36 protein-coding genes, 13 tRNA genes, 2 rRNA genes and 4 pseudogenes are annotated in these 52,391 nt (G+C 40.2%); 36 read left to right on the forward strand and 19 right to left on the reverse strand.

What is annotated here, in order from left to right; all coding sequences use genetic code 11:
* The 8 genes from rrf (EV693_RS08355) to EV693_RS08390 all read left to right on the forward strand — a co-directional run.
* Positions 1-88: ribosomal RNA gene (gene rrf / locus EV693_RS08355) — 5S ribosomal RNA — on the forward strand; the annotation flags it as partial.
* Between the two features lie 65 nt (positions 89-153).
* Positions 154-269, forward strand: a 5S ribosomal RNA gene (rrf, locus tag EV693_RS08360).
* Positions 270-280: 11 nt separating this feature from the next.
* Positions 281-357 (forward strand) — tRNA-Asp (locus tag EV693_RS08365).
* Between the two features lie 36 nt (positions 358-393).
* Positions 394-469, forward strand: a tRNA-Trp gene (locus EV693_RS08370).
* A gap of 93 nt (positions 470-562) precedes the next feature.
* Positions 563-1,456, forward strand: coding sequence for a site-specific tyrosine recombinase XerD (gene xerD, locus EV693_RS08375; RefSeq protein WP_132501931.1), 894 nt, complete (start codon positions 563-565; stop codon positions 1,454-1,456).
* A gap of 1 nt (position 1,457) precedes the next feature.
* Positions 1,458-1,760, forward strand: coding sequence for a DUF5389 family protein (locus tag EV693_RS08380; protein WP_132501932.1), 303 nt, complete (start codon positions 1,458-1,460; stop codon positions 1,758-1,760).
* Positions 1,761-1,858: 98 nt separating this feature from the next.
* Positions 1,859-4,540 carry a TonB-dependent receptor plug domain-containing protein gene (locus tag EV693_RS08385; protein ID WP_132501933.1) on the forward strand — a complete coding sequence of 894 codons (2,682 nt, stop codon included), beginning with the start codon at positions 1,859-1,861 and terminating at the stop codon, positions 4,538-4,540.
* 230 nt (positions 4,541-4,770) lie between these two features.
* The gene (locus EV693_RS08390; RefSeq protein WP_132501934.1) at positions 4,771-7,860 is read left to right on the forward strand and encodes a TonB-dependent hemoglobin/transferrin/lactoferrin family receptor; all 3,090 of its coding nucleotides are present in this window, start codon (positions 4,771-4,773) and stop codon (positions 7,858-7,860) included.
* Positions 7,861-7,942: 82 nt separating this feature from the next.
* Here EV693_RS08390 and EV693_RS08395 read toward each other — a convergent pair whose 3' ends face one another.
* Positions 7,943-8,500 (reverse strand): DUF5358 domain-containing protein, encoded by a 558-nt coding sequence (locus tag EV693_RS08395; protein ID WP_207906502.1) that lies wholly within the window; start codon positions 8,498-8,500, stop codon positions 7,943-7,945.
* A 165-nt stretch (positions 8,501-8,665) separates the two neighbouring features.
* Between EV693_RS08395 and EV693_RS08400 the strand changes: the two genes are divergently transcribed.
* The 6 genes from EV693_RS08400 to rplS all read left to right on the forward strand — a co-directional run bounded on the left by EV693_RS08400 (position 8,666) and on the right by rplS (position 13,631).
* On the forward strand, positions 8,666-9,430 hold the full coding sequence (locus EV693_RS08400) for a DeoR/GlpR family DNA-binding transcription regulator (RefSeq protein ID WP_132501936.1): 765 nt from the start codon (positions 8,666-8,668) through the stop codon (positions 9,428-9,430).
* Positions 9,431-9,550: 120 nt separating this feature from the next.
* Positions 9,551-11,380, forward strand: a complete 1,830-nt coding sequence (gene glmS, locus EV693_RS08405) for a glutamine--fructose-6-phosphate transaminase (isomerizing) (RefSeq protein WP_132501937.1) — start codon at positions 9,551-9,553, stop codon at positions 11,378-11,380.
* 234 nt (positions 11,381-11,614) lie between these two features.
* Positions 11,615-11,863 carry a 30S ribosomal protein S16 gene (rpsP, locus tag EV693_RS08410; RefSeq protein ID WP_132501938.1) on the forward strand — a complete coding sequence of 83 codons (249 nt, stop codon included), beginning with the start codon at positions 11,615-11,617 and terminating at the stop codon, positions 11,861-11,863.
* Between the two features lie 55 nt (positions 11,864-11,918).
* The gene (rimM, locus tag EV693_RS08415) at positions 11,919-12,446 is read left to right on the forward strand and encodes a ribosome maturation factor RimM (RefSeq protein ID WP_132501939.1); all 528 of its coding nucleotides are present in this window, start codon (positions 11,919-11,921) and stop codon (positions 12,444-12,446) included.
* Between the two features lie 54 nt (positions 12,447-12,500).
* The gene (trmD, locus tag EV693_RS08420) at positions 12,501-13,268 is read left to right on the forward strand and encodes a tRNA (guanosine(37)-N1)-methyltransferase TrmD (RefSeq protein WP_132501940.1); all 768 of its coding nucleotides are present in this window, start codon (positions 12,501-12,503) and stop codon (positions 13,266-13,268) included.
* A 12-nt stretch (positions 13,269-13,280) separates the two neighbouring features.
* Positions 13,281-13,631 carry a 50S ribosomal protein L19 gene (gene rplS, locus EV693_RS08425; protein WP_132501941.1) on the forward strand — a complete coding sequence of 117 codons (351 nt, stop codon included), beginning with the start codon at positions 13,281-13,283 and terminating at the stop codon, positions 13,629-13,631.
* A 152-nt stretch (positions 13,632-13,783) separates the two neighbouring features.
* Here rplS and EV693_RS08430 read toward each other — a convergent pair.
* Positions 13,784-14,149, reverse strand: a pseudogene (locus EV693_RS08430) (outer membrane lipoprotein); the annotation flags it as partial.
* A gap of 44 nt (positions 14,150-14,193) precedes the next feature.
* On the reverse strand, positions 14,194-14,790 hold the full coding sequence (locus EV693_RS08435) for a VOC family protein (protein ID WP_132501942.1): 597 nt from the start codon (positions 14,788-14,790) through the stop codon (positions 14,194-14,196).
* Between the two features lie 36 nt (positions 14,791-14,826).
* Here EV693_RS08435 and argS point away from each other — a divergent pair, with 36 nt between their 5' ends.
* Both argS and glpQ read left to right on the forward strand, forming a co-directional pair.
* Entirely contained in the window at positions 14,827-16,554 is a 1,728-nt protein-coding gene (gene argS / locus EV693_RS08440) for an arginine--tRNA ligase (RefSeq protein WP_132501943.1), read from the forward strand.
* Positions 16,555-16,758: 204 nt separating this feature from the next.
* Positions 16,759-17,847 carry a glycerophosphodiester phosphodiesterase gene (gene glpQ, locus EV693_RS08445; protein WP_207906501.1) on the forward strand — a complete coding sequence of 363 codons (1,089 nt, stop codon included), beginning with the start codon at positions 16,759-16,761 and terminating at the stop codon, positions 17,845-17,847.
* A 112-nt stretch (positions 17,848-17,959) separates the two neighbouring features.
* On the opposite strand, the gene accA is transcribed toward glpQ, so the two are convergent.
* The 6 genes from accA to coaA form a co-directional block, all read right to left on the reverse strand.
* The gene (accA, locus tag EV693_RS08450; protein ID WP_132501944.1) at positions 17,960-18,913 is read right to left on the reverse strand and encodes an acetyl-CoA carboxylase carboxyl transferase subunit alpha; all 954 of its coding nucleotides are present in this window, start codon (positions 18,911-18,913) and stop codon (positions 17,960-17,962) included.
* Between the two features lie 167 nt (positions 18,914-19,080).
* Positions 19,081-20,517, reverse strand: a complete 1,437-nt coding sequence (gene glnA / locus EV693_RS08455) for a type I glutamate--ammonia ligase (protein ID WP_132501945.1) — start codon at positions 20,515-20,517, stop codon at positions 19,081-19,083.
* Positions 20,518-20,719: 202 nt separating this feature from the next.
* Positions 20,720-21,610 carry a c-type cytochrome biogenesis protein CcmI gene (gene ccmI / locus EV693_RS08460; RefSeq protein ID WP_132501946.1) on the reverse strand — a complete coding sequence of 297 codons (891 nt, stop codon included), beginning with the start codon at positions 21,608-21,610 and terminating at the stop codon, positions 20,720-20,722.
* A complete protein-coding gene (locus tag EV693_RS08465; protein ID WP_132501947.1) occupies positions 21,607-22,071 on the reverse strand; it encodes a cytochrome c-type biogenesis protein in 465 nt (154 codons plus the stop codon). Before EV693_RS08465 ends, ccmI begins: the two co-directional genes overlap by 4 nt.
* Position 22,072: 1 nt before the next feature.
* The gene (locus EV693_RS08470) at positions 22,073-22,612 is read right to left on the reverse strand and encodes a DsbE family thiol:disulfide interchange protein (protein WP_132501948.1); all 540 of its coding nucleotides are present in this window, start codon (positions 22,610-22,612) and stop codon (positions 22,073-22,075) included.
* Positions 22,613-22,716: 104 nt separating this feature from the next.
* Positions 22,717-23,658, reverse strand: a complete 942-nt coding sequence (coaA, locus tag EV693_RS08475) for a type I pantothenate kinase (RefSeq protein WP_132501949.1) — start codon at positions 23,656-23,658, stop codon at positions 22,717-22,719.
* Between the two features lie 248 nt (positions 23,659-23,906).
* Here coaA and EV693_RS08480 point away from each other — a divergent pair.
* The 6 genes from EV693_RS08480 (at position 23,907) to EV693_RS08505 (ending at position 26,358) form a co-directional block, all read left to right on the forward strand.
* Positions 23,907-23,982: transfer RNA gene (locus EV693_RS08480), tRNA-Thr, on the forward strand.
* A 32-nt stretch (positions 23,983-24,014) separates the two neighbouring features.
* A tRNA-Tyr gene (locus EV693_RS08485) sits at positions 24,015-24,099 on the forward strand.
* A 43-nt stretch (positions 24,100-24,142) separates the two neighbouring features.
* Positions 24,143-24,217 (forward strand) — tRNA-Gly (locus EV693_RS08490).
* 3 nt (positions 24,218-24,220) lie between these two features.
* Positions 24,221-24,296 (forward strand) — tRNA-Thr (locus tag EV693_RS08495).
* 113 nt (positions 24,297-24,409) lie between these two features.
* A complete protein-coding gene (tuf, locus tag EV693_RS08500; RefSeq protein ID WP_132500783.1) occupies positions 24,410-25,594 on the forward strand; it encodes an elongation factor Tu in 1,185 nt (394 codons plus the stop codon).
* 221 nt (positions 25,595-25,815) lie between these two features.
* Positions 25,816-26,358, forward strand: a complete 543-nt coding sequence (locus EV693_RS08505; protein WP_132501950.1) for an RBBP9/YdeN family alpha/beta hydrolase — start codon at positions 25,816-25,818, stop codon at positions 26,356-26,358.
* 81 nt (positions 26,359-26,439) lie between these two features.
* Here EV693_RS08505 and dnaJ read toward each other — a convergent pair whose 3' ends face one another.
* The 4 genes from dnaJ to gltX form a co-directional block, all read right to left on the reverse strand.
* Positions 26,440-27,573, reverse strand: coding sequence for a molecular chaperone DnaJ (gene dnaJ / locus EV693_RS08510; RefSeq protein ID WP_132501951.1), 1,134 nt, complete (start codon positions 27,571-27,573; stop codon positions 26,440-26,442).
* 159 nt (positions 27,574-27,732) lie between these two features.
* Positions 27,733-29,634, reverse strand: a complete 1,902-nt coding sequence (dnaK, locus tag EV693_RS08515) for a molecular chaperone DnaK (protein ID WP_132501952.1) — start codon at positions 29,632-29,634, stop codon at positions 27,733-27,735.
* Positions 29,635-29,916: 282 nt separating this feature from the next.
* Positions 29,917-29,992, reverse strand: a tRNA-Ala gene (locus tag EV693_RS08520).
* A gap of 85 nt (positions 29,993-30,077) precedes the next feature.
* Positions 30,078-31,520 carry a glutamate--tRNA ligase gene (gene gltX, locus EV693_RS08525; protein WP_132501953.1) on the reverse strand — a complete coding sequence of 481 codons (1,443 nt, stop codon included), beginning with the start codon at positions 31,518-31,520 and terminating at the stop codon, positions 30,078-30,080.
* A gap of 168 nt (positions 31,521-31,688) precedes the next feature.
* Between gltX and EV693_RS08530 the strand changes: the two genes are divergently transcribed.
* The 8 genes and pseudogenes from EV693_RS08530 (at position 31,689) to EV693_RS08560 (ending at position 38,152) form a co-directional block, all read left to right on the forward strand.
* A tRNA-Val gene (locus EV693_RS08530) sits at positions 31,689-31,764 on the forward strand.
* Positions 31,765-31,816: 52 nt separating this feature from the next.
* Positions 31,817-31,892, forward strand: a tRNA-Val gene (locus tag EV693_RS08535).
* Positions 31,893-31,934: 42 nt separating this feature from the next.
* Positions 31,935-32,010 (forward strand) — tRNA-Val (locus EV693_RS08540).
* Positions 32,011-32,279: 269 nt separating this feature from the next.
* Entirely contained in the window at positions 32,280-33,461 is a 1,182-nt protein-coding gene (gene rlmN / locus EV693_RS08545; RefSeq protein WP_132501954.1) for a dual-specificity RNA methyltransferase RlmN, read from the forward strand.
* 130 nt (positions 33,462-33,591) lie between these two features.
* A complete protein-coding gene (gene pilW, locus EV693_RS08550; RefSeq protein ID WP_132501955.1) occupies positions 33,592-34,167 on the forward strand; it encodes a type IV pilus biogenesis/stability protein PilW in 576 nt (191 codons plus the stop codon).
* Between the two features lie 362 nt (positions 34,168-34,529).
* Positions 34,530-36,945 (forward strand): annotated as a pseudogene (gene rne / locus EV693_RS08555) (ribonuclease E); the annotation flags it as partial.
* A 314-nt stretch (positions 36,946-37,259) separates the two neighbouring features.
* Positions 37,260-37,484, forward strand: a pseudogene (locus EV693_RS09790) (hypothetical protein); the annotation flags it as partial.
* 95 nt (positions 37,485-37,579) lie between these two features.
* The gene (locus EV693_RS08560; RefSeq protein ID WP_132501957.1) at positions 37,580-38,152 is read left to right on the forward strand and encodes a hypothetical protein; all 573 of its coding nucleotides are present in this window, start codon (positions 37,580-37,582) and stop codon (positions 38,150-38,152) included.
* A gap of 56 nt (positions 38,153-38,208) precedes the next feature.
* Here EV693_RS08560 and purL read toward each other — a convergent pair whose 3' ends face one another.
* Positions 38,209-42,105, reverse strand: a complete 3,897-nt coding sequence (purL, locus tag EV693_RS08565) for a phosphoribosylformylglycinamidine synthase (protein WP_132501958.1) — start codon at positions 42,103-42,105, stop codon at positions 38,209-38,211.
* A 286-nt stretch (positions 42,106-42,391) separates the two neighbouring features.
* On the opposite strand from purL, the gene EV693_RS08570 reads away from it, so the two are divergent.
* Positions 42,392-42,976, forward strand: a complete 585-nt coding sequence (locus EV693_RS08570) for a YagU family protein (protein WP_132501959.1) — start codon at positions 42,392-42,394, stop codon at positions 42,974-42,976.
* 207 nt (positions 42,977-43,183) lie between these two features.
* Here EV693_RS08570 and fumC read toward each other — a convergent pair whose 3' ends face one another.
* Both fumC and EV693_RS08580 read right to left on the reverse strand, forming a co-directional pair.
* Complete coding sequence (fumC, locus tag EV693_RS08575) at positions 43,184-44,584, reverse strand: class II fumarate hydratase (protein WP_132501960.1); 1,401 nt, start codon at positions 44,582-44,584, stop codon at positions 43,184-43,186.
* 137 nt (positions 44,585-44,721) lie between these two features.
* Positions 44,722-45,354 (reverse strand): TfoX/Sxy family DNA transformation protein, encoded by a 633-nt coding sequence (locus EV693_RS08580; RefSeq protein ID WP_132501961.1) that lies wholly within the window; start codon positions 45,352-45,354, stop codon positions 44,722-44,724.
* Between the two features lie 275 nt (positions 45,355-45,629).
* Between EV693_RS08580 and mutS the strand changes: the two genes are divergently transcribed.
* Positions 45,630-48,227 carry a DNA mismatch repair protein MutS gene (gene mutS, locus EV693_RS08585; protein WP_132501962.1) on the forward strand — a complete coding sequence of 866 codons (2,598 nt, stop codon included), beginning with the start codon at positions 45,630-45,632 and terminating at the stop codon, positions 48,225-48,227.
* Between the two features lie 76 nt (positions 48,228-48,303).
* On the opposite strand, the pseudogene selA reads toward mutS, so the two are convergent.
* A pseudogene (gene selA / locus EV693_RS08590) lies at positions 48,304-49,638 on the reverse strand (L-seryl-tRNA(Sec) selenium transferase).
* 82 nt (positions 49,639-49,720) lie between these two features.
* Between selA and EV693_RS09500 the strand changes: the two are divergent.
* Positions 49,721-49,815: transfer RNA gene (locus EV693_RS09500), tRNA-Sec, on the forward strand.
* Positions 49,816-49,898: 83 nt separating this feature from the next.
* Here the strand turns inward: EV693_RS09500 and EV693_RS08595 are convergent.
* Together EV693_RS08595 and EV693_RS08600 are read right to left on the reverse strand one after the other, a co-directional pair.
* Positions 49,899-49,974 (reverse strand) — tRNA-Lys (locus EV693_RS08595).
* 26 nt (positions 49,975-50,000) lie between these two features.
* A tRNA-Lys gene (locus EV693_RS08600) sits at positions 50,001-50,076 on the reverse strand.
* Between the two features lie 214 nt (positions 50,077-50,290).
* On the opposite strand from EV693_RS08600, the gene EV693_RS08605 reads away from it, so the two are divergent.
* From EV693_RS08605 to murI, 3 genes are read left to right on the forward strand one after another with little or no spacing between them, the layout of a single operon-like run.
* Positions 50,291-50,884 carry a GDSL-type esterase/lipase family protein gene (locus tag EV693_RS08605; protein ID WP_132501963.1) on the forward strand — a complete coding sequence of 198 codons (594 nt, stop codon included), beginning with the start codon at positions 50,291-50,293 and terminating at the stop codon, positions 50,882-50,884.
* A 10-nt stretch (positions 50,885-50,894) separates the two neighbouring features.
* The gene (locus EV693_RS08610) at positions 50,895-51,398 is read left to right on the forward strand and encodes a chorismate--pyruvate lyase family protein (RefSeq protein ID WP_132501964.1); all 504 of its coding nucleotides are present in this window, start codon (positions 50,895-50,897) and stop codon (positions 51,396-51,398) included.
* A gap of 44 nt (positions 51,399-51,442) precedes the next feature.
* The gene (gene murI, locus EV693_RS08615; RefSeq protein ID WP_132501965.1) at positions 51,443-52,252 is read left to right on the forward strand and encodes a glutamate racemase; all 810 of its coding nucleotides are present in this window, start codon (positions 51,443-51,445) and stop codon (positions 52,250-52,252) included.
* Positions 52,253-52,391 lie beyond the last annotated feature (139 nt).

Raw genomic sequence — 52,391 nt, forward strand, 5'->3', positions numbered from 1 at the left:
CTGAATCCATTCCGAACTCAGAAGTAAAACGCAGTAACGCCGATGGTAGTGTGGGGGCTCCCCATGTGAGAGTAGGTCATCGCCAGAGCTTTATTAAATTAGTTTATTAATTATATATTGTTTATCTAGTAAGCTAACTTAATTGAGAATTTGATTAATGACAATAGTGCTGTGGTTCTACCTGAATCCATTCCGAACTCAGAAGTAAAACGCAGTAACGCCGATGGTAGTGTGGGGGTTCCCCATGTGAGAGTAGGTCATCATTAATCTCCTATTTTGCGGAGCGGTAGTTCAGCTGGTTAGAATACCTGCCTGTCACGCAGGGGGTCGCGGGTTCGAGTCCCGTCCGTTCCGCCACTTATTAAAAGGCGAGTTAACTCTCGCTTTGTCTATAGGGGCGTAGTTCAATTGGTAGAGCACCGGTCTCCAAAACCGGGTGTTGGGAGTTCGAGTCTCTCCGCCCCTGCCATTATTTATCTTTTTACATTCTTTTATACTCCACTAGATGGTTTTGCAAATTTTTTGTAGAAATTAATCGCTTGTAATATTTATCATTATTAAAATGAAAAACCTTGACCCTATAATTGAATTGTTTCTAGCTTCTCTTTGGCAACAAGAAGGGTTATCCAGTAATACAATATCTGCCTATCGAATTGATTTAGTTATCTTTTCTCAATGGTTATCCTCTCCACAGGCTTTTTTGACACTAGATTATCTAGATATACAACAATTTATTAGCGAAAGATTGGAACAAGGATACAAGCCTGCGAGTTTAGCCAGAATGCAAAGTTGCTTAAGAAAGTTCTTTCATTTTCTTTATGTAGAAAAATATCGTAAAGATAACCCAACAGAAAAGTTAGTATCGCCTAAAAAAAAACTCTATTTACCTAAATCTCTTAGTGAAGAGCAAGTTTCTGCATTATTAAATCTCCCAAATATACAAGATCCCATAGAACTGCGAGATAAAGCAATGCTTGAGTTGCTTTATGCGACTGGATTACGGGTTTCCGAATTAGTTTCACTCACTCTAGAATCTATTAGCTTACGTCAAGGCTTAGTAAGAGTTGTAGGTAAGGGAGATAAAGAACGTTTGATTCCCTTAGGTGAAGAGGCTAATTATTGGGTTAGACAGTTTTTTGCTGAAGGTAGAATGTTGTTATTGAATGGTATGCAATCTGATGTTGTTTTTCCAAGTCGTTTGGGGAAGCAGATGACTCGTCAAACGTTCTGGCATAGAATTAAATATTATGCAAAACTTGCTGGTATTGACGGCGATAAACTTTCGCCTCATGTTTTACGCCACGCATTTGCTACACACTTAGTAAACCACGGTGCAGATTTGAGAGTAGTTCAAATGTTACTTGGACATAGTGATTTATCTACCACGCAAATTTATACCCAAGTTGCTCGTACACGTTTAAAATCGTTACATCAACAATTTCACCCCCGAGGATAATATGCAAAAAAAAGGTTTTTCTTTATTTGGTTGGTCTCTTGCTTTTTTCTGTTTACCAAGTGCGTTATGGCCACTTGCTTTGCTTGTTTCATCTGCTTTTTCTGATAATACTCACCTAACTTCATTTCAAATAGATTATTTTTCCATTCTTTTTTGGATATATCCCTTTGTTCTTTTATTGGTATCAGGTGGACTTTATAGGTTGTATCGACAACATAAACGCTTAGCGGTAGTTTGTTTGATATTTGCCTTTTTAATCTTTTATACACTTGTCTTTTATATTGTTTCTCAATTGATACAGTAAGAGTATTTAACCTTATTTTTCCAGTCGAATTGTTGAATTTAATCATAATAGTGATATATTTACTAGTGATAATTATTATTAAATAGACAAGGAGACTTATGATACTAAATGAAAAACATCGGAGAATGATTGTTATAGGTACTGTTGCAACGACAGTGAGTTTTATCTCTCATTCGAAAGGGCAATCTACAGTTCCAGAAGCATTAGGTGAAGTTTTTGTAAAGGGAACATCAACGTCAGTAACGAAAGAAGATGCTTTTATAAAGTCAAAAGCGATGAGTGTAAGAGAAGTTAAATCAGACAATACTCAATCGCTTGATGATATTGTTAGAACGGTTCCAGGTGCTTTTACTAATTTGGATAAATCAGGCGGTGGTGTAAATGTGAATATCCGTGGTTTAAGTGGATTTGGACGAGTCAATATGACAGTTGATGGCGTTTCTCAGACCTTTTATGCTTCTTCAGCAGACGATGGGGGGAGTCGTGGTAGCGGTACTTCTTCTTTTGGAGGACTTATTGATCCTGCATTTATCCGAGGTGTTGATATTGAACGTGGTACCTTTAGTGGTAAAGGTGGAGTTAATGCTTTAATGGGATCGGCTGATTTTAGAACTTTAAGATTGGCTGATGTTATTAGAGAAGATAATCAGGTTGGAGCAATTGCTAATTATAGTCTAGGTAGCAATAATATTGGCAATAGCTATATGGTTGCCGTTGCAGCAAAGAAAAACTTTGATAATAAAAAGCTTGGATTTATTTATGGCTATTCACATCGTGATATATCACAAGATTATAAAGTGGGAGATGGATATGGAAATATCAAAGGAAAAGAGTTTACCTTTGCAGGTTATAATGCTGCAGGCGAGCCAACCTATATAGATGAATTCGGAGAACTGTGGTACGAACCTGGGTTACCTCCCTATAATGCCAAAGCACTTCGTCAAAAGCCGAAAAGTCATTTAGCCAAAATAGAATACAGTGATCAATACAATGATTTGGTGCTATCTTACCGAAATTATCAAACAGGGCTTGTGGGTCGCCAAATTAAATCAGATAGCTATCAAATTAATTATCATCTGACTTCTCCTCAAAATCGCAATGTAGATTTGAATGTATTGTATGCTTATAACTTGGGTAAGCAAGAGTACCAATCAGGTGCAAAAATTATGAGCCTTCCACTACAATTTGGGGGCTTGACGACTAAAAATACATCAAATACATTTGATGTGAGTAATACATTTAGTAACGAACTGCCTTTTGGTTTCTTAAAAACAACACTTGGCGTGAATCTTCTTCATAATGAGTATAAGAAGAGTAGACACCCTTCTGAATTGAACTATCGTGTAGCTAAGAATAAACATAAAAGAGGTATAGGTGCCTTAATTAATGGTTCTGAAGCTAATACTTTCTATCCTGAGGGTGAGCAAGAGTTTAATAGTGTATATCTTGATAATAGTCTAACCTTTGGTATTTTTACACTTGATGCTAATTTGAATTGGACTAAAAATGAATACCGAGGTGAACGTTGGGATCGCATCGGAACAGGAAATAATGAAAGTGCAAGACGAAGCTATCAACGCTATTTCGGCAAGGATTTTTTCACCAATCCAAAATATCAAAAAATATTGGATGAAAGCTTTAAATTTAATAGAGAAGAATTTGCTTATGAAGTATTACAATTTTGGGATTATGAAGAAGGTAATTCTGAACACGAATCAAAAGTTGATCAGGCTATTCTCGCTAATCCAGATAAGAAATATCTAGGATATGAACATATTTCAACGGGGCGAAACTTCAAAAAATATGAAATGGGGGAGCATAAATATCTGAATCATTCTTTAGGATTATCTGCTTATATTCACGATATGTTCACACCGTTTGTAAATTATTCAAAAACGCACCGATCACCAAATATTAAAGAAATATTCTTCAGTGAGTTTGATAGTTCAGGGATTAATCACCTAAAACCAGAAAATGCGAAAACGTGGCAGTTAGGCTTTAATTCTTATCGATCAGGTCTTATCTCAGATCAAGACACTTTTGGGTTTAAATTTTTGGTATATAAGACAAAAATTAATGACTATATTCATAATGTAAAAGCGAGAGAGTCTCGATGGGGAAGTGCAGAGCCATTCATCAAGCATTATAATTATGCCAACAAAGTTAGAATTAAAGGCTTAGAGGTAGAATTAAGCTATGATCTTGGTCGTTTTTATTTAGAGATGGCTTATGCTCGTCAATATACTAACCAACCCCTCAATTTTACGGACTCTAGCCCTCGAGTAGACGCTCCAACAGCTCAAGGTCAATGGGCTCAAGGCTATGGCCTAACTAAATTGACAATGTTGCCGAGAGATTATGCAAGTCTAGATTTTGGAACAAGATGGTTTGATCAAAAATTCATACTTGGTACAAAAGCGAAATATTATGGGGAAAGTCGTGTTACAACACAAAATGCTGCTATAGTACCTTGTCCAGGAACAGCACATGGAAAATCTGGATTTACCCATATTTGCGGTTACAATAAAGAAGAAGGCGTGTTGAAGAAACAACCGATTATTTTCGATATTTATGCTATTTTCAAACCTATAAAAAACCTTCAAGTTAAAGCTGAAGTTCAAAATGTATTTGACAGGGCTTATATCAATCCATTAGATGCAAATAATGATTCAGCAAGCCAATTCTTATACCAAATGGGCGTTAGCGACGATTACCAATACCAGTCGAATAACTATGCGAGAGGGCGAACTTATTTAGTTAATTTTAACTACCAATTTTAGTTACTACCTTCCGTTATACTATAACAATGCAACGGCTCTCTCTATTTTTGGAGGGAGCTTTTTTTGTTCGCTTTCAGTCGGAGAAAATTCTTTCTGAATATGTTTGCAATTTTTTGTAAATAAATAACTGCTTGTAAGGCTTGGAAGAAATAGAATAATGTATGTATTGTAAATATAAGTGAAATTGTTACAATTAAGAATAGTTATTAATTGTAAAAAGGTGCGTTGTAATGAGAAATAAGCAGATAAAATTATCGGCTATTGCAGTGGTGGTGTTATCTTGTGGCTTAAACTACGCTAGTGAGAATGCTATAAGGCTACAAACAATTGTTGTTTCGGGTTCGCAGGGACAATCTCAAAAAATTGGTGAGATTAAAAAAACAGCAAAAATGCTGGGTAAGCAACAAACCCAAGATAGTAGAGAGGTGGTTCGTTATGAAACGGGCGTAACGGTAGTGGAAAATGGGCGATTTGGCACATCTGGCTATGCGATTCGTGGGGTCGATGAAAACCGTGTTGCTATTCAAGTTGATGGTCTAGCTCAAGCGGAAACCATCTCTTCGCAAGGTTTTAAAGAGCTATTTGAGGGATATGGTAATTTTAATAATACCCGTAACGGTGCTGAAATTGAAACCTTAAAGCAGGTAATCATTCGTAAAGGTGCTGATGGGGTCAGAACAGGCAGTGGATCGCTTGGTGGAGCGGTTATTTTTGAAACGAAAGATGCGAGGGATTATTTAACGCAGAAAAACTATCATTTTTCCTATAAACGTGGTTATTCTTCAGCAGATAATCATCATTTGAATCGTTTGAGTTTAGCGGGGCGTTATAAATGGTTTGATGCGTTGGTAGTAGCAACAAAACGAGATGCTGATGAATTGAAAAATTTTGGTTATAAAAGTTATGCGTCTCATATCCAAGGTAAAAAACGTGAAAAAGCTGATCCGTATCAACGTAGTGTGAATAGCACATTGTTAAAAGTAGGCTTCCAACCTAATGAGGAAAACCGCCTAAGTGTAATGGCGGATTTATATCAGGCAAAAACCAAGGGGAATGATTTTTCTTATACGTTAAAACACACAAAATTAGGGGTATTACAGCGTGATGAGGTGGAACTTCGCCACGTCAATGACAAAATAGTGCGGCAGAATTATGCGATTACTTTTGAGAATTTCACTCAAAACCCATTTTACGACAGTCTAAAATTGACGTATTCCAACCAAAAAATTACAACTCGTGCAAGAACGGACGAATATTGTGACGGTAACGAGAAATGTGAATTTTTGCAAAATAAATTTGGGTTGAAATATAACAAAAATAATCAATTGGTAGATAAAAATAATACGCCGATTGAGTATGTGAATATTCAGCCATATTGGAATGAAAAAAATCTCCATTCTGAAACCGTTACTTTGTTAAACAAAGAAGAGCTGGAAAAAGCAGGAAAGTATTGGAAGTACGATAGAGAGATATTTAGACCGAAAAGAACGGTTGTCGAAAAAAGGCTTGAGGAACAATTTAAATTAAATCCGAATGCGACTGTTGATTATGAGTGTGATCCAAGTTCTGGAGAATTGGTTTGTGCCTTTACGGTCAAAGAAAATACTTATATCAATAAAACAGAACGTTCGCTTGTCGTAGATGGTATGAAATATGATTTAAATGACCCAGCTAATGAAGGCGTTAGCAATCAGATTGATTACAACTTATCGACTTATAATCCGATTATTTATAGCTGTGATGCGGTAAATTGTGAGCTGAATACGATCAAGGCTTTTTATAGAGATAAGATCGTTGATGTGCCATTTAAGGTGATTGAGCGAGAGGGGAAAAAGTATGCTCAAATCCAAGCCGATAGATCGATTTATACCAGCCAGCTTAGATCACCAGTTGTTATTAGACCTAATAACAAGGGATATTTACAAAATATTTGGACAGAGCGTGATCTCAATACGAAAACACACCAGATTAATTTGGATTTAACCAAAGAAATTGAGTTTTGGGCAACAAAACACGCCTTGTTTTATGGTGGTTTATGGTCTAAAAACGGAAAATCTATGGTCAATACTTCAGGCGATACCTATCTTGCTGATTCACTCAGATGGTGGGCGGTATATCCTCAGAGCTGTAAAGGTACAGATAAATTTAATTCACTTTGCAGTAATCAAAATACCTATTCGTTCTTAATTCCTGTGAAAAATGTAACGAATGCACTCTATTTTGGGGACGATATTCGTTTTAATGACTGGTTAGGCATTGATTGGGCTTATCGTTATGACAAGATCAGGTATAAACCAATTTATGTCGCAGGCGTCACGCCAAAATTGCCTGATGAGATGGTGAAACTTGATCCAAGTTTAACACCAAAAGAGAATATTCAGCGATTTTCACAACCGAAAAAATATTCGGCAAAATCCTATTCTGTGGCGACGACATTTGATCCTTTGCCTTGGTTAAGGTTGCAAGCAAAATACGGCAAGGGGTTTAGAGTGCCGACTAGTGATGAAATTTACTTTACTTTCTTGCACCCTGATTTAAGCATTAAGCCTAATGTGCAGCTCAGAGAGGAGACGGCAAAAACGAAAGAGGCAACAGTAACTTTGCATCACGATGTTGGATTCTTGACGTTTAGTGCATTTGAAACAAATTATAAAAACTTCATTGATTTGCAATATAAAGGGGAGCTGTCTCGTCAAGTTGGTAGCCAAAATCTAGGTTATGCTATTTATCAAAATACTAATCGTCCAGCAGCAAGGGTAAGTGGTATTGAATTACAATCGAAAATATTTTTAGGTCGTTTATTTAACCCACTTGAAGGGGTAGTGGTAGGGTATAAATACACCTATCAAAAGGGGCGTATGGCGTATGATCCGAAGACAGATATTGCTAAGCCAACTGGGGGATCTGGTATTCCAATGAATGCGATTCAACCGAAAACGTCAGTATTCAGCTTAGGCTATGATCACCCATCAGAGCGGTTTGGTGCGGATATTTACATCACTCACGTTGAGAAAAAAGCGAATAAAGATAGCTATAATCGCTACCATAGTGAAGAACGAGCAAAAAGTAGCTATGCTAAATGGCTAAGTCAATCTTACACGACGATAGATACGATAGTTTATGTTAAACCAATAAAAAGCCTGACATTGCAACTTGGCGTCTATAACTTAACTAATCGCAAATATGCGACTTGGGATAGTCTACGTTCGATTAAGCCGTTTGGTACCGCTAATCGTATTGATAATGCTACGGGTGAGGGAATTAATCGTTTTTATGCACCAGAACGTAATTTCAGATTAAGCGGTGAATTAACATTCTAATTTTGCAATCTTTCCTTCAAACTGATGCTAACAGACAACTTCCTCTTTAATATGGAGGAAGTTGTCGAATTCACAAAAAGTATTACAGCAGCAACATTGCTCCCCATTTGATAATATCAAAGAAGAATTTATTTTCGCTAGTTGCAAGTCCTTCGCTGTTTTTTGTCTCTGAATTATCCTGTGTAATATCGACCATTCCGTTTTTATATTTTCCTTTCAATACGTCAAGATCATTGCGAGCATTGTTTCTTAGGATTTGGCATTGTTCATTAGGTAATGCTTTGACTTTATCTGTTTTGAATTTTTTAAACTGACGCTGTGCATATCCCATTGATTTTTCGTCTTCTTGGATCATTTTGACGTAATCTGAACCAATAAACTCCTCCAGTGGATAAAATAAAACATACTGTGCGTGGATATAAGCGTCTTCTTTAGAAAAATGCTGTTGCTGAATTCTGGTCAAATTGGGGTAAATACAGAGTTCTGCTTGGCGACTGGCGATTGCCCAACGATGAGCATCTTGGTCTGAAATAATATAATCAGCACCGATAAATTCGCCAGGAAAAGGCTCTTGAGGATTTGTTATGCTACACCCTGTAATGAAAAGCATAATGCCTGAAAGCAACCATTTTTTGTACATCATTTTGTTAAACCGTTATTTTATTAAGTTGTTATGAGAAAAAGGACGAGGCATTTTATCAGTAATTTTTATCTTGATATAGCACAGCAATATCGTAAATGGCTTTCTTTTTTATTATTTCGAGATATAATTTATTCCTTTTGATTTGAAATTTATTAAAATAAAATGCAGAAGAGAAATACTCAGCAACGCCGCCAAGCAATTGTAAAAATTGTACAACAGCAAGACGAAGTTAGCGTTGAACATCTAGCTAGCTTATTTGAAACATCAGAAGTTACGATTCGTAAGGATCTTACGATTTTGGAAGAGGGGGGCTTTTTATTACGTCGTTATGGTGGAGCGATGAAAATGCCTGAAGGCCTCGTTGATGAGCAAGGAGAAGGTGAGAATGTTTCGATTCAAAAGATGGCGATTGCAAAATGTGCAGTAGAGCTGATTCGAGATCACAATCGTATTATTGTGGATAGTGGTCGTACAACAGGGGCATTAGTTAAGGTGCTTCATCAAACAGGCTTAGTGATAATGACGAATTCATTAGCGTTAGCGAATGAGCTGATTTCTTTAGAGTGTGAACCTACGGTATTGATGACCGGTGGCACTTGGGATATGCGTTCTGAATCATTTCAGGGAAAAGTCGCAGAGCAGGTGCTGCGTTCTTATGATTTTGATCAGCTTTTTATTGGGGCTGATGGTCTGGATTTAGCTCGTGGTACAACTACGTTCAATGAGTTAGTCGGATTAAGTCAAGTGATGGCAGAAGTAAGCCGTGAGGTGATTGTGTTAATTGAGAGCGAGAAAATAGGGCGAAAAATGCCAAACCTTGAATTAGGGTGGTCGCATATTGATAAGTTAATTACCGATAATCAATTAAGCTCAACTATTCGTGCTGACATTGAGCAGCAGGGGATTGAGGTGATTATTGCAAAGTAGTTTCCTATTTTCCTTCCCTAACGAACCATTTGCGGTGTGAACAGATGCAAAAATGAAAATAGAGAGAAATTTTTCTCTAAAAAACCATTATTGTTAAGTAAAAAAAGGATTATTAATTTTATGTGTGGAATTGTTGGGGCGGTCGCCCAGCGTGATGTTGCAAGGATCTTAGTTGATGGATTACATCGCCTTGAATATCGAGGTTACGATTCGGCGGGGGTTGCCGTCTTAAATAAAAATACAATACAAACGGTGCGGCGTGTTGGCAAGGTTGAGGCGTTAGATGAGGCGTTGTGTGCTGAACCATTGCAAGGGCAAACAGGTATTGCTCACACCCGTTGGGCTACACATGGTGAAGCGAGTGAGGCTAATGCCCACCCACATTGCTCGGAGGATATTGCAGTAGTACATAATGGTATTATTGAAAATTACGAAATATTGAAAACGACCCTGCAGGCAAAGGGATATGTTTTTCAGTCGCAGACGGATACCGAAGTGATTGCTCATCTTGTCGCGTGGGAGTTGCAATCTGCCAGTTCGTTGTTAGAAGCCGTACAGAGAACTGTGGTGCAGCTGCGTGGGGCTTACGGCACTGTGATAATGAATAAAAATGAGCCTGAACATCTGATTGTGGCACGTTCAGGGTCTCCGCTAGTGATTGGTTATGGGGACGGAGAAAATTTTATTGCCTCTGATCCGCTTGCTTTATTGAGCGTTACTCGCCGTTTTAGTTATTTAGAAGAAGGGGATATTGCGGACGTTTATTGCCATCGTGTTGAAATTTACACACAAACTGGTGAGAAGGTACAGCGTGAAATTTTGGATAACTGTTTTACCGATGATGCGGCAGATAAAGGTATGTATCAGCACTATATGCAAAAAGAAATTTTTGAACAACCGCTCGCTATCACGAATACTCTTGCTGGAAGAATTGAAAATGGCCGATTAAATCTCAATACTTTTGAGCAAGAGGCTCAAGAAATTTTGCAGAAAGTTGAGCATATTCAAATAGTCGCTTGTGGCACATCATACAACGCTGGAATGGTTGCTCGTTATTGGTTTGAAGATTTGGTGGGTATTAGCTGCGATGTGGAAATAGCCTCTGAATTTCGCTATCGCAAATTTGTTACACGACCAAATAGTTTGCTGATTACACTCTCTCAGTCGGGCGAAACTGCAGACACGCTTGCTGCAATGCGTTTGGCTAAAACTTCAGGCTATATGGCAACAATGGCGATTTGTAATGTGGCAAGTTCTTCCCTTGTACGTGAGGCTGATTTTGCTTTTATGACTAAGGCTGGGGTGGAGATTGGAGTGGCTTCAACCAAGGCTTTTACTACGCAACTCACTTGTTTATTGCTGTTAAATATTGCAATTGGGCGGTTGCAAGGTTCGCTGAATGAAATGCGAGAATGTCAAATTGTACAAGCTTTACAACGTCTGCCTGTTCAACTTGAGAGCGCTTTGGGGCTAAATAATGTAATTGAGCAACTTGCCAGTGATTTTGCAGATAAGCAACACACGTTGTTTTTAGGGCGTGGTGAGTTCTATCCTATAGCGATGGAATCGGCGTTAAAACTCAAGGAAATTTCTTATATTCACGCTGAGGCTTATGCCTCTGGTGAGCTAAAACACGGACCTCTTGCGTTGATTGATAATCAGATGCCTGTGATTGTGCTTGCTCCAAATAATGTGTTGTTAGAAAAAGTGAAGTCTAATATTGAAGAGGTGCGTGCGAGAGGCGGATTGCTCTATATTTTCACTGATCAAACAGCTGGGTTTAATGAAGTTGCTGGGGTGAAATTGATCACAACCGTGCAAATTGATGAGGTTATTGCCCCTATTTTTTACACTGTGCCGCTACAACTGTTCGCCTATCACGTTGCTTTAATTAAAGGCACGAATGTAGATAAACCAAGGAATTTAGCAAAAGCGGTAACGGTGGAGTAAATAGTAGTTGCATTTGTGATTGCATTGATAAAATCGTGTAACAGAGACTAAGGCAAGTAATTACAACAGAAGTAAGTTACTTGTTTTTTTGCAAAAAATAGCTATAATTCCACCGCTTGTTTTGTATTTAAAGAAATCTATTGAGAGAGATCTCGAAAGAAATAACAAACAAGCGATATGCCCTCACCTCGAACGAGGGTTTTCTTTTTACTATCAAACTTTTAGAGGACGGTTATGGTAACCATTCGTTTAACTCGTGGCGGAGCTAAAAAACGCCCATTTTATCAAATCGTGGTGGCGGACAGCCGTAGCCCACGTGACGGTCGTTTCATCGAGCGTTTAGGTTTTTTCAATCCAATTGCAGCAGGTCAAGCTGAGCGTTTACGTTTAGATGTTGCAAAAGTTGACGCTTGGATTGCAAAAGGTGCATCGCTTTCTGATCGTGTTCAAACCTTAGTAAAAGAAGCACGCAAAGCGGCTTAATTAAAGGTATTAATACAAGCGGTTGTTTTCTGTAAATTTTTTTTGATAGGTGAATATGAGCGAACAAAAACTGGAAGTTGTCGGAAAGTTAGGGGCGACTTATGGTATCCGTGGCTGGTTACGTCTTTATTCATCAACAGAAATCGCAGAAAGCATTTTTGACTACTTACCTTGGTTTTTAAAAATCAAAGGGAAGTGGCAGGCTGTCGAATTAGAAAGTTGGCGTTATCATAACAATGATTTGATTGTGAAATTAAAAGGCACAGATGACCGAGAGGCGGCACAGCTTTTAACCAATGCTGAAATAGGTGTAGCGTTAAGTGTGTTTCCAACATTAGACGAGGGAGATTATTACTGGCACGATTTAATTGGTTGCCAAGTAGTGAATGTTGACGGCTATACGATGGGGCTGGTGAGCGAATTAATGGAAACAGGATCAAATGATGTGCTTGTGGTGCGTGCAACAGCAAAAGACGCTTTTGGAAAGCAAGAGCGGTTAATTCCGTTTTTATACGAACAAGTAGTTAAAAGAGTCGATCTCACCACGAAAACAATTACAGTGGATTGGGACGCTGGTTTCTAACCTCAGGTATGCGGTTAGCTTTAATAAAAAGACGTTGAGGCAACAGAGATAGCAATGTGGATTGGTATCATTTCGCTGTTCCCTGAGATGTTTAAAGCGATTACCGATTTCGGGGTAACAGGACGTGCAGTAAAACAAGAACTTCTGCAAATTCAATGTTGGAATCCTCGTGATTTTACCTTTGATAAACATCGTACCGTAGATGATCGCCCTTATGGTGGTGGTCCAGGTATGTTGATGATGGTACAGCCTTTGCGTGATGCTATTCATCAAGCAAAAGCGAGAGCTAAGGCAGAAGAAGGTGGGGAGGCAAAAGTTATTTACCTCTCGCCGCAAGGACGTAAACTTGATCAGGCTGGCGTAAAAAGTCTTGCAAGTAATCAGAAGTTGATTTTGGTTTGTGGACGTTATGAAGGCATTGATGAACGATTGATTCAGACAGAAATTGATGAAGAATGGTCAGTCGGAGATTATGTTCTGACAGGGGGGGAATTGCCTGCAATGACGTTGATTGATGCAGTTGCAAGGTTTATTCCAGGGGTACTTGGGAAGCAGGCTTCAGCAGAAGAAGATTCTTTTGCGAGCGGATTGCTAGATTGTCCCCATTATACTCGCCCTGAAATACTGGACGGTTTGCCTGTACCTGAAGTGCTGATGTCTGGACACCACGAGAAAATTCGCAAATGGCGACTGGAACAGTCTCTAGAGCGGACGTGGTTAAGACGCCCTGAGCTATTAGATAGCCTAGCTCTGACTGACGAACAAAAAGGGTTGTTGCGTAAAATTAAGCAGCAACAAGATTCAGTTAATTCTAGGACATAAAAGGTTTAAAAAATGAGTAACATCATCAAACAACTCGAACAAGAACAATTAAAACAAAATATCCCAAGCTTCCGTCCAGGGGATACATTGGAAGTTAAAGTTTGGGTAGTAGAAGGTAGCAAAAGACGTTTGCAAGCGTTCGAAGGCGTGGTTATTGCAATTCGTAACCGTGGCTTGCACTCTGCATTTACACTGCGTAAAGTTTCAAACGGTGTAGGTGTTGAGCGTGTATTCCAAACTCATTCACCAGTAGTAGAAAGCATTTTTGTAAAACGCAAAGGTGCGGTGCGTAAAGCGAAACTTTACTACTTGCGTGAGCGTTCAGGTAAATCTGCTCGTATTAAAGAGCGTTTAGGCGACTAATCCTAAACGAACGATGAAAAGGCTTGGGAGGACAATTTGGTTACCCCAAGCCTTTTTTGTTTATTATATTTTTGTGCTATCTGCACAAGCGGTTAGAACTTTGTGATTTTTTGCAAATATTTCCGCTGAATAATTAATGAAATAGTTAAGGGCTAAAGTAGCGATACATTTAAGTCGTGATCTGCTCCAACAATTCTGACTCGCTTACCTGCGACAAATCCCGCTTCTTTTTTCTGTACAACTACAATTTCTTGCCCATTATCTTTGCGAATAACGAGTTCTAAAGAATCCACTTGAGCTGTTTTCTGCTCGACTTTATTGCCAATAATCGCAGCAGCTACCGTACCAATTGCACTGGCGATAGTTTTGCCTGAACCTCCGCCTATTGCTGAATCAGCGACGCTGCCAATCACGTCTTGGTTATCTGCTTAAATAGCAACTTCACGAGTTGAAACGATCGTGTCATAGCTGATAGAGCGAGCTTCCTTCGCTTTGTTACCACGGTAAACACTTCTACTGTTGTAAAGGTAATTTTTTCATCATATTTCTCCAATAAAAAAGTTCAAAGCAACAGCTCTGAACGAACAATGGTATTTATATCGTAAGGGTGTAATTTGAGACAGCAATTGTTTTGGCTCGTTTTATTTTTAAGAGAAATAGCGATGCTTGGATTTGGTAAGCGTTCACCTGCGACCTGAGGTTGGCTGATTTTTATATTAAGATCAGTATGGTCAGTTAATTGGTATGTTGTAGTTAGCCGCACTATCCATTGTTCAACTGTCTCATTGGTTAAAAATGGAACAACAATTTCACAATGCTCCCAGCCTTCCTTTGGGTAGGTTTTGCTTTTTGGGAAGGGAAGCTCAATCACCGAAATAGCCTGATGACAAAAAGGGAGCGGTTCGTGTAGGCTAAATAATGCAATTGGGCGACCATTTACCTCGCTTTGTTTAAGTAGTGTGCTGTTGTTTAATAGCATTTTATACCAATGCTCAGCCGTTTGAGTATTATTCATTCGTACAGCAAGGTGGTCAATCTCAAATAATGATAAATTAATCTGGGCAAGTTGAGCAATTTGTTCGATTTTTTGTTGAAATACAACAAGATCACCAAAACAAGCGGTCATTTCCTCGTAAAATTTTGCATTTTTTAGTATCATTGGCACTAATTTTTACAGTAAAAGATAGGTTATCTCGTGAATATTCAGCATATTTTATCGGAAAAAATCCAACAAGCAATGATTGCCGCAGGGGCAAAGCAAGACGTGGAGGCGTTGGTGCGTCAGTCAGGCAAGCCGCAGTTTGGCGATTACCAAGCCAATGGCATTATGGGGGCAGCCAAAAAATTGGGGCAAAATCCCAGAGAATTTGCTCAAAAAACCTTAGAGCAGCTTGATCTTAGTGGCATTGCCAGCAAGCTAGAGATTGCAGGTCCAGGGTTTATCAATATTTTCTTAGACCCCACTTGGCTGGCAATGCAAGCATCAGCCGCCCTTAGCGGCGACAGATTGGGCGTGGATTTGCAGGCTGCCCAAACCATTGTGGCGGATTATTCCTCCCCCAATGTCGCCAAAGAGATGCACGTTGGGCATTTACGCTCAACCATCATCGGCGATGCGGTGGTGCGTACGCTGGAATTTTTGGGACACAAGGTGATCCGAGCCAATCACGTTGGCGACTGGGGGACGCAGTTTGGTATGTTGATTGCCTATCTTGAAAAGATGGAGAACGAGCAAGCCACAGCGATGGATTTGGGCGATTTGGAGGCGTTTTATCGTGCTGCCAAGGCACATTATGACTGCGATGAAACCTTTGCTCAAAAGGCTCGAGGCTATGTAGTGAAGCTGCAAAGTGGCGATGAATATTGCCTCACAATGTGGCAAAAATTGGTCAATATTACGATGGAGCAAAACCAAAAAAATTACGACCGCCTCAATGTTACCCTCACCCAAAACGATGTGATGGGCGAAAGTTTGTACAACCCAATGCTGCCAGAAATTGTGGCGGACTTAAAAAATAAAGGCTTAGCGGTGGAAGATGACGGGGCGTTTGTGGTGTTTTTAGACGAATTTAAAAACAAAGAAGGCGAGCCGATGGGCGTGATTGTCCAGAAAAAAGATGGCGGATTTTTGTACACGACCACCGACATCGCCGCTGCAAAATATCGCTACGAAACCTTAAATGCCGACCGTGCGTTGGTGTTTTCCGACTCTCGCCAAGCACAGCATATGCAGCAAGCGTGGCTGATTACTCGCAAGGCAGGCTATGTGCCTGAGCAATTTAGCCTTGAGCATCACTATTTTGGTATGATGCTGGGCAAAGATGGCAAACCGTTCAAAACTCGCACAGGTGGCACAGTGAAGCTGGCAGATCTGCTTGATGAAGCCGTTGAACGAGCCACTGCACTGATTGCACAAAAAAATCCAAAACTGACCGCTAGCGAACGCCAAGCCGTGGTAGAAGCCGTGGCGATTGGGGCGGTGAAATACTCTGATTTATCCAAAAACCGTACCACGGATTATGTGTTTGACTGGGATAATATGCTAAGTTTTGAGGGCAACACCGCCCCTTATATGCAATACGCCTACACTCGTGTTCGCTCAATTTTTGAGCGTGCAGGCATTGATATGAGCACAGCCGCTGGCGAAATTGTGCTAAATGAAGACAAAGAGCGGTCGCTTGCATTAAAATTATTGCAATTTGAAGAAGCTCTGACCACACTCGCCAAAGACGGCACGCCGCACATTTTGTGCCAATATCTTTATGAATTGGCAGGTATCTTCTCCAGCTTCTACGAGGCTTGCCCTATTCTACATGCCGAGGAAAATGTGAAAAATAGCCGCCTAAGACTTGCCAGCCTCACCGCCCAAATTCTAAAGCAAGGCTTGGATTTATTGGGTATTAAAACGGTGGAGAAAATGTAGGTGTAAATAAACAGTGTTATAAAACGCAAAATAGCCTAAGTATGAGTGGCAAATCAAATCATTAAAAGATGAAAACCACATTGTCAGTGATGTGGTTTTCGCTCAAAGTCTCGCCATACATAAATCAAAATATGAGTATTTGTCATTTTACTGCCATATTTTTAGTGGATAATATCAACGTCCATTTCACAGGAGAGACAAATAATGAAGCAAAAACTCATCACTTTGGCACTAACCATGACAGTTTTTTCAGGCACCTTCCTATCAACCAATAGTGTTGCCACACCTTTTTATCCCAATAAAGAAAAACTGGTTATCGCCCATCGTGGGGCCAGTGGCTACTTACCTGAGCATACGCTAGAGAGTAAAGCCTTAGCTTTTGGTCAACGAGCTGATTATTTAGAGCAAGATTTGGCGATGACCAAGGACAACCACATCATTGTGATTCATGATCATTTTCTTGATGGTCTGACTGATGTAGCTACAAAATTTCCCAATCGCCATCGTGCAGATGGTCGTTATTATGTGATTGACTTTACCTTGGCTGAAATTAAAACGTTAAAGATGACTGAAAACTTCAAAACCACAGACGGCAAGCAGCACCCAGTTTACCCAAATCGCTTTCCACTTTGGAAATCTCACTTTACCATTCACACGCTAGAAGAAGAGATTGAGTTTATTCAAGGGCTTGAGAAATCTACAGGCAAGAAAATTGGTATCTATCCAGAGATCAAAGCCCCTTGGTTGCATCATCAAGAAGGCAAAGATATTGCGTTAGAAACCTTAAAAGTGCTTAAAAAGTATGGCTATACCACCAAGCAAGATCCTGTTTATTTACAAACCTTTGATTTTAATGAGCTTAAGCGTATTAAAACCCAGCTTTTAGCACAGTTAGGCATGGATATTAAGCTGGTTCAGCTGGTGGCTTACACCGACTGGCAAGAAACTCAAGAAAAAAATGCACAAGGCAAATGGGTAAATTACAGCTACGATTGGATGTTCAAACCCAATGCGATGGCTGAGGTTGCAAAATATGCCGACGGCGTCGGCCCTGGTTGGTATATGTTAATTGATGATAAAAAATCCAAAGCTGGTCACATCATTTATACTCCGCTTGTAAAAGAGCTAGCTAAATATAATTTAGAATTACACCCTTATACAGTAAGAAAAGACGCTCTACCTGAGTTTTTCTCTGATGTAAATCAGATGTACGATGCTTTATTAAATCAGGCTGGAGCGACAGGCGTATTTACTGACTTTCCAGATACGGCCGTCGCATTTTTAGAAAAATAGATTGCTATATTTGGGAAATTGCAAGCGGTCTATTATATGGTAATGCTTGCAATTTCTTTTCTTTGTTAAAATGCTATCATGTAGAGTGAACAATTTTTAGATATTTCTATGGTTAGACATATCCGTAGTTCATTAGGCGTTGGTAGCGACGTTCAAGCAGTTGTTCCTTATCTAGGTTAGTCAGTTCTGCTAAATCCTCTAATATTCGCTGTTTTAAATTTACTGCCATTTCATTGTGATCACGATGTGCCCCACCAAGTGGTTCTGGTACGATACTGTCAATCAGTTCTAGTTCTTTTAAGCGAGTTGCTGTCAGTCCCATTACTTCAGCTGCAGTGGACGCTTTTTCGGCACTTTTCCATAAAATAGAGGCACATCCCTCAGGTGAAATCACTGAATAAGTGCTGTATTGTAACATATTGACCTTATCTCCCACCCCAATTGCTAATGCACCGCCTGATCCACCTTCGCCAATGACAGTACAGATAACAGGTACTTTAAGAGTAGACATTTCTCGTAAATTACGAGCAATAGCTTCGGATTGCCCACGTTCTTCTGCTCCAATGCCAGGGTAAGCCCCAGGGGTGTCGATAAAGGTGATAATTGGCAGGTTAAAACGTTCTGCCATTTGCATTAAACGTAGGGCTTTGCGGTATCCTTCTGGGGCTGGCATACCAAAATTACGCTTCACTTTATCTTTTACGTTGCGTCCCTTTTGATGACCAATAACCATTACTGGGCGGCCATCAAGTCGAGCGATACCACCAACAATCGCTTTATCGTCCGAAAAAGCACGATCACCCGCTAATTCATCAAATTCGGTAAAAATTCTCTCAATATAATCTAAGGTATAAGGGCGACTAGGGTGGCGTGCCATACGAGATATTTGCCACGAATCAAGGTCTGCAAATGTTTTTTTAGTTAATTCTTTGCTTTTTTTCTGTAAGCGAGCAATCTCGTCATCTAGGTTAATTTTATTATCTTCCCCTACAGCGGAGCGTAATGCTTCAATTTTTGCTTCTAGTTCTGCTATTGGTAATTCAAAATCCAAGTATTCTTGGTTCATATAGGCTCCTTTCAAGCACATAATCAATGAAAATGTATCATTTTGCGTGATTTGGCGGATTCTAGCAAATATTCCTTTTTTTGTCTTGCGTTGAGAGGGGGTAAAAAAATGGTGAACCAATGTTCACCATCTAAATCACAACTTGTTACTAAGCATAGTACATCTTACTAAGCATAGTACATCTCAAATTCCACTGGGTGTGGCGTCATATTCAGGCGTTCAACTTCTTTACGTTTGATTTGGATATATGCTTCGATAAATTCTTTACTGAATACGCCACCTTGCGTCAGGAATTGGTAATCGCTTTCTAAATTATCCAGTGCTTCGCCTAATGAATTTGCTACAGCAGGAATATCTTTTAACTCTTCAGGGGGTAAGTCATAAAGGTTTTTATCCATTGCCTCACCAGGGTGGATTTTATTTAATACGCCGTCTAAACCTGCCATCAATAATGCAGAAAATGCAAGATATGGATTGGCTAGCGGATCAGGAAAACGTGCTTCAACACGAGTTGCTTTTGGCGTAGTTACCGCAGGGATTCGAATTGAGGCTGAACGATTGCTAGCAGAATAAGCGAGTAAAACAGGAGCTTCGAACCCAGGTACTAAGCGCTTGTAGGAGTTTGTACTTGGGTTAGTGAAGGCATTTAAGGCTTTGGCGTGCTTGATTATACCGCCAATGTAGTAAAGTGCAGTATCTGATAGCCCTGCGTATTTATCTCCCATAAACACATTTTTGCCCGCTTTACTTAATGACATATTGCAATGCATTCCAGAACCATTGTCCCCAGCAAAAGGTTTTGGCATAAAGCATGCGGTTTTGCCGTGTTCTAATGCGACATTTTGTACCACATATTTGTAAATTTGGGTTTCGTCGGCTTTTGCTGTTAATGTATTAAAACGAGTAGCAATCTCATTTTGTCCTGCTGTAGCCACCTCGTGGTGGTGAGCTTCAATGACAAGTCCCATTTGTTCTAAGATTAGGCACATTTCTGAGCGAATATCGTGAGCGGTGTCAATTGGTGCAACAGCACAGTACCCCCCTTTCTTTAGTGGGCGATAGGCGTTGTTACCATTTTCATATTTGCGGTTGGTATTCCACATTGCTTCAGCATCATCAATGTGATAAGAAACATTATTTGGCTCAACCGAAAAGCGGACATCTTCAAATAAAAAGAATTCAGGCTCTGGACCAAATAGCACACTATCTGCAATACCTGTGGATTTTAAGTAGTTTTCTGCACGCATTGCAATGGAACGAGGATCTCGGTCATAGCTTTGCATTGTATTTGGATCGGAAATACTACAGCGGATTGTTAGAGTGGGGATACGAGCGAAGGGGTCAAGGGTAGCGGTTTCAGGTATTGGCATTAACAGCATATCGGCTTTATTAATTGCTCTCCACCCTTCAACAGAAGAGCCATCAAACATTTTGCCTTCTTCAAATAAATCTTCTAAATCATTGTCGATAAGGCTAACAGGAAGGGAAACACCGTGTTCTTTACCTTTTATGTCGGTAAATTTGAGTAACACAAATTTAATCTCGTGTTCTCGAATAAGTTTAGCAACATTTTCAATTGCATTAGCGGTTGTAGAAAGAGGCATAGTGAGCAGTCCTTGAGTAAAAAAGAGAATAAAAGACAGAATAGATTGCCAATTTGTCAATCTTTGTCAGCGGTAAAAGATACTAAATTTCATTCATTTGAAATATAGGGAAACGGAAAGTTTACATAAAATTACAAAAGGAGCTTTTGAAAAAAGAAGAACGCTGGGAGAGCGGTCTGTAGCGAAGGTATTTTTGCAAAATTTATTTGATTGTTGGAGAATGCTGAAGCATTGAGCGAGCTGATTGCATACTGCGTTCAACGGTGGTTCGACGAGGATCATCTTCAGGCATTAATTTGAGCATCATTCCCCAAGTTACTGCAGCCATTTTATAATCTTCTTGTTCAAATGCACGAAAAGCTAGCAAGCTAAGTGCCTCAATATTGGTGTGATCAGCTCGAATTAAGGCTTTTAAAATTTCCTCGCCTTTTGCTTTATCTTGTGGATCATCAGAGTACATCAGTATTTCCACATAGCGTAGTCGGTAGTGCTGGTTTTCTGGTTGAATTTGGCTGGCTTTAGCAAAGCTGTCTAATGCCAGTTGTCCGTTATTAGTTGCCATTCCGATTTGCCCCAGCGTAAACCAAGCGGCGTGATCTTGTGGTTTTTTCTGTAGTTCAACTCGCAAAGCCATCGCAAACTGGTTGAGTTCTTCTAATGACAGTGGATTGGTATCTTCGGTTTTTATTCTTTCATAAAAATAGGACAGTTTTTGGTGGCTTGCACTGAGCATTGAATCATCAAATTTTGAGCCAACTTGCCAATAGATAGCCGTACTGACAAGTGGAACGATCAATAACAAAGCCACAAACCACGTTTTGTATGCAAATTTTTGTGTAGATGTGACCGCTTGTGTCTGTATGGGAATATCATCAAGCAAATTTTGCTGAAGCTCTTGCCTGGTTTGTTCAAGATCGTCAATTTTTCCTTGTTCAGCTTCTTGCTCAGTCTCTTTTAGACGGTCAAAATAGAAAGCTTTATTTAGCTGATCCCGCAATTTAGACTCTTTTTGAGCATCTTTTTTTAGTAATGGATAAAAACTTATCAGACAGATGACTAGGGATATGGCAACTATTACAATAAAAAACATTATTTTTCCCTCTTGTTTAAAATGGCGTTGAGGCGAGCTTGATCAAGCATTTTTTCAGAGTTCAAGTCAGAATTGACCGCTTGTTTTGCTGTTTTTTTACGTTGTGCTAAGAAGAATAGACCAAACAAAACCAATAATAGTGGTATCACCCAAAGCAATATCGTTGCAGGCGTAATTGGCGGATCATAAGTAACGAAATGTCCATAGCGTTCGATCATATATTCAACTATCTCGTCTTTGCTTTTGCCTTGTTTAAGCAATTCGAGTGTTTTATTTCGCATATCGGTTGCAATGGTTGCATTCGAATCAGCAATATTATTATTTTGACATTGAGGGCAGCGTAATTCTTGAATTAACGTGCGGTAATCCGCTTCTTGTTTGGGGGAGTCAAATTGCTCAATATCTAAAGAAGCTATCGCCAGCGAAGGTAATAAATAGAGGCATATCAAGATTATTTTTTTCATTTTATTTCAACTTTTCGTAAATTGGCTTAAGTGTTTTTTCCCATACGGAAGCATTAACATCGCCTGCATGGCGGTAATGAATAATGCCGTTACCGTCAATGATAAAGGTTTCAGGTGCACCGTATACACCTAAATCTAAACCCAATGAACCTTTAGGATCAAAAACTACAGCTTGATAAGGATTGCCATAATGCTCAAGAAATTTAATGGCTTTGGTGCGGTCATCTTTGTAGTCTATTCCTACTATTTCCACGCCCTGTTCTGCCAAGATAGTAAGGTATTCGTGTTCAGCGTAGCACGTTGGACACCACGTTGCCCAAACATTAAGTAGGCGAGGTGAGCCTGTTTTTACGATGTTTTGATCGACAAATTCTTCAGAAGATTTGACCGCTTGCAAGCGAAAATTGGGAACACTCTTGCCAATTAATACAGATTCCAGTTTTTTGGGGTCATCACCTTGAGCATTGAGATTGAGCTGTATCATAAAAGCAACAATTAAACCCAAAAAAACAATAAGCGGAAGAAGGAGTTTTTTATTCATTTCGATGATTATCCATAACAAGCGGTGATTTTTCTAGGGCTATGCAAGCTTTTTGAACTATGTAAGTTCTGTGAACTCTGTCAGCCCTACAAGCTATGCAAATTTTACTTGCGAAGTTTAACGGTTTCAACTGCGTGTGCATCGCCTTTGACTAAGATCAAATTGGCACGTTCACGGCTTGGTAAGATATTTTGGCGTAGGTTCAAGCCATTAATTTCGTCCCAAATGGTTGAGGCAGTTTGAATAGCTTCTTCTTCTGATAGCGTTGAATAATGATGAAAATATGCATTGGGATCAGAAAAAGCACTGCGGCGGAATTTTAAAAAGCGGTGAATATACCATTGCTTTAATAGCTGTTCATCAGCATCAACATAGATAGAAAAATCAACAAAATCAGACACAAATACGTTATGTGGGCTAGATGGGTAATTCATACCGCTTTGTAACACATTCAATCCTTCCAAAATAACAATATCTGCCTGATTAACTACACTGAATTGGTCGGGAATAATGTCGTAGGTTAAATGCGAGTAAACAGGTGCTTTGACCTGATTTTTCCCCGATTTTAAATCGGAAACAAAATTGATTAGACGGTGAATGTCATAGGACTCAGGAAAACCTTTCTTTTTCAATAGCTGTTTTTTTTCCAGCACAGCAAGGGGGTAAAGAAAACCATCAGTCGTGATTAATTCTACTTTATGTTCTTGTGAGAGCAAGGCTTGCAAAATACGAGCAGAGGTACTTTTGCCAACGGATACGCTGCCTGCAACGCTGATAATATAAGGCACTTTTGTATGAGATACACCTAAAAATTTGTTTAATACAGATTGACGCTTGAGGTTTTCTTCTATGTAGTAGTTAATCAGGCGAGCAAGAGGCAGATAAATAGTGCTAACTTCTTCTAATGAAAGGTCTTCGTTAAATCCTAACAACGGTTTTAATTTTTCCTCGGTTAAGGTGAGTGGCATTGATTTGCGTAATTCAGCCCACTGTTGGCGATTAAAGGTTAAAAAAGGCGTAATTTTAGGTGTAGATTGAAGTGTCATTGCCTATTACTCACTACATTTTTGAAGAGATCTATTCAAATTGAATAGAAGCTACGGAGATGAGAATATACAATATAAATGCTCTTAAATGGGGAAGTTATTTATAAAATTAGCGAGAATATCGAAAAAATCAGCATTTTGGATACTTTACAATCAAAAAGTCTTATTTTTGAAAAATTTTGCAAAAAATACTTGCAAGGATTTTGCAAAGCCCTATAATTCGCACCACTTGCTTACGACAATGCAATGCCGACTTAGCTCAGTAGGTAGAGCAACTGACTTGTAATCAGTAGGTCACCAGTTCGATTCCGGTAGTCGGCACCATCGCAATGTTTAACCAAGTATTCAGCTAATGTGGAGGGGTTCCCGAGCGGCCAAAGGGGGCAGACTGTAAATCTGTTGGCTCAGCCTTCGAAGGTTCGAATCCTTCTCCCTCCACCACGTCTTTAGTTGGATTTCTTATGGGACAGACGAATTTAGAACAGCGGGCATCGTATAATGGCGATTACCTTAGCCTTCCAAGCTAATGATGCGGGTTCGATTCCCGCTGCCCGCTCCAAGCGCTGATATAGCTCAGTTGGTAGAGCACACCCTTGGTAAGGGTGAGGTCGGCGGTTCAAATCCGCCTATCAGCACCACTCATTTCTTCTATCTTCCTCTTTTCCTTGTAAAGTAAACAGTATTTATTTCTACATTTGGTTAATGTGGTAACGTACCATCGTAACCGTGTTTGTTTAGAGGGACTTTAAAAATGTCTAAAGAAAAATTTGAACGTACAAAACCGCACGTTAACGTGGGTACAATCGGCCACGTTGACCACGGTAAAACAACTTTAACTGCAGCAATCACTACCGTTTTATCAAAACACTTCGGTGGAGCTGCTCGTGCATTTGACCAAATTGATAATGCCCCAGAAGAGAAAGCACGTGGTATTACCATCAACACATCACACGTTGAATACGATACAGCAACACGCCACTACGCACACGTTGACTGCCCAGGACACGCAGACTATGTAAAAAACATGATTACGGGTGCGGCACAAATGGATGGAGCAATCTTAGTAGTAGCAGCGACAGATGGTCCAATGCCACAAACTCGTGAGCACATTCTTTTAGGTCGCCAAGTAGGTGTACCATACATCATCGTATTCTTAAACAAATGTGATATGGTTGATGATGAAGAATTATTAGAATTAGTTGAGATGGAAGTGCGTGAACTTCTTTCACAATATGACTTCCCAGGTGATGACACACCAGTTGTACGTGGTTCAGCGTTACAAGCTTTAAACGGTGTTGCAGAATGGGAAGAAAAAATTCTTGAATTAGCAGGTCATTTAGACAGCTACATTCCAGAGCCGGAGCGTGCAATTGACAAACCATTCCTTCTTCCAATTGAAGATGTATTCTCAATTTCAGGTCGTGGTACAGTAGTAACAGGTCGTGTTGAGCGTGGAATCATCAAATCAGGTGAAGAAGTTGAAATTGTTGGTATCAAAGACACCACCAAAACAACCGTAACAGGTGTTGAGATGTTCCGTAAATTACTTGACGAAGGTCGTGCAGGTGAGAACGTTGGTGCATTATTACGAGGTACTAAACGTGAAGAAATCGAACGTGGTCAAGTGTTAGCGAAACCAGGTTCAATCACGCCACACACAGACTTTGAATCGGAAGTGTATGTGTTATCAAAAGAAGAAGGTGGACGTCATACTCCATTCTTCAAAGGTTATCGTCCACAGTTCTACTTCCGTACAACAGACGTAACAGGTACAATTGAATTACCAGAAGGTGTTGAGATGGTAATGCCAGGCGACAACATTAAAATGGTTGTTAGCCTAATCCACCCAATTGCGATGGACGAAGGTTTACGTTTTGCGATTCGTGAAGGTGGTCGTACAGTAGGTGCGGGCGTTGTAGCGAAAATCATCAAATAATTCGTTTGAATATTTGAAAGCAAAAACGAGATATTAATTAAGTATCAAAAAAAGCGTGTCGAGAGGCACGCTTTTTTATTGGTAATGATTTTTGAAGAATAATAAGCGAAGAAGTAATAGATCGTTAATAGCGATAATAGGATTAGAGTAGTAAAGCAGTGAGCTTTTGCAAAAAAATGGTAAAATAATACCGCTTATTATAAATGTAAAAGGAAGGTTTTATGGCACAAGTTTATGTTGTACACGGTTATACGGCTTCTGCACAAAGTCATTGGTTTGGTTGGCTAAAGACAGAACTGGAAAAAATTGGGGTGGTATGTGAGTGTTTGACTATGCCTGATTCGGATAATCCTACACCACAGGCGTGGTTAGAGCATTTAGGTAAGCAAGTTCACGTTGATGATCAGACTATCGTTATTGGACATAGCTTAGGGGGGCTTGCGTGGTTAAATTTTTTATCTCAAGCGTATTTAACGCCTCGTGGAGCAATATTTGTTTCTGGTTTCTATCAATCCCTCCCAAGCCTGCCAGAGCTGACTACCTTTTCTAATCTCTATGCGATTTCTCCATCATTAATGCCATTTAAATCTTATGTTGTTGCTTCACTTGATGACTCAATTGTGCCACATCAATATAGTGATGCACTGGCTGTGCATTTACAGGCGGATTATATTCGTTTGCCGACAGGTGGGCATTTCCTTGATAGAGAAGGCTGGACAACTTTTCCTCTTGTGTTAGAACTTGTGAAAAAACTGCTTCCTTAGGCATAGGAAAAAGATAAAACATAAAAGATAAAAAGTGCAGATCATAGTAGCTGCACTTTTTTATTTATCGTATGCGATGGGTTACTTGCCTAGGTTATCAAAGAAATTTTTTACGCCTTGAAAAAAACCTTCGTGTTTTGGGCGATGTTGGCTTTTTCCTTCAAGACTTTCTTCTAATTTACGAAGTAGTTCTTTTTGTTCCTCATTAAGTGATACAGGGGTTTCAATAATAACTTTGCAAATGAGATCGCCTGCATAACTGCTACGAGGTGTTGAAACGCCTTTGCCACGCAAACGGAACATTTTACCAGTTTGGGTTTCTGCTGGGATTTTTAATTTTAGTTTTCCATCTAGTGTTGGGACCTCAATCTCCCCACCTAATGCAGCCATTGTGAAACTGATTGGCACTTCACAATATAAGTTTGTTCCATCACGCTCAAAAATATCGTGCTGCTTAACGTGAATAACAACATATAAATCACCTGCTGGTGCACCATTTTCCCCTGCTGCACCTTCACCAGAAAGGCGAAGTTGGTTGCCTGTATCTACACCAGCAGGAATGGTCACGGTGAGATTTTTGGCTTTATGTACTCGTCCATCGCCATCGCACGATTTGCAAACTTTTTCTATTTTCTTACCGCTTCCGTGGCAGTGTGGGCAAGCCACTTCTGTCATAAAAAAGCCTTGTTGGCGACGTAGGCGACCGTGTCCACCACAATGTGAACAGGTTTCTACTTTTGAGCCTGCTTCTGCTCCAGAACCGTGGCAGGTATCGCATTCTGCTAATGTTTGAATGCGAATCTCTTTTTTGACACCTTTTACAGCTTCTTCGAGAGTGATTTCAAGGTTGTATTGCAAGTCATCACCACGCACGACACGGCTTCGGCGACCACCGCCACCAAATCCACCGCCGAACATTTCACTGAAAATATCTTCAAACCCACCAAATCCACCACTGAAGCCACCGCCTCCACCAAATCCGCCACCTTGCTCAAAGGCTGCGTGACCATATTGGTCATAAGCCGCACGTTTCTCGCTATCACCTAACACTTCGTAGGCTTCTTTAATCTCTTTAAACTTTTCTTCTGATTCTTTGCTGCCTTGGTTTTTGTCGGGGTGATGCTTCGCCGCTAAACGCTTATACGCACGTTTAATATCCTGCTCGCTCGCCCCTTTAGAAAGCCCAAGGATTTCGTAGTAGTCTTTTTTTGCCATAGTGTTTCGTTTGTAAAATTTTACGGAAATTTGACCGCTTATAATAAACTCCCCTCTTTGGTAAAGAGGGGGACTTGTTAGATATACCAAAAGAGCGTGTCGCCACGCCCTTTGTGGGGACGCAGTGCCTGCGTCCGTGGACACACGCTGTGTGCTGAACTACTTGTTATCCTTCACTTCTTCAAATTCCGCATCAACGACACCGTCATCTTTTGCAGTATTTTGCTCAGAACCGCCCGCTTGTTGTGCTTGGGCCTGTGCCGCTTGCATTAACGGTTCAGAAGCTTTCACTAACGCTTCGATTTTTGCTTCGATTGCGGCTTTATCTTCGCCTTTCGCTGCAGATTCAAGTTCTGCAACGGCGGTTTCAATTTTTGCTTTATCGTCTGCGTTTAATGCCTCGCCTGCTTCGCTGATTTGTTTGCGTGTAGCGTGAATAATGGCATCAGCTTGGTTACGAGTTTGCACTAACTCTTCAAATTTACGGTCTGCTTCAGAGTTAGCTTCAGCATCACGGATCATTTGTTCTACTTCGGCATCGCTCAAGCCAGAAGACGCTTGGATTTTGATTTGCTGCTCTTTGCCTGTGTTTTTATCTTTCGCTGACACATTGATAACGCCATTTGCATCAATATCAAAGGTAACTTCAATTTGTGGGATTCCACGAGGTGCAGGGTTAATCCCTTCAAGGTTAAATTGCCCTAAAGATTTATTATCAGCGGCACGTTTACGTTCACCCTGTAAGACGTGGATTGTTACCGCAGATTGGTTATCTTCCGCTGTTGAGAACACTTGCGATTTTTTGGTTGGAATCGTGGTGTTTTTCTCAATTAACGCTGTCATCACGCCACCCATTGTTTCGATACCCAGTGAAAGTGGGGTTACGTCTAATAAAAGGACATCTTTCACATCACCTTTTAATACGCCACCTTGCACTGCTGCACCTAGTGCCACTGCTTCATCTGGGTTCACGTCTTTGCGAGCTTCTTTGCCGAAGAAATCAGCTACTTTTTTCTGCACTAATGGCATACGAGTTTGACCGCCGACCAAAATGATGTCGTTGATTTCGTTTACTGATTTGCCAGCGTCTGCTAATACTGCTTTAAGTGAGTCGATTGAGCTATTGACTAAATCTTCCACTAACGCTTCTAATTTCGCTCGAGTAACGTTAATTGCTAGGTGTTTTGGACCGCTTGCATCAGCCGTGATATACGGTAAGTTTACCTCTGTTGATTGTGCTGAAGAAAGCTCAATTTTTGCTTTCTCTGCTGCTTCTTTAACACGTTGTAACGCCATTGGGTCGTTGCGTAAATCCACACCCTGTTCTTTCTTGAATTCATCAATGATGTAGTCGATCACACGGTTGTCGAAGTCTTCACCACCTAAGTGTGTGTTACCACCAGTCGCTAATACTTCGAAAGTTTGCTCGCCTTCAAAGTTGTCGATTTCGATGATTGAAATATCGAAAGTACCGCCACCTAAGTCATAAACTGCAATGACTTGGTTTTCTTTGGTTGAGCCTAAACCAAAGGCTAATGCTGCTGCGGTTGGTTCATTGATAATACGTTTTACATCTAAACCTGCGATACGTCCTGCGTCAATTGTTGCTTGACGTTGTGCATCATTAAAGTATGCAGGCACAGTGATTACTGCTTCAGTGACGGATTCACCCAAAAATTCTTCCGCCGTTTTTTTCATTTTTTTCAACACTTCGGCTGAAATTTGCGGTGGGGCTAATTTGTCGCCTTTCACGTTTACCCACGCATCGCCATTATCTGCTTTGGTGATTTCAAAAGGCATAATTTTAATATCACGTTGTACTTCATCACTCTCAAAACGGCGACCAATTAAACGTTTGATGGCAAACAATGTATTTTTCGGATTCGTAATTGCCTGACGTTTTGCTGGCTGACCAACGAGAGTTTCATTATCTGTGTATGCAATGATTGATGGTGTTGTGCGTGCACCTTCTGCATTCTCGATAACACGAGCTTTGTCGCCGTCCATAACTGCAACACAAGAGTTAGTTGTCCCTAAGTCAATACCAATAATTTTTCCCATTATAAAATCTCCAAATAGATGTATTCATAAGAAGTAGGATTTACTTTCCTACTTAGACGCCACCATAAATAGGGGCAATTTTGATAGCTTCAAGGGGAGATGTGAAAAATTTTTACTAGCGGTTAATTTGAGACAAAAATTTGCATACCTAAACGAGTAAGAGCTGGAGAGTAAACAAAAGAATGAATAGGTGATAAGGGGATAAAAAAATAGCAAGAATAAAGAATGGAAAAAATAAAAGAGACCTTGAACAACAAGGTCTAGGATAATCAATATCAAATTTGGTGGAGGTAAACGGGATCGAACCGATGACCTCTTGCATGCCATGCAAGCGCTCTCCCAACTGAGCTATACCCCCAAGCTGGACTGAATCATAGTAAAACAGGCTTTTTCTGTCAAGATTAAACACTGTTACTGAATGCGATTGACTAAAAAACAGCTTACTATGATTGTGATTGAATGAATGCAATTGCTTTTTGAATACGTTCGACTACTCGCTCTTTACCGATTAAGTGTGCAACAGCGTCCATTGACGGCGATTGCCCTGTGCCTGTAACCGCAACTCTAAATGGCATACCCACTTTACCCATACCAATGCCAAGTTCTGCTACAGTTTGGTTCATTGCATCGTGAATGGTATCAACTGTCCAATTTTGAAGAGCGGTTAGTTTCTCGGCTAATTTTGCAAGTGGTTGAATGGCTTCTGGCTTTAAATTTTTCGCTGCAGCTTTTTCTTCGTATGTGTTAAATTCTTGGAAAAAATAACCGCTTACACTTGCCATCTCTTTTAGTGTTTTGCAACGTTCGCCCAATAAGGTAACAATCTGTGGCAGTAAATCTACTTTGTTTTCATAGGTAATGCCTTGGTGGTGCAAATGCCATTTTAGATAGCTTGCCACATAAGCGGAATCGAGGGTGCGAATGTAATGCTGGTTAAGCCATTGCAGTTTTTCTGTATTAAACGCACTGGCAGACTTGCTGACTGATTCAATATCGAATAGCTCAATCATTTCTTGGCGAGAAAATATCTCTTGATCACCGTGTCCCCAACCTAGACGTACAAGGTAGTTAATTAAAGCTTCAGGAAGATAGCCATCATCACGATACTGCATTACACCAACTGCACCGTGGCGTTTAGATAATTTTTGTCCATCATCGCCTAAAATCATTGAAACGTGTGCATAAGTGGGGACAGGAGCACCCAATGCTTTGAGAATATTAATTTGGCGAGGGGTGTTATTGATATGGTCTTCGCCTCGTACAACGTGCGTAATTCCCATATCCCAATCGTCAACAACCACACAGAAATTGTAGGTTGGTGAACCATCGCTACGACGGATAATTAAATCGTCCAGCTCATTATTGCTGATTTCAATTATTCCTCGCACAGCATCTTCAAAGACAACCGAGCCTTCCGTTGGGTTTTTAAAACGGACAACGTGTGGCTCATTTATTGGGGGGAGGTCGTCATTTAAGCAATGGCGGTCGTAGCGTGGTTTTTCTTTGTTTGTTTCTTGCAAATTTCGTAAATTTTCTAACCGCTCTTTTGAGCAATAGCAGCGATACGCCAAGCCTTGCTCAAGCATTTGATCAATTACTTGATTATAACGATCAAAACGCTTCGTTTGGTAGTAAGGACCGTGTTCCCACGGCAAATTTAACCATTCCATTCCTTCTAAGATCGCCGCCGTTGCTTCAGGCGTTGAGCGTTCTAGATCAGTGTCTTCAATGCGTAACACAAACTCGCCCCGATGATGTTTTGCATAAAGCCAAGAGTAGAGTGCTGTTCTTGCACCTCCAACGTGTAAATAGCCTGTTGGACTTGGTGCAAAACGAGTTCTGACTTTTACATTGGGATCAAAAGGGAATAAATTTTCGATTTTCATAATTTGTTATTTTAGTGCTAAAGGAAATAAGGGGGTATTCTACTACGCTTATCAGAGATTTATAGAAAAATCTTCTTAGATTGAGTGAAAAAACGCCGAAAAAAACGAATCTAGCAAAAAGCGTTTGACGAGAAAATTTTAATCCCTATAATTCAACTCCACAACGGCGGGCGATTAGCTCAGTTGGGAGAGCACCTCCCTTACAAGGAGGGGGTCACTGGTTCGAGACCGGTATCGCCCACCACTTTTTTTAAAGTGTCTGTCGTTAGATTTATCTCCAATTTTAGGTCTCAAGTGGGCGATTAGCTCAGTTGGGAGAGCACCTCCCTTACAAGGAGGGGGTCACTGGTTCGAGACCGGTATCGCCCACCACTTCAGACTTAGAATCTCCGAAAACGCACTTGCATATCATTTGGGCGATTATGCTCAGTTGGGAGAGTACTTCCCTTACAAGGAAGGGGTACTGGTTCGAGACCAGTATGGTCCACCACTTCGTTTATTATTTAATTCATCTCTTTTCGCTAATCAATTTTTTATGGATAGAGCGTAGATTTATTCTATTGTAGTTCACAGCGTTATTTTTTGCGATCTTGATCGCAGATTTATCTTATGGAACTCGTCAATTTTGATAAAAAAGACTAGCCTAACAATGAAGACATCAGTAGAATTCGCTCTCCTTCTATTTGTACTTTGTATGTACTATTTTTTATCTTGCAAAATTAACCTTTTGCCATAAGTCGTGTAATAACGAGGCTACTAATGTCTGAAACAAAGTCTGAACAACTGCAATCAATAAATGTGGGTTGTAAGCAATCTAAATTTCCTAAAAAAGAAAAAGTTAATTTATTAAATTTAAATCGCCAGCAAATGCGAGAGTTGTTTGCTGAAATGGGAGAAAAACCTTTTCGAGCGGATCAGCTAATGAAATGGATTTACCATTTTGGTGAAGATAATTTTGATAATATGACTAACATTAATAAGGTGTTACGGGAGAAGTTAAAGCAAACCACTGAAATTAAAGCTCCAGAGGTTGCAGTTGAGCAACGTTCTTCAGATGGCACGATTAAGTGGGCTATGTGGGTGGGCGAACAGCAAATTGAAACGGTCTATATCCCAGAAGAAGATAGAGCAACTTTGTGTGTGTCTTCGCAGGTAGGGTGTGCGTTAGCTTGTACTTTCTGCTCTACTGCACAACAAGGATTTAACCGCAACTTGAGTGTGTCAGAAATTATTGGGCAGGTGTGGAGAGCGTCAAAAATTATTGGCAATTTTGGTGTAACAGGTGTGCGTCCGATCACCAATGTCGTAATGATGGGAATGGGGGAGCCATTACTCAATATGAATAATGTGATTCCTGCAATGGAAATTATGCTTGATGATTTTGCTTATGGTTTATCAAAACGCCGTGTTACGCTTTCTACATCAGGCGTTGTACCTGCGTTAGATAAAATGCGTGAGCAGATTGATGTTGCTTTAGCGATTTCTTTGCACGCACCAAATGATGAGTTGCGTGATGAAATTGTACCGATTAACAAAAAATACAACATCAAAATGCTTATTGATTCAGTGAATAAATATCTTGAGATGTCTAACGCTAATCACGGCAAGGTAACGATTGAATATGTAATGTTAAATCAGGTGAATGATAGTGTGGAACACGCCCACCAACTGGCAAAAGTATTAAAGCACACACCAAGTAAAATTAATTTAATCCCTTGGAATCCGTTTCCTGAAGCACCATACGCCAAGAGCTCTAATACACGAATAGATCGCTTTCAGAAAACTTTAATGGAATACGGCTTCACGGTAACGGTGCGTAAAACTAGAGGTGATGATATTGATGCGGCGTGTGGGCAGCTGGCTGGGGATATTATTGACCGTACTAAACGCACATTGGAAAAACGAAAATTTGGTGAGGGGATCCAAGTTCAAACGCATTAGGTTATCTTCTCTGTTTTTATCTTTATTTTTTATCAGACAGATTGCTCCCTCTGGTTGCGGCAAGCTGTCTGATAGGCAGAGAGAGAAATTAATTTTATGTTTAGAAAGACAAAAAAGGAAACAAACAGGAATGTTTGCAAAATTTTACCGAAATCTGACCGCTTGTATAGTGGCGATGTGGCTGGTAGGCTGCACTTCTAGCGTAGAACAAACAATATTTAACCGTTCGGAAGCAGTAAAGGCGAGGATCAATCTTGCATTGGCATACCTTGGACAATTTGATTACCCTAAAGCGAAAGAAAATATCGACAAGGCGATAGCTCACGATCCTAATGATTATTTACCTCACTCTGTATTGGCGTATTATTTTCAGCAAATTGGAGAACAAGATAAGGCAGAAAATACATACAAGCAAGCCCTTTCACTGAGTCAGGTTCAAGGCAGTAGTCATCAATATGACCCACATATTTTAAATAATTATGGTGCGTTTTTATGCAAATATGGGCGATATTCTGAAGCTGAGCAATTATTTACACAGGCTTTGGAGAGTGAGCTGCCCTATTATCATCAAGCAGACACGCTTGAAAATGTTGCCCTTTGTGCCAATCAAGCGAGAGATAATGATCGTCAACAACAAGCATTAACACAGCTAGAAAAATTAGAACCAGCGAGAGCGAGTAACTTAAGAGCTAAACTGACCCCATAAAATCATTTTTATTTTGTGATATTTGACTAAGCATCTCTTTTTCACCTTTCTATTTTTTATCGAAAATGCCATAATGGCTCGCTTTTTATCTTACAAATGGTAAGCAAATTGTTGCAAAAAATTGGTTAAAAAGCACTGCTTGCTGGATCATATCGAAATAGTATGATCAGATATGTCATACCGCTGAGTATGGCGTACAAGCCTTAATTTTGCCGTTCATTTAAGACAAGACAAATCGAACGTAAGACAAATTATTTTTTAGCGTAAATAAGAGCAACGACAGTCGAGAGACAGGCGAATTCCCTGATTGTAAGGGATTGCTCGGTTAGATATACATATAAGAGAAAGTTACAATGAAAAGAATGTTAATTAATGCAACTCAAAAAGAAGAGTTGCGAGTTGCCCTTGTTGATGGGCAGCGCTTATTTGATTTAGATATTGAAAGCCCTGGACACGAGCAAAAAAAATCGAATATTTATAAAGGTAAGATTACTCGTGTAGAACCGAGCCTTGAAGCGGCTTTTGTTGACTATGGGGCAGAACGCCACGGTTTTTTGCCTCTTAAAGAAATTTCTCGTGAATATTTTCCTGAAGGTTATGTATTTAGTGGTCGCCCAAATATTAAAGACATCATTAAAGAAGGGCAGGAAGTTATTGTTCAAGTGGGTAAGGAAGAGCGAGGGAGTAAAGGAGCTGCTCTTACCACCTTTATCTCTTTGGCGGGTAGTTATTTGGTGCTAATGCCAAATAATCCACGAGCAGGCGGTATCTCACGCCGTATTGAAGGTGATGAGCGTCTGGAATTAAAGGAGGCGTTAGATAGTCTTGATGTGCCAGATGATATTGGCTTAATTGTGCGTACAGCGGGTGTAGGAAAATCACCAGAAGAATTGCAGTGGGATCTGAAAGTGCTGTTGCATCATTGGGAAGCTATCAAAAAGGCAGCAGAATCTCGCCCAGCTCCATTTTTGATTCATCAAGAAAGTGATGTGATTGTGCGTGCTATTCGTGATTATCTCCGCAGAGATATTGGCGAAATTCTGATTGATAGTAAGAAAGTATTTGAAAAAGCCAAAAATCATATCCGCCTTGTTAGACCTGATTTTATCAATCGCATTCGTTTATACGAGGGTGAGGTGCCATTATTCAGTCATTATCAAATTGAGTCGCAAATTGAGTCAGCATTCCAACGTGAGGTTCGCTTACCATCAGGCGGCTCAATTGTGATTGATGTTACTGAAGCATTGACCGCTATTGATATTAACTCTGCTCGCTCGACTCGTGGCGGTGATATTGAAGAAACAGCATTAAACACCAACTTAGAAGCGGCTGACGAAATTGCTCGCCAGCTACGCCTGCGTGATTTGGGTGGTTTAATTGTTATTGATTTCATTGATATGACACCTATTCGTCATCAGAGAGAGGTGGAAAACCGTATTCGTGAAGCTGTTCGCCAAGATAGAGCTCGCATTCAGTTTGGGCGAATTTCTCGTTTTGGTTTACTTGAAATGAGTCGCCAACGCTTAAGTCCGTCACTAAGCGAAGCTTCAAGCCACGTTTGTCCTCGTTGTCAAGGTATAGGCAAGGTGCGTGATAATGAATCCATTGCGTTATCAATCTTACGTTTATTAGAAGAGGAAGCAATCAAAGAAAATTCTGTGCAGGTGCATACCATTGTGCCTGTGGAAATTGCTTCTTATTTGCTCAATGAGAAACGCCGTGCTATTAGTGAAATAGAAAAACGCCATAGCGTCAATGTTATTGTCGTACCAACGGAAAATATGCAGACTCCGCATTTTGATGTGTATCGCTTACGAGAAAATGAGATTACGACCACTTTAAGTTATGATTTGGCGAAGAATTATCAAAACAATGAAAACCTCTTTTCCAACACACACCACTCGTCTGAGGATCTGCTTGTGAGCCGTAATGAACCAATGATCACAGCAGAATCAGTGTTGCAAAGCTCTGAATTAAATCTACAACCAGCACCGACACCAGTGACACAGGAAGTGGAAAAGCCTTCCTTTTTCAGTCGGATTTTTGCAAAAATTAAAGCATTATTCACCGCTCATACTATAGAAGCAAAAGAGCCAGAAAAGAAACAAACCAAAGGCAAAAATCGTCATCAACGTGATCGCCGTTCGCCTCGACGTGAACGATCAAACCGAGTGCGTAGCGAGAGTAAATCTGCGACTGAACAATTAAAAGAGCCAACTGTAAATGAAGTGAAAAAACGCCGTGAGGTGATTGAGGAAACTGTTGAAGTTGCTCAACCAGAGCGTCAGCGTGAAGCTAATAAGGTTGCAGAACGCCGCCAACGTCGTGATTTGCGTAAGAAAGTGAGGGTTGAACAAAGTCAGGATCAGGTTGTGGTTAATGAAACTGCTGTTGAGTCAGAAAAAATTCAGCCTTTGCACGTTGTTTTAGAACACGTTGATACGCCAGAAATTGTATCAAACGATAAAAAGGTAGTAAGTGAAACGCTTCACGTTTCTAATGCCGTTGAGAGAGAAACAGAAAAGTTGGCTGTTAAAGAAGACAATGATGTGCGTGAAAATGGTCGCCAACGTCGACTACCTCGCCATTTAAGAGTGGGTAATCAACGTCGTCGTGAACGTAAAGAAGAATCGAAGGCAAGAATGCCTTTAACCTCAGCAGTTGCTTCTCCAGAACTTGCAAGCGGTAAGATTTGGGTAAAATTTTACGAGAAACCAAAAGAGAAAGTAGAGGAAAAAGTCGCATTTTTATCCGTTGATCAAATGCTTGAGCAGGAAGAAGTGGCTAGCTGCCCTACGGTGTTGTCTGGTGATGAGATCAAACAAATACAATCTTCTGTGGAGCTGGTTGCTCATCAAGCTATTTCTAAACAGACTGTATCTAAGAATAATGAGAGAGCTGTAGAGGCAGAAGTAAAAAATAAAGCAGAATTTGCTTCTGTTCAGCCATTTGGTGCAGTCATTACTCAGGCGACAGATAGAGATTTAGTGAAAGAGAATCACGCTCGTCGCCAAGTAAGAGCAACGGAAAATCTTAAGCAAACTCAAGGGAGCAGAGAGGAGAGTCCGACATTGTCTATAATGGATAATGATCAGCGTGGGTACCGATTTGAAGGCAAGCTAGGCACATTCTCTAGAGTATCACATACCCAAGTGGAAATGACTGTTGCTAGGGCTACCGATGAACCAACGAAAATGCTTCCAATAGCGGAATGGCAACACTCTAAATACTATTTCTATGGCAAGGGATTTGGTGGGCATAGCAGTGCTGTCAGCCACGTTTATTCCGCAGCGAGAATTGCTGGAATATACAATTAACTAAACCAACGCTTAAATTGTCAAGCAATTATAATGAACTTTGAAAGTTGGTTGCTGACTAAGATGAGCATTACTTAAAAATAGAGGAAATTCTTATGAAAAAATCATTATTAGCTTTACTTGTTTTAGGTTCAAGTGTGTCTTTAGTTGCTTGTGATCAAAAGGCTGCAGACATCAAATCTGCTGCTGAAGCGAAAGTTGAAGAAGCTAAAGTAGAAGCGGCTAAACTTAAATCTGAAGCTGTGGTAAAAGTGGAAGATGCAAAACAAGCTACTCAAGAAAAAATGGCTGAAGTAAAAGCTGATGCAGTTGAGTTAAAAAATGAAGCAGCAGAAAAACTTCAAGATACAAAACAAGATGCTCAAGAGAAAATAGCTGAAGTGAAAGAAGAAGTTGTTGAGATGAAAAATGAAGCAGCAGAAAAACTTCAAGATGCAAAACAAGTGACTCAAGAGAAAATAGCTGAAGTGAAAGAAGAAGTTGTTGAGATGAAAAATGAAGCAGCAGAAAAACTTCAAGATGCGAAGCAAGCAACTCAAGAGAAAATGGCAGAAGTTAAAGCTGATGCAATTGAAATGAAAGATGCAGCATCAAAAAAACTTGAAAATGCTAAAGATGCTATCGACAACAAAGTAGAAGAAATTAAATCAACGATTGAAAGTAAGTAGTGATTAGTATATTACACCCCAAAGTTAATATGTTACCTTTGGGGTGTTTTTTTACTTTACCCCAACGCTACTCGTGCATTTCTAAATAATCTTAACCAAGCACCGTCTTCTTGCCAGTTGTCTGGGTGCCAAGAGTTTGTTATGGTGCGGAACACTCGCTCTGGGTGAGGCATCATAATGGCAACACGCCCATCTGCATTAGAGATAGCGGTGATACCGTCCGTAGAGCCATTTGGGTTAGATGGGTAGATTTCAGTTGGATTGCCGTTATTATCAATGTATTGGGCGATAATAAGCTGTTGTTTTTGCAAATTTTCTAGCTGTTCTGACCGCTTGAATGCCACTTGTCCCTCACCGTGTGAGACTGCAATTGGCATATGTGATCCAGCCATTCCAGTAAACCAGTGGCTGTGAGTCTCATTGATTTTTACAAGGCTTAGCCGTGCCTCAAAACGTTCGGATTTATTGCGAACAAAATGCGGCCAGTTTTCTGTGCCAGGAATTATCTGAGCAAGGTGAGAAAGCATTTGGCAACCATTGCATACACCTAAAGCAAGGGTGTTTGGAACGGTGAAGAATTGGCTAAACTGCTCTCGGAGTGCTGTGTTAAATAGGATAGATTTTGCCCAACCTCCGCCAGCACCCAATACATCACCATAAGAGAATCCTCCGCACGCAACCAGTGCGTTGAAATGATTTAGGTTATGTCTACCGCTTATGAGATCTGACATATGAACATCAATCGCATTGAACCCTGCTCGATCAAAAGCAGCTGCCATTTCGTAATGGCTATTTACACCTTGCTCACGCAAGATAGCAATAGTTGGTTTTATGCCTGTGTTGATGAATGGTGCTGCGATATTTTCGTTGAGGTCGTAGGTCAAAAATGCAGATAAACCTTTGTTATTTGGATCTTTTTTGCTTTCAAATTCTTGGTCAGCACATTCTGGATTATCACGCAGACGCTGCATTTGATGGGTTAATTCCGCCCAAATGCCTCGTAACTCTGAGCGTTTTTCGCTGAGTAATTTGCGACTACCTCGTGTAATTTCAATGCGATCGTCTGTAACTACCGCTCCAAGCTCTTTGGTTAGGTGTGATAGATCGTGGGCTTGTAAGATTGCTCGTACAGCGGAAATTTCGCTTTCAGCGACTTGGATTATTGCCCCTAATTCTTCATTGAATAGTACAGCAAAATCGTTATCACCGAGTGCAGAGATATCCACTTCTACACCACAATTGCCTGCAAATGCCATTTCTGCAAGGGTGGTAATAAGACCACCGTCCGAGCGGTCGTGATAAGCCAGTAATTTGCAATCAGCAACGAGCTGTTGCATTGCGTTGAAAAAGTTTTTTAGTTTTTCAGCATTGACTACGTCAGCAGGCTTATCGCCTAATTGTTTATAAACTTGAGCAAGTGCAGTGGCTCCCAAGCGGTTTTTTCCCTCACCTAGATCAATAAGCAGTAGGCGTGATTGCCCTTTATCGGTACGAAGTTGTGGCGTAACCGTTTTGCGTACATCTTCCACACGAGCAAAGGCAGAAATAACAAGGGATAGCGGTGCAGTAACCGATTTTTGTTCACCGTTTTCCTGCCAAGTCGTCTTCATTGACATTGAATCTTTACCGACAGGAATTGTGATACCAAGCGTTGGGCAAAGCTCTTCACCTATGGCTTTAACTGCTTGATATAAGCCTGCGTCCTCACCTTGATGCCCTGCCGCCGACATCCAGTTGGCGGAGAGCTTAATGCGTTTAATATCGCCAATTTGGGTAGCAGCGATATTGGTAATCGCTTCTGCAACTGCAAGGCGTGCTGATGCAGCGAAATCTAATAAAGCAACAGGGGAACGTTCACCAATTGACATCGCTTCGCCAAAATAACTGTCGAGGCTTGCTGTCGTAACAGCACAATCGGCAACGGGAATTTGCCAAGGTCCAACCATTTGATCTCGTGCAACCATACCTGTTACCGAGCGGTCGCCTATCGTGATTAAAAAGGTTTTTTCTGCGACAACGGGTAACCGTAATACACGATGTAAGGCTTCTTTGAGTTCGATAGATTGAGTATCAAGCGGTCGGTTTTCAACGGTTTTAGACAAGACATCACGTTGCATTTTTGGGGTTTTACCCAGTAGCAGACTCATCGGTAAATCAATAGGATTATTATTGAATTCTGGATCAGCGAGAGTTAAATGTTGTTCTGCGGTTGCCTCCCCAACGATGGCAAAAGGAGCCCGTTCACGCTGGCAAAGTTCGCTGAATAATGCTAATTTTTCAGGGGCAACCGCTAATACATAACGTTCTTGCGATTCGTTACACCAAATTTCTAGCGGTGACATTCCCTTTTCATCACAAAGAATTTTGCGTAAATCAAATTTACCTCCACGTCCGCCATCGTGAACCAATTCTGGCATTGCATTTGATAGACCGCCTGCACCGACATCATGAATAAATAAAATGGGATTATCATCACCTAGCTGCCAACAACGGTCAATTACCTCTTGACAACGGCGTTCCATTTCAGGATTTTCTCGTTGTACAGAAGCGAAATCTAAATCTTCTTTTGATTTCCCTGAAGCCATCGATGATGCCGCACCGCCACCGAGTCCAATATTCATTGCAGGACCGCCTAGCACAATTAATTTTGCACCGACAGGAATTTCACCTTTTTGAACGTGCTGTCCCCGAATATTGCCAATTCCGCCTGCTAACATAATCGGTTTATGGTAGCCACGCACTTCTTTGCCTGCAAAGCTATTCACTTTTTCTTCGTAAGTGCGGAAATAACCCAACAATGCAGGGCGACCAAACTCGTTATTAAACGCAGCGCCCCCTAACGGACCTTCAATCATAATATCCAGTGCAGAAGCAATACGACTTGGCTTTGAAAGAGGATTTTCCCAAGGTTGTTCAAAATTTGGGATCACAAGATTTGACACTGAAAAGCCTGTTAAACCTGCTTTAGGTTTTGCCCCTCGACCTGTCGCACCTTCATCACGAATCTCGCCACCTGACCCTGTTGCAGCTCCTGGGAATGGCGAAATTGCAGTTGGGTGATTATGGGTTTCTACCTTCATTAAAATATGGGTATCTTCTTGATGATAGCGATATTGCCCATCTTGATCAGGGAAAAAACGTCCAACTTTCGATCCTTCCATTACTGCAGCATTATCTTTATAGGCGGACAATACATAATCAGGCGTTTTCTCAAAGGTATTTTTGATCATCTTAAACAGCGACTTTTTTTGCTTTTCGCCATCAATAGTCCAGTCAGCATTAAAGATTTTATGGCGACAATGCTCGGAGTTAGCTTGTGCAAACATATAAAGTTCAACGTCATTTGGATTACGCCCAAGTGCGGTGAAATTTTCTAATAAATAATCAATTTCGTCATCAGCTAATGCAAGTCCTAATTGCAAGTTTGCTGTCTCTAGTGCTTGGCGACCGCCAGTTAAAACATCAATCGTTGTAAACGGTTTGGGAGGTTGCTGAGTAAATAATATTTTCGCATCGTCAGGTTTGCGGATTACGGTTTCCATCATTTTATCGTGAATTAATTCAATTAAATTTTGTTCTTCTTGCGAATTTAATTCACGTTCAAATTCAAAATAATAACTCAAGCCACGTTCAATTCGCTCTACTTTATCTAAACCGCAATTGTGAGCAATATCTGTTGCTTTAGATGACCACGAAGAAATTGTGCCAACTCTTGGAATAACGACAAACCTCTCACCTTTTAGTCCATTGCCGTAGCTGTTTGTATTGCCATCTAACAACTCAATAAGTCGTTGGTTCTCACTTTCGGTAAGCGGTGTATTTAATGCAACAAAATGCAAATAATGTGCATCAACCGACTTTACTGGTAATTGGTGTTGTTGGAATGTTTGATAAAGCTGATTTAAACGGAAGGCAGAAAAGGCTGGTGAACCGAAAAAAATTTGTACAGTCATTGTGTGTTCCATTGTGGTGAAAGAATTGTATAACGCAATTATAGCAAATTAAGCAAACGTTTGCATTGCAGAATTTTCAGTAAAACTGACCGATTATGATGTTAAATTTTCTCCTTGCTTGTTAAAAAATAGATGTTAAAAGTGTTGTGGTTGTTTTGATTGTGATAATGGGGGGCAAAATTTATAATTTTTTCTGTAATTTCAGTTGTATTTGTTGAAATCAAGCAGATAATGTTTCCGTTATGATAATTTGCATAATGGAAAATAAATTAATTAGGAGTATTTTATGAGTTTTTTTCAACAAACAAACCCAGCTCAACGCCGTTTGGGGTTAGCTATTTTTGTCGGTTTTGTTGCGGGTATTATTTCTGCCTTTGTGAAATGGGGAGCAGAACACCCTTTCCCTCCACGCAGTCCGCTTGATCTTTTTACCGCAGCTTGTCAAGATCCTACGCAAGCACTAGAAGTTTGTTCTCGAGCCTTTTTAAATCCACCTCACGTTTTTTTGCGTGATTACCTTGGTATTGATCCAACTGAAGCCGTATTTATGTTTGCTGATCACGTATTTAACTGGATTGGCGTTACACATATGCTCTTCTCACTAGTATTTGCAATCGGTTATTGTATCGTTGCTGAAATTTTCCCAAAAATTAAATTTTGGCAAGGGATTGGGGCTGGGATTATTGCTAATATTTGCGTGCATTACATCACTTTCCCTGCATTAGGACTTACACCGCCAGTTGCACAATGGCCGCTTTATGAACATATCTCCGAACTCGTAGGACACATTTTCTGGTTTTGGACAATTGAAGTTATTCGCCGTGATTTGCGTAACCGAATCACTGGCAAGCCTGATCCAGAAGTGGTCTAATAGGTCATTAGGCTCGACTTATATGGATTTATTGGTTTTTTGACATCAACGTATTTCTTTTCTGTGTTGAAGATCGAAAACATCGCCTATTTTATCCATAAATAAAAAAATCCTCGTGGTTGAACCCATGAGGATTTTGATAAATTTAATTTGGTAGTTTTATACAGTTGTTAAGTAGTACTAAAAAATTTGAATAAATCCCATTTATTAATTTGGCTTCACTTCCCCCACCATCTCCTCTGGGCGAACCCATTGGTTAAATTGCTCCTCTGTAACAAAACCCAGATTGATAGCTTCCTCTTTTAATGTTGTCCCATTTCTGTGGGCGGTTTTGGCAATTTTTGCAGCGTTATCGTAGCCAATATGAGGGTTGAGTGCTGTTACTAGCATTAACGACTGCTCAAGCTGCTGTGTGATGCGTGAGTGGTTCGGCTCAATGCCTTTCGCACAATGCTCATCAAAAGAGAGACAGGCATCACCTAGTAGCTGTGCGGATTGGAGAAAGTTATATGCCATAACTGGTTTATATACGTTGAGCTGGAACTGTCCTTGAGTACCCGCAAATGAAATAGTGATGTCATTACCGAGAACTTGTGCACACACCATTGTCATCGCCTCACACTGTGTTGGATTGACCTTTCCAGGCATAATTGATGAACCAGGCTCATTTTCTGGGATCAATATTTCGCCGATACCTGAGCGAGGGCCTGAGGCAAGCAGGCGGATATCGTTGGCGATTTTGTATAATGATACGGCAAGCTGTTTTAATGCACCGTGTGTTTCCACGATAGCGTCGTGGGCTGCAAGTGCTTCAAATTTATTTTGAGCGGTAATGAACGGTAGATTGGTGAATTCAGCGATGTAGCTGGCGACTTTTACATCATAACCTTTTGGCGTATTGAGTCCTGTTCCAACGGCTGTACCGCCAAGTGCTAATTCAGCAAGATGAGGTAGAGTGTTTTCGAGAGCTTTAATGCCAAAAGATAACTGTGCTGCATAAGCTGAGAACTCTTGTCCGAGTGTGAGAGGCGTTGCGTCCATTAAATGTGTTCGCCCGATTTTTACTACATCATTGAAGGCTATTGCTTTAGCATTAAATGTTTTTTGCAAGCGTTTAATGCAGGGAAGGGTGTGTTCAACCACTTTTTTGTAAGCCGCAATGTGCATTGCTGTTGGGTAGGTATCGTTTGAGGATTGAGATTTATTGACATCATCATTGGGGTGAATGATAGATTTTTCACCGAGTTTTCCGCCGTTTAGGACGTGTGCTCGATTTGCGATGACTTCATTCACATTCATATTGGATTGCGTACCCGATCCCGTTTGCCAAATGACAAGTGGAAATTCTTCATCAAGCTGATTAGCAAGAATTTCATCGCAGGCTTTTGCAATTAAATCTCGTTTTTCGACCGCTAGTATACCTAAATCGTAGTTGGCATAGGCTGCGGCTTTTTTCAAATAGCCGAATGCTTCGATTATCTCCATTGGCATTGAACCTTCAGAACCAATTTTGAAATTGTTGCGGGAGCGTTCAGTTTGTGCAGCCCAATATCGAGAGGCTGGCACATTCACCTCGCCCATTGTGTCTTTTTCAATACGGAATTCCATAGGGTGTCTCCTAAAATAGTGTAACAGTTAGGTTAAAAGGGTTATGTCTTTAGATTAACATTCATACAGAAACAAAGGAAATGAAAGAGAAAATCTTTACTTATTTTTGTGAGATTGATCATAAATTTTGTAGGAATCTATACATTGAAGCGTTTTCTAAGACCTGCATTGTAGAGAGCATTGTTGGCTTCTTGGAGAATGGTATTTTTTTCGGAAGGAGTTAAGGTTTGTGCATATTTATGATTGATTGCACCGTGTAGTCTAAATAATAAATTGTCATTTGCTTCAATGCCGATTTTTATTAGTTCTATAAAAATATTCATTTCCCCTTTTTCGACTAGCTCATCAACAGATTTAATTCCTAATTTCCTAAGCCTCCGCTCTATATTGATGTCCATATTAGGTAGGTATCGAATTAGCTTTTTCCTTAATTTTTCTGTCTGTTTTATTTGTTCTGTCATCTCATTGAGAGTAGACGAAATCCAAGAAGTAATAAGTGGTCTGTTAGATAACTGATTGAGTGGAATAAGATAAAAGTTCTTAGCTTGTATGCCAATGTGTTTATCTTCTAAATGGCAGGTATTCAGACTTTGAATTTCGCCTAAATTAGCACTAGAGGTTCTAAGATAGAAGTGATCATCTCGGAATAATCCAAACATCAAACCATCTTTAAAAATTCCATAATAAGAAAAATAAGTTTTCACTGTTGTTTCACCGACAATCGGCTCAATAAATGCACGAATATTTTGGGTTTTCAAATAACTTTTCATTAGTTGCTCCTTCAATTTATTTTTAAATAACAGTCGAGGGTTTGCCTCAAGGAAATAATGACTTTTCTTAGTGATATATTGCAATTCAAGGAATAGGCTAATTTTGCGATGTAGATCGAAAAACTCAAAAAAAGTGGCATAGTTGTTATAAATTTACACAGTTTTTGAGAGTGGTTTGTGTGTGGGAGTGATGTGGGTATAATTTAAGCATTTATTCTTTCTTTACGGTAAATCTGTTAAACTGCAGTTCATTTTTTATTATTTTTGGATAGCTGATGATATCTCAGTACTCTCATACCCCAATGATGCAGCAATACTTGAAGTTGAAAGCGGAAAATCCTGATATTTTGTTGTTTTATCGAATGGGGGATTTTTATGAACTCTTTTATGATGATGCGAAGAAGGCTGCACAATTATTGGATATTTCTTTAACTAAACGTGGGCAATCTGCTGGTGAGCCTATTCCGATGGCTGGTGTGCCGTATCACGCTGTTGAGGGATATTTGGCAAAGTTAGTGGCGTTGGGTGAGAGTGTTGCAATTTGTGAGCAGATTGGTGATCCTGTTGCTGCTAAAGGACCTGTTGAGCGTAAAGTGGTACGGATTGTTACCCCTGGCACTGTCAGCGATGAGGCTCTTTTGCCTGAGCGCAAAGATAATCTTGTTGCTGCTCTATATGCGGAAAAAAATGTCTTTGCCATTGCTACGCTAGATATGGCTTCGGGGCGTTTTTTAATCAGTGAACTGCCTAGTAGCGAGGCATTAGCGGCAGAACTGCAACGTGTGCAACCTGTGGAAATTCTATATCCAGAAGATTTCTCTGCCGCAAAAATCCTAAATAATTACAAGGGGTTACGCCGCCGTCCAATTTGGGAGTTTGAATTAGTTACCGCCATTAATTTATTGAATCGCCAATTTGCTACACAATCTTTGGTGGGGTTTGGGGTGGAAAAAGCGGTGGTTGCATTATGTGCTGCTGGGTGTTTGTTGCATTATGCTCAAGAAACGCAGCGTACGCCTCTGCCTCATATTAATGCTATTCATTTGATGCAAAATAGCGATACGATTTTACTTGATGCTGCAACTCGCCGAAATTTAGAGCTTACACAAAATCTGTCTGGTGGTGTTGAAGCGACTCTAGCAAGCATATTAGATAAATGTGTAACTCCAATGGGAAGTCGTTTGTTAAAACGCTGGATTCACCAACCTATTCGTGATGTCGAAAGATTAAAAAATCGTCAGAAAACGATTCTAGCATTGCAAAAAAATGCTCGAATTTCACCGCTTCAACCTCTGCTACAGCAAGTGGGGGATATGGAGCGAATTTTAGCTCGTGTGGCATTGCGATCTGCTCGCCCTCGTGATCTTACTCGCTTGCGAACTGCCTTGGCACAGCTCCCTGAAATTAAGAGTTTATCGCACAATCTGACTTCGTCTTTAGATAGGTTAGTACAGCAAATGGGAGATTTTGATGAATTGTATCAGGTATTAGAGAAAGCGATTATTGAACTACCTCCACAATTAATTCGTGATGGTGGTGTGATTGCAACAGGTTATAATGCCGAGCTTGATGAATGGCGTTCTTTGGCAGATGGGGCGACGCAATATCTTGATGAGCTTGAGATGCGGGAACGGAGTCAAACGGGTATTGATACGCTCAAAATTGGTTTTAATGCGGTTCACGGTTATTACATTCAAATAAGTGCTGCTCAATCTCATAAAGCCCCTTTGCATTATGTTCGCCGTCAGACTCTAAAAAATGCTGAGCGTTATATTATTCCAGAGTTGAAAACTTATGAGGATAAAGTGCTAAAAGCCAAAGGAGCATCATTATCGCTAGAAAAGCAGCTATATGAGGAGTTATTTGACTTGTTGCTGCCGCATTTAGGCGAGCTTCAATTGGCTGCATTAGCATTAGCTGAATTAGATGTTTTAACCAATCTTGCTGAACGAGCGGAAACATTGGAATATGTGATGCCGACATTCAGTTCGCTGCGAGGGGTGAATATTCAAGCAGGTCGCCACCCTGTAGTGGAGCAGATGTTGAAAGAACCTTTTATTGCAAATGCTGTTAGGTTGAATGAACAACGCCATTTGCTTGTAGTAACTGGACCTAATATGGGCGGAAAAAGTACCTACATGCGTCAGATTGCATTGATTACATTGATGGCGTATATCGGTAGCTTTGTGCCAGCAGACAGTGCGGAGATTGGTCCAATCGATCGTATTTTTACCCGAATTGGTGCAAGTGATGATCTTGCATCTGGTCGTTCTACTTTTATGGTGGAAATGACTGAAATGGCAAATATTTTACATCAATCGACCGCTCATAGCCTTGTTTTGATTGATGAAATTGGGCGAGGTACGTCTACCTACGATGGCTTATCATTGGCGTGGGCGTGTGCAAAATGGCTCGCTCAAAAAACACAGTCATTGACGTTATTTGCTACCCATTATTTTGAATTAACGAGTTTACCTAACCAATTTAAGGGCGTTGCAAATGTTCATTTAGATGCACGAGAGCATAACGATAAAATTGCCTTTATGCATAGCGTTGAAGAAGGCGCAGCAAGTAAGAGCTATGGATTGGCTGTTGCAGCATTAGCAGGTGTGCCAAAACAAGTTATTCAATTAGCTAAACAAAAACTTGCACAGTTAGAACAGTTCTCACAGCAAACCAAGCAAGCCTATGATCACCCACAACAAGATTTGGCTTTTGCTGATGGCGTGCAAAATATTGCCGAAATTGAACCGCTGACTAAGCCGTCAAAAATAGAAATAGCACTCAGTGAGCTTGACCCTGATGAACTTTCACCAAAGCAAGCCCTAGAAGCCATTTATCACCTCAAAAAACTACTCGTTGAAGAAATTTAATTCATCAATCAATAAAAGCCATTTGATCAATTTGAGCAATCAATTGATCAAATTGTGCGACTGAACGGAGATCAAACTACAGCTTTTGTGGCATAAAACGACCAACTATCGGCGTTGCTAATGTTTTAAGTCTTTTTTCTAAGCTCAGGAGATCATTTTGTGCATGGGCGGAGATCGTTAATGCTACAGAAGGTAATTTTTAGGTAGGCAACGCACCGCTACCAATTGGAGAATGGAGAAAAATTGGGTTCAATTTGTAAAATATAGCGATCATTTAACCACTTGCCTAAGGGGCGTGTGGCAAATGTTCCGCTTTCTGTTGTTATGTCGTGATGGGGTGTGTCAGTAAAGCAAAAGTCGGTAGCTCTTGCGTAAGTTTGTCAGGAAAAAGAGAGTGGCGTAAAGTGGCCTCAAGAGCGGATAAGATAACTTTATCACAGCGTAAAACACGTTTGAGTGGGTGAGCTTGCAACTTGTCAATCAATGCTTTTTTACCAACAATAATGCTAGCTTGTGGACCTCTAAGTAGTTTATCACACGAAAATGAAACTAAATCCACCCCAGCTGCAATTTTTTGTTGTGCTATTGGCTCTGCAGGTAGCCCTAGTGTTACCATATCTATAGGCGAACCGCTCCCCAAATCACTAATGACAGGCAAATGATACTCTCGCCCCAAGGAGACCAATTGTTGCTCATCAATGGATTGAGTAAAGCCCTGAATTTGATAATTGCTTGTATGCACTTTCATTAGGCAAGCACAATTTTCATTAATTGCACGGCGATAATCGGCTAAATGTGTGCGGTTAGTTGTGCCAACCTCCACCAATTTGTAGCCTGCTTGTTGCATAATATCAGGAATACGAAATGCCCCTCCAATTTCAACTAACTCACCACGAGAGACGATCACCTCTTTTTTATCTTGTGCAACTACTGCCAACATCAACAAAACTGCGGCAGTATTATTGACCACACAAGCTGCTTCAGCCCCTGTAATTTGTTGAAGGAGCCGAGAAATATAATTATCTCGATGTTCTCGCTTCCCTTCATCAATATCAAACTCCATAAGGAACATTATTTTTCATTGCATTGGTTGCAGCTTGTATCGCCTTTTCAGACCATAGGCTTCTCCCTAAATTGGTATGCAGCACAGTACCAGTTAGATTAAATACCGTTTTGCAATTAACGATACTTTTTTCTCCAAACTTGTTGTAAGATAAGTAAATAAAAGGGGATGTTGTTGAATAAAATCAGGTAAGGCTTGATGTTCTATAATATGCTCTCGTGCATTAGCGATTAGACTGCGTATTTCTTGAACAACAGCGTAATAACTAAATTGATTAACAAGATCAATGATTTGTGAATGCTTCAACAACGTATCGATAGCAGAGAGAGATCTGAATAATGATTGCATAATAAAAAATAGATTGAGAGGAGTGCATTGAGAATTTTGAACTATTCTAATAAATAAAGTAGAATACTGCTACGCTTTGAAAGGAGAAGTGTCGTCTCTGGTGAGGCGGCAGGACCTCAACTACTGTTAAGGACGCCAGCGTTCTTGGCTGGGTTCGAATCTCATACTTCTCCGCCAGTTTTATTTCATTTAAAGGCAGCTAGGTAATGGGCACTTAAAAAATTTAAATGGAACAAATAAAACAGGCAGGTATAAAACGATGGTGGGTCGTGAAGGATTCGAACCTTCGACCAACGGATTAAAAGTCCGCTGCTCTACCGACTGAGCTAACGACCCCCTGACAGGGAACAATAAAATTTGAGTGGTGGGTCGTGAAGGATTCGAACCTTCGACCAACGGATTAAAAGTCCGCTGCTCTACCGACTGAGCTAACGACCCCAACTGCTTAACGGAGGTGTATGATACGGATTTTAAATGCTAGATCAACCTTTTTTTATTTAAACTAGTTTAGTTGGACGTTTTACAAGCGATTTAGATGGGCTAAGTGGTCAAATTTTGGTAGAGTTCTATGAGTGTGTGAAAAATACAATGATAAATACTACACTGCTAGTATACTATTGTTACTTGACTGCTTTTAAATTGGGGGAGAATAATGTTAAGTGATCAGGATATTTTTAAACGTTTTCAAGAAAAACATATTGAATTTTCAAAAATAGCCGATGTGAGTTTAGTTGGACACTCATTATTTGATATGTGGGAAAATCAAGAGGGCGGCACACCTCGTTTAGCGGGCAAAACCGTTGCCAATTTGGGGCTTTCTGGGGTAAGTGCTCGTCAATACCTTGATGTAATTGTCAGACCTAAGCACATTAGGCAATTAGGTAGAGATGTTTTTATTTTTCTGGGTGTGAATGATATCGTGAAAGAGAGGGCGTATTCCCCTAAACAGCTATTAAATTGGTTAGTAGACATTATTGATTGTTTTAAGCAAATTTCTCCACAATCACGTTACTATTTACTTGAAACCACGCCAGTCAATCAAATTAGTACGGTAGATAATCCTGCCATACGACAATTAAATACACATCTTGTGAATAATCTTCCTGCTGATGTTATCTTTGTACCAACTTGGGATCGTTTTGTGAACAATGAAGGCAAGTTGGATCTTACTCTTTGCCACGATGGCTTACACTTTTCTACGCAAGGTTATGCTATTTTACAGGACATTTTAGAGCGTCAGTTATAATTTTATTGCTATGCACGATTTCACCCTATACCGTTCAATTCTAGCTAATTCTATATGGCAAACTAGTGCAAAGCCACTTTCGCCGAATGTAGCTCAATGGTTATTACATAAAGGATCACTGACTGAAAAATTGCAACAACAGTGTTCAAATTTACAAGTCAAAATTGTGCAAGAGGGGTGGCAGGCGAGGGGAATGTGTCAAAATTCTGCAGAATATTGGGTGCGAGAGGTGCTACTGAAATGCAGCGAGAATGACTGGATTTTTGCTCAAACGATTATCCCCCAAAAAACAGTTGATGCAGTTGCTTCGTCTGTTCTTAATCTGGGGGAGCAAGCGATCGGTTTATGGTTATTCCCACAAAAACCTACTCGATTAAGTTTGGAATGGCAGCAAGATCCAAAGACCAAACAGTTTGCTCGCCGTTCGCAGTTATTGCTAAAAAACTATCCGCTTGAAATTAGGGAGTTGTTTTTGTCTCATTTTTTGTTTGAAACCACCCCAATAAAAGCGTAGCATTTCGTTAATCTTTCTTTGTTAATTTCAGTGAAACTCGCATAATGAAACCAACAATTCTTTTGTATGATTCGGGTATGGGCGGCTTAACGGTTTATAGCTCAATTCGCCAGTTGTTGCCAGATGCACACTATTTGTATTGCTTCGATAATGCTTATTTCCCATATTCTGAGAAAAGTGAAGGCGTGTTGGTTGAGCGAGCGGTTCAAATTGTGCAAAAAATTGCAAAAAACTATCCGATTGATTTGGTTGTCGTAGCGTGTAATACCGCTAGCACGGTTGTGTTAAATGCGTTACGCGGAGAGTTTGACTTCCCTATTGTGGGGACTGTGCCTGCGATTAAACCTGCCTCCGTTTTATCTCAAACTCGAGTGATTGGTTTGTTGGCAACAAAAGGGACCATCGCCAGACCTTATGTTGATCAGCTAATTGAGCAATATGCAAGTGATTGCCAAATTGAAAAAATTGGGACGACAGAGCTTGTGGAATTGGTAGAAGAGAAGATTTTGAAAGATAGGGTGGATAAGGAACAATTGGCAAAAATTGTTGCGCCTTGGCAAGCAAATTCAATGATGGATACTGTGATTTTAGGTTGCACGCATTTTCCGTTGGTAAAAAATGAGTTGCAATTGCTGCTGCCACAAGTTAAATATTTTATTGACTCAGGAAATGGTATTGCAAATCGTGTATTTCATTTATTGAGTGGGAGGGAGAGAAATCTATTAGATTGTTATGAGGAAAAAAACAAAAAGAAAGAGAATGTGGCATTTTGTACGTGGGGACTAGCTGATGAGCAGCAAAGGAAAAAAATTATGCAAGATTGGGGGTTTCAGGCATTGCTTGTTATAGAATAGTCTGATTTTGCTTTTAAAACCACCATTCATTCACTTTTTTAAAATTTTTTTGCAAAAATAGGTTGCATAGATTTTGAATTTACCTATAATGCACGGCACACAACGACGCACTGTTGTGCTTGATGAGATTTGAGATAGC

It is taken from the genome of Nicoletella semolina, from assembly GCF_004345745.1.
GTDB classification, from domain to species: domain Bacteria; phylum Pseudomonadota; class Gammaproteobacteria; order Enterobacterales; family Pasteurellaceae; genus Nicoletella; species Nicoletella semolina.

What these genes read in the sequence shown, in the direction of transcription:
- xerD (WP_132501931.1), top strand. Translation starts at nt 563, where the DNA reads ATGAAAAACCTTGACCCTATAATTGAATTGTTTCTAGCTTCTCTTTGG.
- EV693_RS08380 (WP_132501932.1), top strand. Translation starts at nt 1,458, where the DNA reads ATGCAAAAAAAAGGTTTTTCTTTATTTGGTTGGTCTCTTGCTTTTTTC.
- EV693_RS08385 (WP_132501933.1), top strand. Translation starts at nt 1,859, where the DNA reads ATGATACTAAATGAAAAACATCGGAGAATGATTGTTATAGGTACTGTT.
- EV693_RS08390 (WP_132501934.1), top strand. Translation starts at nt 4,771, where the DNA reads ATGAGAAATAAGCAGATAAAATTATCGGCTATTGCAGTGGTGGTGTTA.
- EV693_RS08395 (WP_207906502.1), bottom strand. Translation starts at nt 8,500, where the DNA reads ATGTACAAAAAATGGTTGCTTTCAGGCATTATGCTTTTCATTACAGGG.
- EV693_RS08400 (WP_132501936.1), top strand. Translation starts at nt 8,666, where the DNA reads ATGCAGAAGAGAAATACTCAGCAACGCCGCCAAGCAATTGTAAAAATT.
- glmS (WP_132501937.1), top strand. Translation starts at nt 9,551, where the DNA reads ATGTGTGGAATTGTTGGGGCGGTCGCCCAGCGTGATGTTGCAAGGATC.
- rpsP (WP_132501938.1), top strand. Translation starts at nt 11,615, where the DNA reads ATGGTAACCATTCGTTTAACTCGTGGCGGAGCTAAAAAACGCCCATTT.
- rimM (WP_132501939.1), top strand. Translation starts at nt 11,919, where the DNA reads ATGAGCGAACAAAAACTGGAAGTTGTCGGAAAGTTAGGGGCGACTTAT.
- trmD (WP_132501940.1), top strand. Translation starts at nt 12,501, where the DNA reads ATGTGGATTGGTATCATTTCGCTGTTCCCTGAGATGTTTAAAGCGATT.
- rplS (WP_132501941.1), top strand. Translation starts at nt 13,281, where the DNA reads ATGAGTAACATCATCAAACAACTCGAACAAGAACAATTAAAACAAAAT.
- EV693_RS08435 (WP_132501942.1), bottom strand. Translation starts at nt 14,790, where the DNA reads ATGATACTAAAAAATGCAAAATTTTACGAGGAAATGACCGCTTGTTTT.
- glpQ (WP_207906501.1), top strand. Translation starts at nt 16,759, where the DNA reads ATGAAGCAAAAACTCATCACTTTGGCACTAACCATGACAGTTTTTTCA.
- accA (WP_132501944.1), bottom strand. Translation starts at nt 18,913, where the DNA reads ATGAACCAAGAATACTTGGATTTTGAATTACCAATAGCAGAACTAGAA.
- glnA (WP_132501945.1), bottom strand. Translation starts at nt 20,517, where the DNA reads ATGCCTCTTTCTACAACCGCTAATGCAATTGAAAATGTTGCTAAACTT.
- EV693_RS08465 (WP_132501947.1), bottom strand. Translation starts at nt 22,071, where the DNA reads ATGAAAAAAATAATCTTGATATGCCTCTATTTATTACCTTCGCTGGCG.
- EV693_RS08470 (WP_132501948.1), bottom strand. Translation starts at nt 22,612, where the DNA reads ATGAATAAAAAACTCCTTCTTCCGCTTATTGTTTTTTTGGGTTTAATT.
- coaA (WP_132501949.1), bottom strand. Translation starts at nt 23,658, where the DNA reads ATGACACTTCAATCTACACCTAAAATTACGCCTTTTTTAACCTTTAAT.
- tuf (WP_132500783.1), top strand. Translation starts at nt 24,410, where the DNA reads ATGTCTAAAGAAAAATTTGAACGTACAAAACCGCACGTTAACGTGGGT.
- EV693_RS08505 (WP_132501950.1), top strand. Translation starts at nt 25,816, where the DNA reads ATGGCACAAGTTTATGTTGTACACGGTTATACGGCTTCTGCACAAAGT.
- dnaJ (WP_132501951.1), bottom strand. Translation starts at nt 27,573, where the DNA reads ATGGCAAAAAAAGACTACTACGAAATCCTTGGGCTTTCTAAAGGGGCG.
- dnaK (WP_132501952.1), bottom strand. Translation starts at nt 29,634, where the DNA reads ATGGGAAAAATTATTGGTATTGACTTAGGGACAACTAACTCTTGTGTT.
- gltX (WP_132501953.1), bottom strand. Translation starts at nt 31,520, where the DNA reads ATGAAAATCGAAAATTTATTCCCTTTTGATCCCAATGTAAAAGTCAGA.
- rlmN (WP_132501954.1), top strand. Translation starts at nt 32,280, where the DNA reads ATGTCTGAAACAAAGTCTGAACAACTGCAATCAATAAATGTGGGTTGT.
- pilW (WP_132501955.1), top strand. Translation starts at nt 33,592, where the DNA reads ATGTTTGCAAAATTTTACCGAAATCTGACCGCTTGTATAGTGGCGATG.
- EV693_RS08560 (WP_132501957.1), top strand. Translation starts at nt 37,580, where the DNA reads ATGAAAAAATCATTATTAGCTTTACTTGTTTTAGGTTCAAGTGTGTCT.
- purL (WP_132501958.1), bottom strand. Translation starts at nt 42,105, where the DNA reads ATGACTGTACAAATTTTTTTCGGTTCACCAGCCTTTTCTGCCTTCCGT.
- EV693_RS08570 (WP_132501959.1), top strand. Translation starts at nt 42,392, where the DNA reads ATGAGTTTTTTTCAACAAACAAACCCAGCTCAACGCCGTTTGGGGTTA.
- fumC (WP_132501960.1), bottom strand. Translation starts at nt 44,584, where the DNA reads ATGGAATTCCGTATTGAAAAAGACACAATGGGCGAGGTGAATGTGCCA.
- EV693_RS08580 (WP_132501961.1), bottom strand. Translation starts at nt 45,354, where the DNA reads ATGAAAAGTTATTTGAAAACCCAAAATATTCGTGCATTTATTGAGCCG.
- mutS (WP_132501962.1), top strand. Translation starts at nt 45,630, where the DNA reads ATGATATCTCAGTACTCTCATACCCCAATGATGCAGCAATACTTGAAG.
- EV693_RS08605 (WP_132501963.1), top strand. Translation starts at nt 50,291, where the DNA reads ATGTTAAGTGATCAGGATATTTTTAAACGTTTTCAAGAAAAACATATT.
- EV693_RS08610 (WP_132501964.1), top strand. Translation starts at nt 50,895, where the DNA reads ATGCACGATTTCACCCTATACCGTTCAATTCTAGCTAATTCTATATGG.
- murI (WP_132501965.1), top strand. Translation starts at nt 51,443, where the DNA reads ATGAAACCAACAATTCTTTTGTATGATTCGGGTATGGGCGGCTTAACG.